The 57,671-nt window shown below is 74.0% G+C and carries 43 protein-coding genes, 1 tRNA gene and 1 pseudogene (2 of these 45 cut by a window edge); 28 read left to right on the forward strand and 17 right to left on the reverse strand.

Going from position 1 to position 57,671, the window contains the following annotated elements; translation table 11 throughout:
- Positions 1 to 68, forward strand: the 3' portion of a protein-coding gene (locus ACLJTM_RS29680; protein WP_411106841.1) for an energy-coupling factor ABC transporter ATP-binding protein. Its footprint begins 727 nt before the window's first position; only the last 68 of its 795 coding nucleotides appear in the window; the start codon falls outside the window, past its left edge; its stop codon occupies positions 66 to 68.
- A gap of 28 nt (positions 69 to 96) precedes the next feature.
- Positions 97 to 1,293, forward strand: coding sequence for a serine hydrolase domain-containing protein (locus ACLJTM_RS29685; RefSeq protein WP_411106842.1), 1,197 nt, complete (start codon positions 97 to 99; stop codon positions 1,291 to 1,293).
- A 29-nt stretch (positions 1,294 to 1,322) separates the two neighbouring features.
- Here the strand turns inward: ACLJTM_RS29685 and ACLJTM_RS29690 are convergent, their stop codons facing one another.
- Positions 1,323 to 2,960 (reverse strand): penicillin-binding transpeptidase domain-containing protein, encoded by a 1,638-nt coding sequence (locus ACLJTM_RS29690; RefSeq protein WP_411106843.1) that lies wholly within the window; start codon positions 2,958 to 2,960, stop codon positions 1,323 to 1,325.
- A 180-nt stretch (positions 2,961 to 3,140) separates the two neighbouring features.
- Positions 3,141 to 4,910, reverse strand: a complete 1,770-nt coding sequence (locus ACLJTM_RS29695) for a dolichyl-phosphate-mannose--protein mannosyltransferase (RefSeq protein ID WP_411106844.1) — start codon at positions 4,908 to 4,910, stop codon at positions 3,141 to 3,143.
- A 130-nt stretch (positions 4,911 to 5,040) separates the two neighbouring features.
- Between ACLJTM_RS29695 and rsmI the strand changes: the two genes are divergently transcribed.
- The 13 genes from rsmI (at position 5,041) to ACLJTM_RS29760 (ending at position 21,676) form a co-directional block, all read left to right on the forward strand.
- Positions 5,041 to 5,949 (forward strand): 16S rRNA (cytidine(1402)-2'-O)-methyltransferase, encoded by a 909-nt coding sequence (rsmI, locus tag ACLJTM_RS29700; RefSeq protein ID WP_411106845.1) that lies wholly within the window; start codon positions 5,041 to 5,043, stop codon positions 5,947 to 5,949.
- 160 nt (positions 5,950 to 6,109) lie between these two features.
- The gene (locus ACLJTM_RS29705) at positions 6,110 to 6,601 is read left to right on the forward strand and encodes a hypothetical protein (RefSeq protein WP_411106846.1); all 492 of its coding nucleotides are present in this window, start codon (positions 6,110 to 6,112) and stop codon (positions 6,599 to 6,601) included.
- Positions 6,602 to 6,611: 10 nt separating this feature from the next.
- Positions 6,612 to 7,529: a TatD family hydrolase gene (locus ACLJTM_RS29710; RefSeq protein WP_411106847.1), complete on the forward strand. Its 918-nt coding sequence runs from the start codon at positions 6,612 to 6,614 to the stop codon at positions 7,527 to 7,529.
- 531 nt (positions 7,530 to 8,060) lie between these two features.
- Complete coding sequence (locus ACLJTM_RS29715; RefSeq protein ID WP_411106954.1) at positions 8,061 to 9,275, forward strand: ubiquitin-like domain-containing protein; 1,215 nt, start codon at positions 8,061 to 8,063, stop codon at positions 9,273 to 9,275.
- 59 nt (positions 9,276 to 9,334) lie between these two features.
- Positions 9,335 to 10,243, forward strand: coding sequence for a 16S rRNA (adenine(1518)-N(6)/adenine(1519)-N(6))-dimethyltransferase RsmA (rsmA, locus tag ACLJTM_RS29720; protein WP_411106848.1), 909 nt, complete (start codon positions 9,335 to 9,337; stop codon positions 10,241 to 10,243).
- The gene (locus tag ACLJTM_RS29725; protein ID WP_411106849.1) at positions 10,240 to 11,133 is read left to right on the forward strand and encodes a 4-(cytidine 5'-diphospho)-2-C-methyl-D-erythritol kinase; all 894 of its coding nucleotides are present in this window, start codon (positions 10,240 to 10,242) and stop codon (positions 11,131 to 11,133) included. The genes rsmA and ACLJTM_RS29725 overlap by 4 nt, the downstream gene beginning before the upstream one ends.
- Before the next feature lie 555 nt (positions 11,134 to 11,688).
- A complete protein-coding gene (locus tag ACLJTM_RS29730) occupies positions 11,689 to 13,062 on the forward strand; it encodes an acyltransferase family protein (RefSeq protein ID WP_411106850.1) in 1,374 nt (457 codons plus the stop codon).
- Positions 13,063 to 13,090: 28 nt separating this feature from the next.
- Positions 13,091 to 14,893: an ABC-F family ATP-binding cassette domain-containing protein gene (locus ACLJTM_RS29735; protein WP_411106851.1), complete on the forward strand. Its 1,803-nt coding sequence runs from the start codon at positions 13,091 to 13,093 to the stop codon at positions 14,891 to 14,893.
- A gap of 156 nt (positions 14,894 to 15,049) precedes the next feature.
- Positions 15,050 to 16,681 (forward strand): PQQ-binding-like beta-propeller repeat protein, encoded by a 1,632-nt coding sequence (locus tag ACLJTM_RS29740; protein ID WP_411106852.1) that lies wholly within the window; start codon positions 15,050 to 15,052, stop codon positions 16,679 to 16,681.
- A gap of 40 nt (positions 16,682 to 16,721) precedes the next feature.
- Positions 16,722 to 18,512 carry a PQQ-binding-like beta-propeller repeat protein gene (locus ACLJTM_RS29745; RefSeq protein ID WP_411106853.1) on the forward strand — a complete coding sequence of 597 codons (1,791 nt, stop codon included), beginning with the start codon at positions 16,722 to 16,724 and terminating at the stop codon, positions 18,510 to 18,512.
- A gap of 131 nt (positions 18,513 to 18,643) precedes the next feature.
- Positions 18,644 to 19,336, forward strand: a complete 693-nt coding sequence (locus ACLJTM_RS29750) for a response regulator transcription factor (protein ID WP_411106854.1) — start codon at positions 18,644 to 18,646, stop codon at positions 19,334 to 19,336.
- 106 nt (positions 19,337 to 19,442) lie between these two features.
- Positions 19,443 to 20,432, forward strand: coding sequence for a UDP-glucose 4-epimerase GalE (galE, locus tag ACLJTM_RS29755; RefSeq protein ID WP_411106855.1), 990 nt, complete (start codon positions 19,443 to 19,445; stop codon positions 20,430 to 20,432).
- A 488-nt stretch (positions 20,433 to 20,920) separates the two neighbouring features.
- Complete coding sequence (locus tag ACLJTM_RS29760) at positions 20,921 to 21,676, forward strand: LuxR C-terminal-related transcriptional regulator (protein ID WP_411106856.1); 756 nt, start codon at positions 20,921 to 20,923, stop codon at positions 21,674 to 21,676.
- Here ACLJTM_RS29760 and ACLJTM_RS29765 read toward each other — a convergent pair.
- Entirely contained in the window at positions 21,635 to 22,132 is a 498-nt protein-coding gene (locus tag ACLJTM_RS29765) for a MarR family winged helix-turn-helix transcriptional regulator (protein WP_411106857.1), read from the reverse strand. The two genes, ACLJTM_RS29760 and ACLJTM_RS29765, sit on opposite strands and share 42 nt — an antisense overlap.
- Before the next feature lie 161 nt (positions 22,133 to 22,293).
- On the opposite strand from ACLJTM_RS29765, the gene ACLJTM_RS29770 reads away from it, so the two are divergent.
- Positions 22,294 to 23,160 carry a trans-aconitate 2-methyltransferase gene (locus tag ACLJTM_RS29770; protein ID WP_411106858.1) on the forward strand — a complete coding sequence of 289 codons (867 nt, stop codon included), beginning with the start codon at positions 22,294 to 22,296 and terminating at the stop codon, positions 23,158 to 23,160.
- 2 nt (positions 23,161 to 23,162) lie between these two features.
- The gene (locus ACLJTM_RS29775; RefSeq protein ID WP_411106859.1) at positions 23,163 to 23,555 is read left to right on the forward strand and encodes a VOC family protein; all 393 of its coding nucleotides are present in this window, start codon (positions 23,163 to 23,165) and stop codon (positions 23,553 to 23,555) included.
- A gap of 99 nt (positions 23,556 to 23,654) precedes the next feature.
- Here the strand turns inward: ACLJTM_RS29775 and ACLJTM_RS29780 are convergent, their stop codons facing one another.
- Positions 23,655 to 24,329: a TetR family transcriptional regulator gene (locus ACLJTM_RS29780; protein WP_411106860.1), complete on the reverse strand. Its 675-nt coding sequence runs from the start codon at positions 24,327 to 24,329 to the stop codon at positions 23,655 to 23,657.
- Complete coding sequence (locus ACLJTM_RS29785; protein WP_411106861.1) at positions 24,326 to 25,321, reverse strand: acyl-CoA desaturase; 996 nt, start codon at positions 25,319 to 25,321, stop codon at positions 24,326 to 24,328. Before ACLJTM_RS29785 ends, ACLJTM_RS29780 begins: the two co-directional genes overlap by 4 nt.
- A 404-nt stretch (positions 25,322 to 25,725) precedes the next feature.
- Between ACLJTM_RS29785 and ppc the strand changes: the two genes are divergently transcribed.
- Positions 25,726 to 28,488: a phosphoenolpyruvate carboxylase gene (ppc, locus tag ACLJTM_RS29790; RefSeq protein ID WP_411106862.1), complete on the forward strand. Its 2,763-nt coding sequence runs from the start codon at positions 25,726 to 25,728 to the stop codon at positions 28,486 to 28,488.
- A 121-nt stretch (positions 28,489 to 28,609) separates the two neighbouring features.
- On the opposite strand, the gene pth is transcribed toward ppc, so the two are convergent.
- The 5 genes from pth to ACLJTM_RS29815 all read right to left on the reverse strand — a co-directional run bounded on the left by pth (position 28,610) and on the right by ACLJTM_RS29815 (position 32,798).
- On the reverse strand, positions 28,610 to 29,200 hold the full coding sequence (gene pth, locus ACLJTM_RS29795) for an aminoacyl-tRNA hydrolase (RefSeq protein WP_411106863.1): 591 nt from the start codon (positions 29,198 to 29,200) through the stop codon (positions 28,610 to 28,612).
- 91 nt (positions 29,201 to 29,291) lie between these two features.
- On the reverse strand, positions 29,292 to 29,879 hold the full coding sequence (locus ACLJTM_RS29800) for a 50S ribosomal protein L25/general stress protein Ctc (RefSeq protein WP_411106864.1): 588 nt from the start codon (positions 29,877 to 29,879) through the stop codon (positions 29,292 to 29,294).
- A 181-nt stretch (positions 29,880 to 30,060) separates the two neighbouring features.
- Complete coding sequence (locus tag ACLJTM_RS29805; protein ID WP_362877663.1) at positions 30,061 to 31,038, reverse strand: ribose-phosphate diphosphokinase; 978 nt, start codon at positions 31,036 to 31,038, stop codon at positions 30,061 to 30,063.
- Between the two features lie 134 nt (positions 31,039 to 31,172).
- On the reverse strand, positions 31,173 to 32,618 hold the full coding sequence (glmU, locus tag ACLJTM_RS29810; protein ID WP_411106865.1) for a bifunctional UDP-N-acetylglucosamine diphosphorylase/glucosamine-1-phosphate N-acetyltransferase GlmU: 1,446 nt from the start codon (positions 32,616 to 32,618) through the stop codon (positions 31,173 to 31,175).
- Positions 32,619 to 32,726: 108 nt separating this feature from the next.
- A tRNA-Gln gene (locus ACLJTM_RS29815) sits at positions 32,727 to 32,798 on the reverse strand.
- Between the two features lie 165 nt (positions 32,799 to 32,963).
- Here ACLJTM_RS29815 and ACLJTM_RS29820 point away from each other — a divergent pair.
- Entirely contained in the window at positions 32,964 to 34,322 is a 1,359-nt protein-coding gene (locus tag ACLJTM_RS29820) for a histidine kinase (RefSeq protein ID WP_411106866.1), read from the forward strand.
- Here the strand turns inward: ACLJTM_RS29820 and ACLJTM_RS29825 are convergent.
- Positions 34,319 to 34,828, reverse strand: a complete 510-nt coding sequence (locus ACLJTM_RS29825) for an SUKH-3 domain-containing protein (RefSeq protein ID WP_411106867.1) — start codon at positions 34,826 to 34,828, stop codon at positions 34,319 to 34,321. The two genes, ACLJTM_RS29820 and ACLJTM_RS29825, sit on opposite strands and share 4 nt — an antisense overlap.
- A 2-nt stretch (positions 34,829 to 34,830) precedes the next feature.
- On the reverse strand, positions 34,831 to 35,424 hold the full coding sequence (locus tag ACLJTM_RS29830) for a YwqJ-related putative deaminase (protein WP_411106868.1): 594 nt from the start codon (positions 35,422 to 35,424) through the stop codon (positions 34,831 to 34,833).
- Between the two features lie 229 nt (positions 35,425 to 35,653).
- On the opposite strand from ACLJTM_RS29830, the gene ACLJTM_RS29835 reads away from it, so the two are divergent.
- The 3 genes from ACLJTM_RS29835 (at position 35,654) to ACLJTM_RS29845 (ending at position 40,060) form a co-directional block, all read left to right on the forward strand.
- Positions 35,654 to 36,649 (forward strand): SMI1/KNR4 family protein, encoded by a 996-nt coding sequence (locus ACLJTM_RS29835; RefSeq protein ID WP_411106869.1) that lies wholly within the window; start codon positions 35,654 to 35,656, stop codon positions 36,647 to 36,649.
- Between the two features lie 7 nt (positions 36,650 to 36,656).
- On the forward strand, positions 36,657 to 39,053 hold the full coding sequence (locus ACLJTM_RS29840; protein WP_411106955.1) for an SUKH-4 family immunity protein: 2,397 nt from the start codon (positions 36,657 to 36,659) through the stop codon (positions 39,051 to 39,053).
- 146 nt (positions 39,054 to 39,199) lie between these two features.
- The gene (locus tag ACLJTM_RS29845; RefSeq protein ID WP_411106870.1) at positions 39,200 to 40,060 is read left to right on the forward strand and encodes a DivIVA domain-containing protein; all 861 of its coding nucleotides are present in this window, start codon (positions 39,200 to 39,202) and stop codon (positions 40,058 to 40,060) included.
- 495 nt (positions 40,061 to 40,555) lie between these two features.
- Here ACLJTM_RS29845 and ACLJTM_RS29850 read toward each other — a convergent pair whose 3' ends face one another.
- Together ACLJTM_RS29850 and ACLJTM_RS29855 are read right to left on the reverse strand one after the other, a co-directional pair.
- Positions 40,556 to 41,443, reverse strand: a complete 888-nt coding sequence (locus tag ACLJTM_RS29850) for a hypothetical protein (protein ID WP_411106871.1) — start codon at positions 41,441 to 41,443, stop codon at positions 40,556 to 40,558.
- Positions 41,444 to 41,527: 84 nt separating this feature from the next.
- Entirely contained in the window at positions 41,528 to 43,048 is a 1,521-nt protein-coding gene (locus tag ACLJTM_RS29855; protein WP_411106956.1) for an MFS transporter, read from the reverse strand.
- A gap of 482 nt (positions 43,049 to 43,530) precedes the next feature.
- On the opposite strand from ACLJTM_RS29855, the gene ACLJTM_RS29860 reads away from it, so the two are divergent.
- Positions 43,531 to 44,307 carry an ABC transporter ATP-binding protein gene (locus tag ACLJTM_RS29860; protein WP_411106872.1) on the forward strand — a complete coding sequence of 259 codons (777 nt, stop codon included), beginning with the start codon at positions 43,531 to 43,533 and terminating at the stop codon, positions 44,305 to 44,307.
- A complete protein-coding gene (locus tag ACLJTM_RS29865; protein WP_411106873.1) occupies positions 44,304 to 46,892 on the forward strand; it encodes an ABC transporter permease in 2,589 nt (862 codons plus the stop codon). The genes ACLJTM_RS29860 and ACLJTM_RS29865 overlap by 4 nt, the downstream gene beginning before the upstream one ends.
- Positions 46,893 to 46,975: 83 nt before the next feature.
- On the opposite strand, the gene ACLJTM_RS29870 is transcribed toward ACLJTM_RS29865, so the two are convergent.
- Positions 46,976 to 48,382, reverse strand: coding sequence for a DUF2079 domain-containing protein (locus ACLJTM_RS29870; RefSeq protein ID WP_411106874.1), 1,407 nt, complete (start codon positions 48,380 to 48,382; stop codon positions 46,976 to 46,978).
- A 59-nt stretch (positions 48,383 to 48,441) separates the two neighbouring features.
- Positions 48,442 to 48,654: pseudogene (locus tag ACLJTM_RS29875) on the reverse strand (type II toxin-antitoxin system VapC family toxin); the annotation flags it as partial.
- 275 nt (positions 48,655 to 48,929) lie between these two features.
- Here ACLJTM_RS29875 and mfd point away from each other — a divergent pair.
- The 4 genes from mfd to ACLJTM_RS29895 all read left to right on the forward strand — a co-directional run bounded on the left by mfd (position 48,930) and on the right by ACLJTM_RS29895 (position 56,847).
- Complete coding sequence (gene mfd / locus ACLJTM_RS29880) at positions 48,930 to 52,460, forward strand: transcription-repair coupling factor (RefSeq protein ID WP_411106875.1); 3,531 nt, start codon at positions 48,930 to 48,932, stop codon at positions 52,458 to 52,460.
- A 173-nt stretch (positions 52,461 to 52,633) separates the two neighbouring features.
- Positions 52,634 to 54,649: an N-6 DNA methylase gene (locus ACLJTM_RS29885; protein ID WP_411106876.1), complete on the forward strand. Its 2,016-nt coding sequence runs from the start codon at positions 52,634 to 52,636 to the stop codon at positions 54,647 to 54,649.
- Positions 54,650 to 54,757: 108 nt separating this feature from the next.
- Positions 54,758 to 55,342, forward strand: a complete 585-nt coding sequence (locus ACLJTM_RS29890) for a hypothetical protein (RefSeq protein ID WP_411106877.1) — start codon at positions 54,758 to 54,760, stop codon at positions 55,340 to 55,342.
- The gene (locus tag ACLJTM_RS29895) at positions 55,339 to 56,847 is read left to right on the forward strand and encodes a protein kinase domain-containing protein (protein ID WP_411106878.1); all 1,509 of its coding nucleotides are present in this window, start codon (positions 55,339 to 55,341) and stop codon (positions 56,845 to 56,847) included. Before ACLJTM_RS29890 ends, ACLJTM_RS29895 begins: the two co-directional genes overlap by 4 nt.
- On the opposite strand, the gene ACLJTM_RS29900 is transcribed toward ACLJTM_RS29895, so the two are convergent.
- Positions 56,823 to 57,671, reverse strand: the 3' end of a protein-coding gene (locus ACLJTM_RS29900; protein WP_411106879.1) for a YfhO family protein. The gene runs 1,536 nt beyond the window's last position; the window shows 849 of its 2,385 coding nt (coding positions 1,537-2,385); its start codon lies off the right edge, out of view; its stop codon occupies positions 56,823 to 56,825. The genes ACLJTM_RS29895 and ACLJTM_RS29900 overlap by 25 nt on opposite strands.

Raw genomic sequence — 57,671 nt, forward strand, 5'->3', positions numbered from 1 at the left:
CGTTGATGCGGGCCCACCGCCTGGAGCTGCCCTTCGGCTTCGACCCCCGCTCGGTGTCGGTGGCATAAGCGCCCGCCGGGGGTTGTTGGCCCCGTCGTGGAGATACAGGGTGTGGTGGCGGACGGCTTCGAGCCCGTCCGGGAGGCGTTCGTCCGCAACTTCGAGGTACTGGGGGACCGGGGCGCCGCGGTGGCCGTGTACCGGGACGGCCGCAAGGTCGTGGACCTGTGGGGCGGCGCCAGGGACGCGGACGCCGCCGGGGCCCCCGCCGCCGGGCTCCCCGCCGCCGGGGCCCCTGCCCCCTGGACCGCCGGCACCGCGCAGATCGTCCGCTCCGCCACCAAGGGCGTTGCCGCCGCCGTACCGCTGCTGCTGCACCAGCGCGGGCTGCTGGACCTGGACGCGCCGGTGGGCTCGTACTGGCCCGAGTTCAAGGCGGGCGGCAAGGAGCGCATCCTGGTCCGCGACGTGCTCGCGCACCGCGCCGGCGTCCCGGCACTGGACCGGGGCCTGACCCCGGCCCAGGCGGCCGACGGGGTCAGCGGCCCCCGCGCGGTCGCCGCCCAGCGGCCCTTCTGGGAGCCCGGCACGGAGCACGGCTACCACGCCCAGACCTACAGCTGGCTGCTGTCCGAGCTGGTGCTGCGGGCGACCGGCCGCACCCTCGGCGGCATCCTGTCCGAGGAACTGGCCGAGCCGCTGGGCCTGGAGTTCTGGATCGGGCTGCCCGAGGCCGAGGCCCACCGGGTCGGGCGGGTGGCCGCCGTCGAGGCACCGCAGCGCGCGGGCGCGCTCAGGACCCGGCCGCGGCGCAACGTCTCCGAGGCCTACGCCGACCCGGCATCCCTCACCCGCCGCGCCTTCGCGGCCATCGACCCCCTGCCGGACGAGAACGACCCCGCCTACCGGGCGGCCGAGCTGCCGGCCTCGGCGGGCATCGGCACCGCCCGCGCCCTGGCCCGCTTCTACGCGGCCACCATCGGGGTGGTGGAGGACGGCGCCCGGATCTTCACCCCGGCCACCACCGCGCTCGCGGGTCGCGAGCTCTCGGCGGGCGCGGACCGGGTCCTTGTGGTGCACACCCGCTTCGGCCCCGGCTACATGCTGCACGGCCCGGCCTCGCCGCTGCTCTCCCCGGCCTCCTTCGGCCACCCCGGCCGCGGCGGCTCGCTGGCCTTCGCGGACCCGGAAGCGGGCATCGGCTTCGGCTACGTCACCAACGCCCTGGCCGCGTCGGTCACGGCCGACCCGCGCGCACAGGCCCTCGTACGGGCCCTGCGCTCAGCCCTGTAAGGCGCCGCCGGGGCCGGGGGTGGGCGCGGTCAGGAGGCGGAGAGGACCGCGGCGACGACCGGGCCGGCCGCGTCGCCGCCGTGGCCGCCGCCCTCGACCATGGCCGCCGCGGCCACGTCCCCGCCGAAGCCGGTGAACCAGCTGTCCGGGCTCCCCGCACCGTCGACCTCCGCCGAACCGGTCTTCGCGCCCTTGTCGCCGCCGACCGTGGCCATCGCCTTCGCACCGGTGCCGCCGGTGGCCGTCAGCCGCATCATGGAGACCAGCTGCTGCTGCACGGCGGGCTTCATGCGCCGCTCCGCCGTGGCGATCCTGCGGCCGTCCAACTCCGGGGAGACCAGCAGCGGCTGGCGGAACACCCCGGTGCGCGCGGTGGCGGTGATCGACGCGACGTTCAGCGGGTTCATCGTGATCTGGCCCTGCCCGATGTACTCGGCGGCGGCCTCGGCGCCCGTCGCCGGCGGGACCTTGCCGTCGGTGGACTTGATGCCGGTCTTCCAGTCCAGGCCGATGCCGAAGACCTCCCGGGCCTCGTCGGGCAGCGCGGCGTCGTCGTCGACCTGCTTGATCTGCTTGATGAAGGCGGTGTTGCAGGACTGCGCGAAGCTGGTCGCGAAGGTCTTGCCGGTCAGCTCGAAGTTCTTCAGGTTGTGGAAGGAGCGGCCGCCCCACGACACGTCCTTGGGGCACTCCGCCGGCTTGTCGGCCGCCACCTTGCCGCGGTCCAGCAGCATCGCCGCCGTCACGATCTTCATGGTGGAGCCGGGGGCCCGGTTGCCCGTCATCGCCGCGTTGTAGCCGTCCCTGCGGTGGTTGGCGACGGCCAGGATGTGCCCGGTGCTCGGCTGCACGGCGACCACGGAGGCCTCGGGGAACCGGGCGACCGCCTGCTCGGCCGCCGCCTGCACCTTCGCGTCGAGGTAGGTCTTCAGGACGCTCGGCTCGCCCTCCACCAGAGTGAGCAAGGTCCGCTTGGGCGTGTCCGCGGCGGCCGGTTCGATCCAGACCTCGGCGCCCGTCTTCCCGCCCGTCCTGCTGCCGTAGGTACCGCGCAGCTCGTCCAGGACCGGCCGCAGCGAGGGGTACTTCTCAGGGGTCAGCTCCTGGCCGTTGCGGTCCACCGCCTTGACCGGCGGGCTTGCCGGGGCGCCCGCGCGCAGCTTCTCGTCCTTCTGGAGCTGCGGGTGGATCACCGACGGCTGCCAGTCGACGAGCGCCTTGCCGGTGGTCGTCCCGCGCACCACCGTCAGCTGGGACTCGTAGGCCAGGGGCTTGGTGGTGCCCTCGTAGGTGATCTCCGCGGCCACCGTGAAGGGCACGGTGTCGCCCTTCGGCGTGCCCGGCGTGATCACGGCCTTGGAGACGTAGGCCTTGGCCTGGTAGTCGGCGACGGCCGTCTGTGCGGCCTGGGCGTTGTTGGTCAGGTCGGCGGCCGCCCGGTCGTCCCCGGCCGCCCATGCGGCCAGGAAGGCCTTGGCGGTCGCGGCGGTCTCCTTCTCGGTGACCGGCCCGCTGCCCTTCTCCGAGAGGGTGGTGGTCCCCGCCGTGGTGGTCCCCTTGCCGTCGGATCCGGCGTCCCCGACCAGTGCGAACACCCCGTACCCGGCGCCGCCGAGCATCGCGAGGAACACCCCGCCGATGACGGCGCCCTTGGCTGCCCCGTTCATGTGTCTCCCCCGTGTCACAGTTCTCTGAACGTGTTCAAAGAATTCCAGGTGCAGACCTTACGCTGTGCGGCCCCGCGCTCACCCGCTTGTTACCGGACCGGAACATCGATGGCCGCAATGGTGGGGAAATGGGCGGAAGGGCCCTCCCGCCCGGCGGGAGAGCCCTTCCGCACCTCCGGATCAGACCCAGGTGTCCAGCCACATCCGGCCGCGCCAGGAGTCCATCGGCAGGGTCTGGCCGGTGTAGATCGGCCAGAAATAGATGAAGTTCCAGACGATCAGCAGCACCAGTACCCCGGCGCCGATCGCCCCCAGGGCGCGGCGCCGTTCCGTCGAGCCCGCCGGGCCCAGCAGCGCGCCGGTCATCATCGCCACCGCCAGGCACAGGTACGGGACGAAGACCACGGCGTAGAAGTAGAAGATGGTCCGCTCCTGGTAGTGGAACCAGGGCAGCAGGCCCGCGGCCAGGGCGCAGGCGATCGCCCCCGCCCGCCAGTCGCGGCGGAAGAACCACCGCCACAGCACGTACAGCAGGGCGAAGCAGCCCGCCCACCACAGCAGCGGGGTGCCGAGGGCCAGCACCTCGCGGGCGCACTTGCCCGCCTCCGTCGCCGGGCAGCCGTCGGTGCCGGGCTCGGGGGACTCGTAGAAGTAGGAGACGGGGCGGCCGAGGACCAGCCAGCTCCACGGATTGGACTCGTAGGTGTGGCCGGAGGTCAGGCCCACGTGGAAGCGGTAGACCTCGGTCTCGTAGTGCCACAGGCTGCGCAGCCACTCCGGCAGGAAGGACAGGGAGCTGCCCTGGTCGTTCTTGGCGGCCCAGTCCCGCAGGTAGCCGCCCTTGCCGTTGTCGGGGCTGAAGATCCAGCCGCTCCAGGAGGCCACGTACGTCACGAGCGCCACCGGCACGGTGGACACGAAGGCGGGCAGCGCGTCACGGCTCAGCATGGCGCGGTACGGGGAGCCCGCCCCCGCGGTGCGGCGCGCGGCGGCGTCCCACAGCACGGTGAGGATGCCGAAGAAGGCCAGCACCACGAAGCCGTTCCACTTCGTGCCCGCGGCCAGGCCCAGGCAGACCCCGGCCAGGATCCGGTAGGGGCGGGCGCCCAGCCGCAGCGTCCCCGCGGTCTCCGGGTCCGGGCGGGTGCGCCCCTCGTCGTCGACCGGGAGCGCGGCAGCGAGCCGGGCCCGGGCCCTGTCGCGGTCGATGAGCAGCGCCCCGAAGGCGGCCAGGACGAAGAACATCAGCACCAGGTCGAGCAGCGCGGTGCGGCTCATCACCAGGTGCAGGCCGTCCACGGCGAGCAGGGCGCCCGCCAGGCAGCCGAGGAAGGTGGAGCGCAGCAGGCGGCGCCCGATCCGGCACAGCATCAGCACCGAGAGGGTGCCGAGGACCGCGGTCATGAACCGCCAGCCGAACGGGGTGAAGCCGAACATCCACTCGCCCAGGCCGATCACCCATTTGCCGACCGGCGGGTGCACGACGTAACCCGGGTCCAGGGGCAGGGAGATGCCGTCGGGGTTGGCGAGGATCGACTTGTCGATGTCCTTGGGCCAGCTCGCCTCGTACCCCTGCCGGATCGTGGCCCAGGCGTCCTTGGCGTAGTACGTCTCGTCGAATATCACCGCCTTCGGGCTGCCCAGGTGCACGAACCGCAGCACCCCGGCGACCAGCGCCACCAGCAGCGGACCCGCCCAGGCGAGGACGCGCTGCCAGGTGCCCACCGCCGAGGCGGGCACGCCGAGCGCCGCCCACAGCTGGGCGGACGGCTGTGCATACGGCGGCACCAGGCGGGCGCGGACGTCCGCGGCCGCCGCGGCCGCGGCGGACGGCGCGTAGCCGAAGCCGCGCAGGCGGCGCAGCCAGCCGGGCGGCTCGTCTGCGCGTCCCGCCGGTGGTGCGGGAGGGGCCCCCGCGGGGCTGGGCGGGGGCGTCGCGGTACTGGTCACCGGGCCATCGTAGGGAACTGATCTGTGGGAGCCCCAGTCCCCACGGGCGAGCGGGCCGGCGGGGCGCCCGCCCGGGCCCCGGCCGCACGCGCCCGGGGGGCGCACCGGGCCCCAATGAGAGGATGGCCGGGTGACCACTGACCAGCCCCGCGGCAGCGAACCCGTCCACCCGGCCCCCGCCGAGGCGGGGGTGCTCGTCCTCGCCGGAACCCCCATCGGCGACCTCGCCGACGCCCCGCCCCGGCTCGCCGCCGAGCTGGAACGGGCCGACGTGGTCGCCGCCGAGGACACCCGGCGGCTGCGCCGGCTCACCCAGGGGCTCGGCGTGCACACCACCGGGCGCGTGCTCTCCTACTTCGAGGGCAACGAGTCGGCGCGCACCCCGGAGCTGGTCGAGGCGCTGGCCGGCGGGGCGCGCGTGCTGCTGGTGACGGATGCGGGCATGCCCTCGGTCTCCGACCCCGGCTACCGGCTGGTCGCCGCGGCCGTGGAGAAGGACATCAAGGTCACCGCGGTGCCCGGACCGTCGGCCGTGCTCACCGCGCTCGCCCTCTCCGGGCTGCCGGTGGACCGCTTCTGCTTCGAGGGCTTCCTGCCGCGCAAGGCGGGCGAGCGCCTCGGCCGGCTGCGGGAGGTGGAGCAGGAGCGCCGCACGCTCGTCTACTTCGAGGCCCCGCACCGGCTCGACGACACCCTGGCCGCGATGGCCGAGGTCTTCGGCCCCGAGCGGCGGGCCGCGGTGTGCCGAGAACTGACGAAGACCTACGAGGAGGTCAAGCGCGGCGGCCTCGGCGACCTGGCCGCCTGGGCGGCCGAAGGCGTCCGCGGGGAGATCACCGTCGTCGTGGAGGGCGCCGCCGCGCCCGGACCCGGCGACGTGGACGCCGATGAGCTGGTGCGCAGGGTGCGGGTGCGCGAGGAGGCGGGGGAGCGCCGCAAGGAGGCCATCGCCTCCGTCGCAGCCGAGGCCGGGGTACCCAAGCGGGAGGTCTTCGACGCGGTGGTGGCGGCAAAGAATGCGGCACAAAAGGTGCTGTAAGTCGGTAAAGAGCTAACCTGAAAAGCAAAGCTCAGACCGCGCACCGGGCGCTTTGGGCATGACTGCCCCAAAGACCGTCCAACACTAGACAGGGCCTGATGCGCTCCCGCCTGAAGAGGCGTCCACTGGCAATGGCACCAGTGGAACAAGAGGAGCTCGCATGAGTGAGATCGCAGACACCCCGGTACCCGTCACCACGGCCCCCGCCCCCGCCCGCGCGTCCGGAGTGCAGACCGTGCACGAGGCGTACTCCTTCGCCTGCATGCGGTGCGGGTACGGCTGGGAGCAGGCCTATGCGATAGAGCACCACACCGACGCCGCGGGCCAGGCGTTCATCATGTACACGGTCAACGGTGAACGGGTGCCGTCCCCCCTGTCGAACCCCACCTGCCTCAACTGCGGGGGCCACGTCGTACGGATCATGCGGGCGGGCCAGGTCTCCTCGGTGCTCGGCATGCTCGACCACATCTACCACCACCCGGTCGCGCCCGGCATCGCCGGTCCCGTCCCGGCGGGCGCCGACGGCCCCCGCGCCCCCCGGCCGCGCAAGTCCTCCGTCCGGCACGACGCCCCCGGCCCGGTCGCCGTCGGCGCGGACGGAGAGCGCCGGGGCCCGCTCGCCCGGCTCCTCGGGATCTTCCGCCGGTCATAAGATCGGCCGTATGACACGCGTGGAGAAAGCGGACGAGGCGGCGCAGGCCCCGCGGAAGCCGCAGCCCAAGGACGCCCTGCCGCCGCTGCCCGAACCCCTGCGGGTGGCGGTGGCCGACTCGCACACCCACCTGGACATGCAGTCCGGCACCGTCGAGGAAAGCCTCGCCCGGGCCGCCTCCGTGGGGGTCACGACCGTGGTCCAGGTCGGCTGCGACGTCAAGGGCTCCCGCTGGGCCGCCGAGACGGCCGCCGCGCACGCAGGCGTGCACGCGGCCGTGGCCCTCCACCCCAACGAGGCCCCCCGGATCGTGCACGGCGACCCCGACGGCTGGTCGCGCCAAGGTGCGCGGCGCGGCGGCGGCGAGAGCGCCCTGGACGACGCGCTCGCCGAGATCGAGGCCCTCGCGGCCCTCGACCAGGTCAAGGCGGTGGGCGAGACCGGCCTCGACCACTTCCGCACCGGCCCGGAGGGAATGGCCGCGCAGGAGCGTTCCTTCCGCGCCCACATCGAGATCGCCAAACGGCAGGGCAAGGCCCTGGTCATCCACGACCGCGAGGCCCACGCGGACGTCCTGCGGGTGCTGCGCGAGGAGGGCGCCCCCGAGCGGACCGTCTTCCACTGCTACTCCGGGGACGCGGAGATGGCACGCGAATGCGCCGCCGCCGGGTACTACATGTCCTTCGCCGGGACCGTCACCTTCAAGAACGCGGCGCCGCTGCGCGAGGCCCTCGCGGTGGCCCCGCTGGAACTCGTCCTCGTCGAGACCGACGCGCCCTACCTCACCCCCGCGCCGTACCGCGGACGGCCCAACGCCCCGTACCTCATTCCGCTGACCGTACGGGCGATGGCGGCGGTCCGCGGCATCGACGAGGACGCGATGGCCACGGCCCTCGCCGCCAACACGGCCCGCGCGTTCGGCTACTGACACCCCGGCAGCACGACACGCTGCGTAGTCGTCCGCCTTTGTTTCCGTGACGCCCGCTCCGCTAAGGTGCCCTGCCCCGACCAGGGGCGCCGGACCAGTGGAGCGAGCGTCGTGAGCGATACGCAGGGCAGCCACCGCCGAAGCGGTCCCCTCCCCGGGGCACACGAGGACCGCGCCGCGGCCGCCGTCCCCGGGGAGCCGGATCCCGGCGTCCCCGCCCCCCGCGGCGGCCGCCGCGCCCGCGGCCGGGCCCCGGCCGACCCCGCACCGCAGGCCCCCGGCGGGACCGGCCGGCGGCGCGGACCGGCAGCCGAGGCGGCGCCGCCCGCCGCCCCGGCGGGCAGCCACCGGCGGGCCGGCGGCGACGTCGGCCTCCTCGCCCCGCCGGCCGCGGCCGCCGCCGCGCCGCCCGCCGCAGCGGGCTCCGGCAGACGGCGCGGACCGGCAGCCGAGCCCGATCCCGGAGCCGGGCCCGATCCCCGAGCCGAAGCCGGCTCCGATGCCGGATCCGGGCCGTACGCCGCCCCGCCGGTGCCCGCGCCGGTGCCCGCGCCGGTGCCCGCGGTGCCGGGCCGGCGCCGGGGCTCCGGCGGGCGCCGCGCCGCGGCCCGCACCGGCCCGCAGCCCCCGGCCGCGCCGTCCGCCGCCCCCGGCGCGAGCTGGCGGCGGATCCTCCCGCAAGCCCTGGTCGTCGCCTTCCTGGCCGGCGGCACCACCGCCTTCGTCGCGGCGGACAAGGCGGTACGCCTGACCGTGGACGGCGTACCGCGCACCCTGCACACCTTCGCCGACGGCGTGGACGAACTCCTCGCCGCCGAAGACCTCGGCGTCGGCCCCCACGACCTCGTCGCCCCCGCCCCCGGCGCCCCCCTGCGCGACGGCCAGGAGATCGTCGTCCGCTACGGCCGCCCGCTGCGGCTGACCGTCGACGGCCGCCGGAGCCAGGTGTGGACCACCGCCCGCACCGTCGAGGGAGCCCTGCGCCAGTTCGGCATCCGCGCCGAAGGTGCCTACCTCTCCGCCCTGCGCACCGCGCCCGTCCCGCGCGAGGGACTCACCCTCAGCGTCCGCACCGAGCGCAGCGTCACCTTCCTGGCCGACGGCCGCGAACGCACCCTGCGCACCAACGCCGCCACCGTCGAGGAAGCCCTGCGCCAGGCCGGGATCACCCTCCACGGACAGGACACCACCTCCGTGCCGCCCGGCTCCTTCCCCCGCGACGGCCAGACCGTCACCGTCCTGCGCATCACCGGCACCCGCGAGGTCCGCGAGGAACGCCTCCCGTACGCGACCGAGCGGGTCGAGGACGGCACCCTGTTCGCCGGCACCGAGGTCGTCGAACGCGCCGGCCGGCCCGGGGCCCGCCGGGTCACCTACAGCCTGCGCACCGTCAACGGGGTCCGCCAGAAACCCCGCCGCATCGCCGAGGAGACCGTCCGCGAGCCCGTCACCCAGCTCGTCAGGGTCGGCACCAGGCCGCTGCCCGACTCCGTCGCCGGCGCCGACGGCCTCGACTGGGCGGCCCTGGCCCACTGCGAGTCCGGCGGCCGGCCCTCGGCCACCGACGCCTCCGGCACCTACGGAGGCCTCTACCAGTTCGACGTCCGCACCTGGCAGGCGCTCGGCGGCAGCGGCCGCCCGCAGGACGCCCCCGGCGCGGAGCAGACGTACCGGGCGAAGAAGCTCTACGTACAGCGCGGCGCGAGCCCCTGGCCGCACTGCGGGCGCAGGCTCACCCGGGGCTGACTCCGCGGCGGGCCCAGGTCCGGCGCGGGATCCCCCCGGTGATCTGAGACGCTTTACCGGTGAGCACCGCAGAGCAGCAGCCCGAACCCGCCTCCTCCGGCACCCCCGACGCCCTCCTCGGCGCATCCGACATCCGTGAGCTGGCAGCAGCCCTCGGTGTCCGCCCGACGAAGCAGAAGGGCCAGAACTTCGTCATCGACGCCAACACGGTGCGCCGGATCGTGCGCACCGCCGAGGTGCGCCCCGACGACGTGGTCGTCGAGGTCGGACCGGGACTGGGCTCGCTGACGCTGGCACTGCTGGAGGCGGCCGACCGGGTCGTCGCCGTGGAGATCGACGACATCCTGGCCGCGGCGCTGCCCGCCACCATCGAGGCCCGGATGCCCACCCGCCGGGACCGCTTCGCGCTGGTCCACTCCGACGCGATGCTCGTGACGGAACTGCCCGGCCCGGCGCCCACCGCGCTCGTCGCGAACCTGCCGTACAACGTGGCCGTGCCCGTCCTGCTGACGATGCTCGACCGCTTCCCGACCATCGAGCGGACCCTGGTCATGGTGCAGGCCGAGGTCGCCGACCGGCTCGCCGCCCGGCCGGGCAACAAGGTGTACGGGGTCCCCTCGGTCAAGGCCAACTGGTACGCCGACGTCAAGCGGGCCGGATCCATCGGCCGCAACGTCTTCTGGCCCGCGCCCAACGTCGACTCGGGCCTGGTGTCCCTGGTCCGCCGCACGGAGCCGGTCAAGACCAGCGCCTCCAAGGCCGAGGTCTTCGCCGTCGTGGACGCGGCCTTCGCGCAGCGCCGCAAGACGCTGCGCGCCGCCCTGGCCGGCTGGGCCGGCTCGGCGCCCGGCGCCGAGGCCGCCCTGGTCGCCGCCGGCGTCTCCCCGCAGGCACGCGGGGAGTCCCTGACGGTCGAGGAGTTCGCGGCGATCGCCGAGCACAAGCCCGAGGCGGGGCCCGCACTGTGAGCGTGACCGTACGGGTCCCCGCGAAGGTCAACGTCCGGCTGGCGGTGGGCGCGGCCCGCCCGGACGGCTTCCACGACCTGGCCAACGTCTTCCTCGCCGTCTCCCTCTTCGACGAGGTCACGGCCACCCCCGCGGACGCGCTGACCGTCACCTGCACCGGTGCCGACGCCGACCGGGTCCCCCTGGACCGCGGCAACCTCGCCGCGCGCGCCGCCGAGATGCTCGCGGCCCGGGCCGGCATCGAACCCGCCGTCCACCTCCACATCGCGAAGAGCATCCCCGTCGCGGGCGGCATGGCCGGCGGCAGCGCGGACGGCGCCGCCGCGCTGCTGGCCTGCGACGCCCTGTGGGGGCTGGACACCCCGCGCGGCGAACTCCTCGACATCTGCGCCGTGCTGGGCAGCGACGTCCCCTTCAGCCTGGTCGGCGGGGCGGCGCTGGGCACCGGCCGGGGCGAGCTGCTCACCCCGGTCGACGCGGGCACCTTCCACTGGGTCTTCGCCGTGGCCGACGGCGGGCTGTCCACCCCGGCGGTGTTCCGCGAGTTCGACCGGCTCACCGCGGGGACGGCCGTCCCCGAGCCCCAGGCCTCCCCGCAGCTGCTCGCCGCCCTCGCCTCCGGGGACGCCGGGGCGCTGGCCGCCACCCTGGCCAACGACCTCCAGGCGGCGGCGCTGTCGCTGCGGCCCTCGCTGGCCGACACCCTGGCGGCGGGCACCGGAGCCGGGGCGCTGGCCGCGCTGGTCTCCGGCTCGGGCCCCACCACGGCCTTCCTCGTCCCCGACCCGGAGACCGCGGCGAAGGTCGCCGCCGCCCTCGAAGCCTCCGGCACCTGTCGCGCCACCCACGTGGCCTCCGGCCCGGCCCCCGGAGCCACCGTCCTCCCCTGACCCGACACCCCCCCGCCGCCGGAGCCCGGCCCGGGCTGCGCCGCGGCTTTGCGGAGCCAGGCCTCGGCCGCCCGGCCCGGCTGCGCTCGGGCTTTCGCCTCAAGCGCCGGCGGGGCTGGTGGTGGCGGAGCCAGGCTTTGGCCGCCCGGCCCGGGCTGTGCCGTAGCTTTGCGGAGCCAGGCTTTGGCCGCCCGGCCCGGCTGCGCTCGGGCTTTCGCCTCAAGCGCCGGCGGGGCTGGTGGTGGCGGAGCCAGGCTTTGGCCGCCCGGCCCGGGCTACGCCGTAGCTTTGCGGAGCCAGGCTTTGGCCGCCCGGCCCGGCTGCGCTCGGGCTCTCGCCTCAAGCGCCGGCGGGGCTGGTGGTGCGGGTCGGGGGCTGGTTGCCGGGGTCGGTCGGAGCTTGCGCCGTCCCAGCCCCGCCGGCGTTTGAGGCGGAAGGCCGGGCGGAGCCTCTGCCGCGCCGGGCATCGGCGTAGGCGGTCGGGGAGGGGTACTCAGAGCGGGATGAGTAGGTACGCCCTGTCGGGGGAGCGCCCGCCGGGGCGAGCGTGGAGACATGACAGCCAGCGCACGCGACCTCGCCGCCGCCACCCCCGACACCCGCGACCGGTACGTCGACCTGCTCCGCGTCGCCTCGCTCGGGACGGTCGTCTGCGGGCACTGGCTGATGGCGGCGGTCAGCGGCGACGGCATCGGGAACCTGCTCGCGCTGCTGCCCGGGCTCCAGGTGCTCACCTGGGCCCTGCAGGTCATGCCCGTCTTCTTCTTCGTCGGCGGGTTCTCCCACGCCCTGTCCCACCGCTCCCTGGCCCGCGGGGCCGACGGGCCCCGCTACGCCGTCTTCCTGCGGGCCCGCCTCCAGCGGCTGCTGCGGCCCACCCTGGTGTTCGTCGCGGTGTGGAGCGTCCTCGCGCTGGCCGTCCAGCTCGCGGGCGCAGGCGGCGGACGGCTCAGCGGCGCCGCGCTGCGGCTGGTCACCCAGCCGCTGTGGTTCATCGGGATCTACCTGTCGATGGTCGCCTTCACCCCGCCCCTGCTGCGGCTGCACGAGCGCTACGGCTGGGGCGCCTTCGCCGGGCTGGCCGCGGCGGCCGGGCTGGTCGACGTCCTGCGCTTCGGGTTCGGCGTGCCGTACGTGGAGTTCCTGAACTTCGCCTTCGTCTGGCTCGCGGTCCACCAGCTGGGCTTCCTGCGCGCCGACGGGCGCATCCGCCGACCGGCCCTGCCGGCATCCGCCGGACTGGCCGGTGCCGTCCTGCTGGTCGCGGCCGGCCCGTACCCGCTGTCCATGGTGGGGATGCCCGGCGAGAAGGTCTCCAACATGGCCCCGCCGACCTTCGCCCTGCTCTGCCACGGCGTGTGGCTCGTCGGTGCCGTGCAGCTGCCGGCCCGGGCCGCGGCGGCCTGGCTGCGCCGCCCCCGCGTCTGGCGCGCGGTCGTCGCCGCGAACGGCATCGCCATGACCGCCTTCCTGTGGCACCTGTCCGCCATGCTCGGGGTGTACGGGATCCAGCTCGCGCTCGGCCTGCGGCTGCCGGTCCCGGCCAGTGCCGCCTGGTGGGCGCAGGTACCGGTCCGGCTGGCGGCGGCGGCCCTGCTGACCGGCCTGCTCGTCGCGCTCTTCCGCCGCTTCGAGGCCCCCGCCCCGGCCACCCCGCAGCCCGCCCCGGCCGCCCCGCAGCTGGCAGCCCCGCAGCCGGCAGCCGCCGCCCCGCGGGCGAGCGGCCCCGGCGCCGCCCTCGGCATCACCCTGTGCCTGCTCGGGATCCTCGGCCTGTCCATGACCGGGCTCGGCGGCCTGCTGGAGGGGCACAGTGCCACCCTGGTCGCGGTCCCGCTGACCGCCCCGGCCGCCATCGGCATGGCCGTGGGCGGGTGGATCCTGGTGGAACGATCCGCCGCGGCCCGGAGGGTTAGGCTGAGGGGCTGATCCACACCCCTTCCCTGGAGCGCGTCTGATGGCCGTCAATCTGGTCAATGTCGAGGCAGTCAGCAAGGTGTACGGCACCCGTACCCTGCTCGACGGCATCTCCCTCGGCGTGTCCGAGGGGGACCGGATCGGTGTCGTCGGCCGCAACGGCGACGGCAAGACCACCCTGATCCGCATGCTGGCGAAGCTGGAGGAGCCCGACAGCGGCCGGGTCACCCAGAACAGCGGCCTGCGCATGGGCGTCCTGACCCAGCACGACTCCCTCGACCCCGCGGCCACCATCCGCCACGAGATCATCCGGGACATGGCCGACCACGAGTGGGCCGGCAACGCCAAGATCCGCGACGTGCTGACCGGCCTCTTCGGCGGCCTGGACCTGCCGGGCTTCGAGCAGGGCCTGGACACCGTCATCGGACCGCTGTCCGGTGGCGAGCGCCGCCGCATCGCGCTCGCCCAGCTGCTCATCGCCGACCAGGACCTGCTGGTCCTGGACGAGCCCACCAACCACCTCGACGTCGAGGGCATCTCCTGGCTGGCCCGCCACCTCCAGGAGCGGCGTTCCGCGCTCGTCTGCGTCACCCACGACCGCTGGTTCCTGGACCAGGTCTGCACCCGCATGTGGGACGTGCAGCGCGGCGAGGTGCACGAGTACGAGGGCGGGTACAGCGACTACGTCTTCGCCCGCGCCGAACGCGAGCGGATCGCCGCGACCGAGGAGTCCAAGCGGCAGAACCTGATGCGCAAGGAGCTGGCCTGGCTGCGCCGCGGCGCCCCCGCCCGCACCTCGAAGCCGCGCTACCGCATCGAGGCCGCCAACGAGCTGATCGCGGACGTGCCGCCGCCGCGCGACCGCTCGGAGCTGATGCGCTTCGCCAACGCGCGCCTGGGCAAGACCGTCTTCGAGCTGGAGGACGTGACCGTCCAGGCCGGACCCAAGACCCTCCTCCAGCACCTCACCTGGCACCTGGGCCCCGGCGACCGCATCGGCCTCGTCGGCGTCAACGGCGCGGGCAAGACCTCCCTGCTGCGGGCCCTCGCCGAGGCCGCCCGCACCCAGGGCGACGTCCAGCCCGCCGCGGGCAAGGTCACCGTCGGCCGGACCGTGCGGCTCGCGTACCTCTCGCAGGAGGTCGGCGAACTCGACCCCTCCCTGCGGGTGCTGGAGGCCGTCCAGCGGGTCCGCGACCGGGTGGACCTCGGCAAGGGCCGCGAGATGACGGCGGGCCAGCTGTGCGAGCAGTTCGGCTTCACCAAGGAGAAGCAGTGGACGCCGGTCGGCGACCTCTCCGGCGGCGAGCGCCGCCGGCTGCAGATCCTGCGGCTGCTGATGGACGAGCCCAACGTGCTCTTCCTCGACGAGCCCACCAACGACCTGGACATCGAGACCCTGACCCAGCTGGAGGACCTCCTCGACGGCTGGCCCGGCTCGATGATCGTGATCTCCCACGACCGGTTCTTCATCGAGCGCACCACCGACACGGTGATGGCCCTGCTCGGCGACGCGAACCTGCGGATGCTGCCGCGCGGCCTGGACGAGTACCTGGAGCGCCGGCAGAAGATGATCGAGGCCGCCGCCCCGGTGGCGGCCCCGGCCGCGCCGGCGGCGAAGTCCACCGCCTCGGGGGACGCGCGCGCCGCGAAGAAGGAGCTCCAGAAGATCGAGCGGCAGCTCAACAAGCTGTCCGACCGCGAGGGCAGCCTGCACGCGCAGATCGCCGAGAACTCCACCGACTACGACAAGGTGGCCAAGCTCGACGCGGAGCTGCGGGAACTGCTCTCGGACCGCGACGAGTTGGAGATGCGCTGGCTGGAACTGGCCGAAGACGCGTGAGCGCGGCGCCGGGCAGCGGCCAACTGGCGCGATAACGGCGGCATCACGGGCCGGTCCTCCCTTGGGAACAGGGGGCGGACCGGCCCCGCGCGTGTCGGTCGTCAGTGATAGAAAGGGTCATCCTCCACGACCTTCCGAAGCCGAAAGTGTGCGCTGATGACCGAGCCGCCCCCGCCGCCGAACCAGCCGCCGACACCTTCCGGTTACGGCCACCTGCCCGGCCCGCCGCAGCCCGGCTACGGATACCCGGCCCAGGGCGACAACCCGTACGCCCAGACCTCCCCGTACGGGCAGCCGCCGGCCCCGCCCGCCGGCTACGGCTACCCGCCCCCGCCGCCCGGCGTGCCGGGGGTCCCGCCGGGGGCTCCCGGCATGCCGCCGAAGAAGAAGAAGCGGACGGCGCTGATCGCCGCCTCGGTGGCCGCCGCCCTCGTCGTCACCGCCGTCGTCTACGTCGGCTTCTTCCGGGGTGACGGCGACGACCCGAAGCAGCCGGTGGCGCAGTCCTCCCCGCCCGTGGACGAGAAGCCGTCCGGCTCGCCGTCCGTGGACCAGGGCGACGGCAGCGGAAACGGCGCGGCGCAGGAGGACCTGAACGCCGGCCGCAAGCCGGGTGAGGACAAGGTCCTCTGGCTGAAGACCAGCAAGGTCGACGGACCCGGCGCGGGCGTCGACGCCGAAGGCCAGTGGGTCGTCGGCGACACCGTGGCCAAGAGCGTCTGGAAGTCCGTCACGGGCTACGGCGCGGCCGACGGCAAGGAGAAGTGGAAGATCGACTTCCCTGCCGAGATCTGCGCCGTCACCGACGGGACGACCACCGACGGCAAGACCGTCGTCCTCTTCAAGGACGGCGAATCGGACTCCGCGAACTGCAACCAGATGCGGATGATCGACCTCAAGGCGGGCAAGGAGGGCTGGTCGAAGGAGGTTCCCAAGGAGGGCCTGTTCGACCTGTTCGCCGGCCCCAGCCTGTCGCTCAGCGGGGACACCGTCGCCGTCAACCGCGTCACCCGCTCCACCGTGTTCAAGGTCGGCACCGGCGACCGGCTCTTCGGCACCCCGGCGGAGGGCTGCCAGGCCGGCACCTACCTCGGCGGCAACGGCAAGATGATCGGCATCGCCACCTGCCAGGACGCCGACAGCACCGTCGAGGTGCAGGGCACCGACCCGGCCACCGGCAAGCCGGCCTGGTCCTTCCGGCTCCCCAAGGACTTCAAGGTCACCAGCGTCTACTCGGTGGACCCGCTCGTCCTCGACATCGGCAACGAGGCGAAGAAGGAGCGCTCCATCGTGGTCCTGGGCCCCGACGGCAAGCAGCGCACCACGGTCTCGGGCGAGGGCAAGTTCGCCACCGGCTGCGGCAGCGCCTTCAGCCGCTCCTTCCAGTGCACCACCGGGCTGGTCGACTCCAACACCCTGTACCTGCCGACGGCGACGTCCGCGGGCACCGGCAACGAGGTCGTCGCCTTCGACCTGGGCACCGGCAAGGTCAAGTGGCGCACCCCGGCCGGGGACAAGCGCACCCTGACCCCGATCGCGGCCGCGAACGGCCAGCTGGTCCTGTACCGCAAGGCGGAGTACGACCAGGGCGGCGAGGTCCTCACCGTCCCGGCGGCCGGCGGCACGCCGACCCCCGTGCTGCGCCACCCGTCGGGCGCATCCGCCCCGGTCGAGAGCTCCTTCTACTCCCCGAAGACCGACTACGTGGACGGCCGGTTCTTCATCTCCGCCTCCCGCCTGCTGGCCAAGGGCAAGGACGAGAAGCTCCTGATGGTCTTCGGCAAGTGAACGCGTCCACCGAGCCGCCCACGAGAGGCAGTAGCAACCGATGAGCACCCCGCCGCCCCCCCACCAGCCGCCGCCCGGCGGCTACGGCGCCCCGCCGCCCGCAGGCGGTTTCGGCGCGCCCGTGCCGCCGCCCCCGCAGCAGGCCCCGGCGACCCCGCCGCCCCCGCAGCAGCCGCCGGCGACCCCGCCGCCCCCGCAGCAGGCACCCGCGACCCCGCCGCCCCCGCATCAGCCCCCGGGCGCCCCGACGCAGCCCGCGTACGGCTACCCGCAGACCCAGCCCGGCTACGGCTACCCGCAGCAGCCCGGCGCCCCCGGTCCGTTCGGCGCGCCGACCACGCCCCTGCAGGCGACCGGCTCCCCGGGCGGCGCCGGCGGCAACGACAAGCGCACCCAGCTGATGATCGTCGGCGCGGCCCTGCTCGCCATGGTCCTCATCGTCGGCGGGGGCTTCTGGTACGTCTCCGGTGACAGCGGCGGCGGCGGTACGCAGCCCACGGCGGACGGCGGCCCCAGCGGCTCCTCGGACGGCGACAAGCCCAAGGCGGGCGCGGGCGGCACCGAGAAGGTCCCGGCCAACCCCAAGTCGAAGACCCTCGTCAACGTTCCCCTGCCGACCCCCGAGGAGCAGGTCACGGTCAAGGGCTCCTGGCTGACCGACACCACGTACGTGAAGGGGGACGTGGCCAAGGTCGTCGGCTACAACCTCGTCGACGGCGGCAAGAAGTGGGAGATCCCGCTCCCGGCCCAGCTCTGCGGCGCGACCAAGCACATCAGCGAGAACAAGACGGCCATCCTCTTCGAGGAGGGCATGCCGAGCGCCGAGAAGAAGTACCAGCCCTGCACCCAGGTCGGCGTCATCGACCTGGAGGCCGGCAAGCTCCTGTGGTCCTCGCCCGCCAAGTCGGCCACCGGCGGCGACAAGAACGTCACCTTCTCCGAGGTCACCGTCAGCGGCCAGACGGTCGCCGCGGGCGGCCTCTCCGGCGGCGGCGCCTGGAACCTGGCCGACGGCAAGAACCTGTGGCAGCCCAAGGTCGACAACGAGGGCTGCTACGACCTCGGCTACGCCGGCGGCGAAGCCCTCGCCGTGCTCCGCAAGTGCGGCCGCAGCCCCAACCAGACCCTCTACGCCCAGTCCCTCGACCCGGCCTCGGGCGCGCCCAAGTCCTCGTACAAGCTCTCCCCGGGCATCGAATGGGCCGGGATCATCTCCACCAAGCCGCTGATCGTCGCGGCCGACGTCGGCAAGACCGCGAAGAACGCCACCGGCGTCAGCGACCTCTTCGTCCTCGACGACGGCGGCCAGCTGAAGTCCCGCATCTCGCTGGCCTCCGGGAACTTCAACCCCCAGTGCCCGGCCACCGAGGTCGAGCAGTGCATGAACATGGTGGTCGGCAACGGCAAGGTGTACGTGCCCTCGTACGAGCACCAGGGCCAGGACACCAGCGGCGCCCGCACCAACGAGCTGCTCTCCTTCGACCTGGAGACCGGCAAGCAGACGAACGAGGCCGCGCCGGCCGGCGAGCGCTACAAGGTGATGCCGCTGCGCATGGACGGGTCGAACGTCATCGCCTACAAGATCCCGCCGTACGACAAGGGCGGCCAGATCGTCAGCATCGACGGGAACACCATGAAGGAGACCCTCCTCATGGAGAACCCGGGGGACAAGACCAGCCAGCGCGCGGAGACCCGGGTCACGCCCACGGGCGCCGAGTACCGCTACCACAACGGGAAGTTCTTCATCGCCCGCTGGTACGCGCGCAAGCCGTACGGCAGCGCCGGCGAACCCGACCCCGAGTACCTGTTCGTCTCGTACACGGCGAGCTGACCCGCCCGCCCGACGTCCGCCAGGAGCCCCCGGAAGGTCCGCCCTTCCGGGGGCTTCTGCGCGGTATCGACGGCGCGCCGTCGAACAAGCGTGTAGCTTGCCGGGGCAGAAGGGTGGGGGTGGGGTGCCCAATGGGCGTACGGGTCGTGGTGGTCGACGAGCACCGGCTGCTGGCCGAGGCGCTCGCCTCGGCCCTGAAACTGCGGGGCCACCGGGTGCTGGCCGCGACCGCCCCTGCCGCGGGCTCCGCCGAGCTGGTCATCAGCCGGGCCCCCGAGGTCTGCCTCTTCGGCACCGCTTCCCCGGCCGACCCCGGGGTCTTCGAGCCCGTCGTGCGGATCAAGCGGGAGCGGCCGCAGATCGCCGTGGTGGTCCTCGGCCCGGTGCCCAACCCGCGCGGGATCGCCGCCGCCTTCGCCTCGGGCGCCGGCGGGTACGTACGCCACGACGAGCGGATCGAGGGCGTGGAGCGGGCGCTGGCCAAGGCCCGGGCCGGTGAGGTGGCGATCGCCCCGCAACTGCTCCAGAGCGCCTTCGCCGAGCTCCTGAACCCGTCCGCGCAGCCTGATGACGAGGGCAGCAGGCTGCTGCGGCTGCTCACCCCGCGCGAGGTGGAGGTGCTGGTCCGGGTCGCCGAGGGCGAGGACACCCGGCTGATCGCCGCGGGCATGGAGATCGCGCCCAGCACGGCCCGCACCCACGTGCAGCGGGTGCTGATGAAGCTGGGCGTGGGCTCCCGCCTGGAGGCCGCCGCACTGGCCGCCCGCACCGGCCTGCTGGACCGGGCGGTTCCGGATCCGCCCTTCCCGGGTCCGGCCGGCTGACGAGGGGAAAGGGCTCCCGATTTCCCCGTGGGCGCGGAATCGGGTAAGCCAAGGGGCGGCATGTGGATGTACCCGCGTGCGTACCTTCCTGAGAGGCAGTAGGCGAGTGAACGACACGCCGATCCAAGACACGCCGGTCCTCAAGTGCCTGGTCACCGGTGGAGCCGGTTACGTCGGCAGCGTGGTGGCCGCCCACCTGCTGGAGGCCGGCCACCGGGTCACCGTCCTGGACGACCTGAGCACCGGCTTCCGCGCCGGCGTCCCGGCGGGCGCCGAGTTCATCGAGGGCCGGGTCCAGGACGCCGCCCGCCACCTGGACGGCTCCTACGACGCCGTCCTGCACTTCGCCGCCTCCTCCCAGGTGGGGGAGTCGGTGGCCGACCCGGCCAAGTACTGGGAGAACAACGTCGGCGGCTCCCTCGCCCTGCTGACCGCCATGCGGGACGCGGGCGTGCGCAGGCTGGTGTTCTCCTCGACCGCCGCCACCTACGGCGAACCGGGCGAAGGCCTGCTCACCGAGGCCTCGGTGACCGCCCCGACCAATCCGTACGGCGCCACCAAGCTGGCCGTGGACCACATGATCGCCGCGATGTGCGCCGCGCACGGCCTGGCGGCGGTCTCGCTGCGCTACTTCAACGTGGCGGGCTCGTACAAGGAGTTCGGCGAGCGCCACGACCCGGAGAGCCACCTCATCCCGCTGGTCCTCCAGGTGGCCCAGGGCAAGCGGGAGGCCATCTCGGTCTTCGGCGAGGACTACCCGACCCCCGACGGCACCTGCGTGCGCGACTACATCCACGTCGCGGACCTGGCGGAGGCGCACCTGGACGCGCTGCGGGTGGCCGCCGAGGGCGAGCACCTCGTCTGCAACCTGGGCAACGGCAGCGGGTTCTCGGTCCGGGAGGTCATCGAGACGGTCCGCAAGGTCACCGGCCGGGAGATCCCCGAGGTGGTCGCCCCGCGCCGGGCCGGCGACCCCGCGGTCCTGGTCGCCTCGGCGCGCACGGCGCACGAGCGCCTCGGCTGGACCCCGAGCCGCTCGGGCCTCACCGGGATCATCACGGACGCCTGGAACTTCGCGCGTACGCACACCTCCTGAGCCCCGCGGGCCCGCCCGGGCCCGCCCGGACCGTCCGTTGCACCGCCCGCCCCCCGTGCCGACCGGCGCGGGGGGCGTGTGCGTGCGGGACGTGCGCCGAGGGCGGGCGCTGTGCGCGGGCGCCCGGCGTGCACACGCCGGGTGAAATGCCCCCCGTGCACCTGCCCGTGGCACACGCCGGCCGGGATGCCGTCATCCGGCCCGGCGGAACGGTGAATTCAGGCCATCGCGACGGCCGTTCGGAGCGGGCGCACCGGAAAATCCCCGGGAAAACTTCTGCTATTCGGCCAACTGCCGCCCGCATCCGGGCCTACGCTGATGCGTGACACCGGTGGGGGCCGGTGTTGATTCAGGGGTCGAGACCGTCGGGTACGGAGTCCGCTCCGGGGTAGAGCAGGGGTGTCACGGCGGCGGCCGCGGCGGCTGCGGATCACCCGGTCCGGACTCCGTTCCCGCCGTCGTCCGTTTCCCCGACCCTTGGGGGTTCTGTGGTCCGTATCCGGGTTCTCGTCGTCGACGATCACCGCATCTTCGCCGAATCGCTCGCCGCCGCGCTCGCGGCCGAGCCGGACGTCGACGTGTCCGCGGCGGGCAGCGGCCCCGCCGCCCTGCGCTGCCTCGAACGCGCGGTGGCCGAGGGCCGCCGCTTCGACGTGCTCCTGGTCGACGCCGACCTCGGCGCCGCCGCCCTGCCCGCCCAGCGGGAGGCAGGCCCGCCGCCGCCCTCCTCGGACGGGATCGCGCTGGTCGCCGGGGTGCGGGTGTCCCATCCCGGCGTGCGCACGGTGGTCCTCGCCGAGCGCGACGACCCGCGCCGGGCCGCCCTCGCCCTCCAGGCCGGGGCCTCGGGCTGGGTGGCCAAGGACTGCTCGCTGTCGCGGCTGCTGGCCGTGGTCCGCGGCGTGCTGCGGGAGGAGACGCACCTGCCGCCCGCGCTGCTGACGGGCGTGCTGCGGGAGCTGACCGCGGCCCGCAAGCACCGGACGGACAGCGAACGGCTGGTGGAGTCGCTGACCCCGCGCGAACACGAGGTGCTGCGCTGCATGGTGGCGGGGCTGGGCCGCAAGGACGTGGCGGCCCGGCTGTTCCTGTCCCCGCACACGGTCCGCACCCACATGCAGAACGTGCTGGGCAAGCTGGGCGTGCACTCCACCCTGGCCGCCGTCGCGCTGGCCCGGCGGGCCGGGGTGCGGCCGGCGGACCTAGCCGGGGATGTTGTCGAACGGAGCGGTCAACCGGCGTAGCAGGGCCGCGAGATCGCCGCGCTGGCTCTGCGAGAGCCGGGCGAGGATCGCCCGCTCCTGGGCCAGCAGCCCGGCCAGGGCCTGGTCGGCGCGGTCGCGCCCCTCGGCGCTCAGCCGGACCAGGACTCCGCGCCGGTCACTGGGGTCCGGGAGCCGTTCGACGAGGCCCTTCTTGGCCAGCCGGTCGATGCGGTTGGTCATGGTGCCCGAGGTGACCAGGGTCTGCGTCAGCAACTGGCCCGGGGAGAGCTGGTACGGGGCACCCGCGCGGCGCAGCGAGGTCAGGACGTCGAACTCCCAGGGCTCCAGGCCGTGCTCGGAGAAGGCCAGCCTGCGCGCCCGGTCGAGGTGGCGTGCCAGCCTGCTGACGCGGCTGAGCACTTCGAGCGGTTCCACGTCGAGGTCAGGGCGTTCCCGCCGCCATGCCGCGACCAGTCGGTCGACCTCGTCCTCCATGCCGATCAGTGTAAGGGGTCTGTCGATATGAAGTCTCTTCATCACAAGTATCTCGCTCCCAAGAATCTTGACATCAAGATATAAATGAAGCGACCATGGGGCATGGAGGGGGCTGAAACGGCTTCCGCTTCCGACCGCCCCGCCAGCAAGGAGGCTCGAACATGCATTCCGATACTGCCCAGGCCAACATCCCCGTGGCCCGTGTCCCCTCCGACCCGTGCGCACCCACCTGGGACCCCCAGCAGTACCTGCGGCACGCAGGCCACCGCACGCGCCCCTTCCTCGATCTCCTGACCCGGATACCCGAACTCCCCACCCGTCCCGCCCGTATCGCCGACCTCGGCTGCGGCCCCGGCAACGTCACGGCCCTGCTCGCCGGACGCTGGCCCGAGGCCGTGATCACCGGCTTCGACCTCTCCCCGGAGATGCTCCACCGCGCGACCGAGGAGTACGCGGGCCCCACCGCCGGCGGCGGCAGCCTCGACTTCCGGCCCGGAGACCTGGCCGGCTGGCTCCCCGAGGAGCCGTACGACCTGATCGTCTCCAACGCCGCCCTGCAATGGGTCCCCAGCCACCCCGGCTCCTTCGCCCCCTGGATCCACGGGCTCCGCCCCGGGGGGACGTTCGCCTTCCAGATCCCCGGGAACTTCACCGCGCCCAGCCACGCGCTGCTCGCCGAACTGTGCGACGCCCCGCGCTGGCGCTCCCGGCTGGCCGGGCACGGCGCCCGCTACACCCACCTGCTGGAGCCCGCCGAGTACCTGGCACGCCTCACCGAGCTCGGCTGCGCCACCGAAGTGTGGGAGACCACCTACCACCAGCTCCTCCAGGGACCCGACCCGGTCCTCGACTGGGTCAAGGGCACCGCGCTGCGGCCCGTCCTGACCGCCCTCGGCGACGACAAGGACGCCGTGGACGCCTTCCTCACCGAGTACCGCGACCGGCTCCGTGCGGTCTACCCCGCCGGCCCGCGCGGCACCGTCTTCCCCTTCCGCCGCATCTTCGCCGTCGCCCGCAAGGAGGCCTGAGCGTGTTCACCGCCCTGGACCACGTCCAGCTCGCGGCGCCACCGGGTACGGAGGACCGGCTGCGCGCCTTCTACACGCAGGTCCTCGGCATGGCCGAGGTACCCAAACCGCCCGTGCTCGCCGCCCGCGGGGGCTGCTGGTTCGCGGCCGGACCCGTACAGCTGCACCTCGGCGTGGAGGAGGACTTCCGCCCGGCCCGCACCGCGCACCCGGGACTGCGGGTGACCGGCATCGAGGCGTACGCGGACAGACTCCGGGAGTGCGGGGCGGAGGTGGTCTGGGACGACAGGCTGCCGGGCCACCGCCGCTTCCACTGCAAGGACCCCGTCGGCAACCGGCTGGAGTTCCTGGAGCCGCACGGCCCCGAGCCGTACGGCCCCGGACCCGCCGCCTGACGGACCGGCCGCCCGGGGGACCCGCCGCCCGGTGGACCCACGACGGCGCCCCGCCACCGGAGGACCGGTGGCGGGGCGCCGTCATACCGCGGGGGCCGCTCAGCTCTTGCGGCGGCCCACCAGCTGGGGCTTCGACTCCAGGCCGTCCAGACCGTGCCAGGCCAGGTTCACCAGGTGCGCCGCGACCTCCGCCTTCTTCGGGCGGCGGACGTCCAGCCACCACTGCCCGGTCAGCGCCACCATCCCCACCAGCGCCTGCGCGTACAGCGGGGCCAGCTTCGGGTCGAAGCCCCGGGCCTTGAACTCCAGGCCCAGGATGTCCTCCACCTGGGTGGCGATATCGCTGATCAGCGAGGCGAAGGTGCCCGTGGACTGGGCGACCGGGGAATCGCGCACCAGGATCCGGAAGCCGTCCGTATAGGACTCGATGTAGTCCAGCAGCGCGAAGGCGGCCTGCTCCAGCAGCTCCCGCGGGTGCCCGGCGGTCAGCGCCCCCGTCACCCCGTCGAGGAGCTGGCGCATCTCCCGGTCCACCACGACCGCGTACAGGCCCTCCTTGCCGCCGAAGTGCTCGTAGACCACCGGCTTGGACACCCCGGCCTTCGCCGCGATCTCCTCCACCGACGTGCCTTCGAAACCCTTCTCCGCGAAGAGGGCACGGCCGATGTCCAGCAGTTGCTGACGGCGCTCCGCACCCGTCATCCGGACCCGGCGGCCACGCCGGGGCTTGTCGCTGCTGGAAGTGCTGCCGTCGATCGCCACGCCCCCCATCATGCCGGGTTCGCGTCGTTTTCCCTGCGGCGGGCATCGATGCGGGCCTCGGAAGGCCACCGCACGTCCGTGGCCCAGCCCGCCTGTTCGAACCAGCGGATCAGCCGGGCGCTGGAGTCGACCTGGCCGCGCAGCACACCGTGCCGCGCCGAGGTCGGGTCGGCGTGGTGCAGGTTGTGCCAGGACTCCCCGCAGGACAGCACCGCGAGCCACCACACGTTGCCGGAGCGGTCCCGGGACTTGAAGGGCCGCTTGCCCACCGCATGGCAGATCGAGTTGATCGACCACGTCACGTGGTGCAGCAGCGCCACGCGCACCAGGGAGCCCCAGAAGAACGCCGTGAACGCGCCCCACCAGGACATCGTGACCAGGCCGCCGACCAGCGGCGGGATCGCCAGGGAGAACATGGTCCAGAAGATGAAGTCACGCGAGATCCGCCGGATCGCCGGGTCCTTGATCAGGTCCGGCGCGTACTTCTGCTGATCGGTCTGCTCCTCGTCGAAGAGCCAGCCGATGTGCGCCCACCACAGGCCCTTCATCAGCGCCGGCAGCGACTCGCCGAACCGCCACGGCGAGTGCGGGTCCCCCTCGTGGTCCGAGAACTTGTGGTGCTTGCGGTGGTCGGCCACCCAGCGCACCAGCGGACCCTCGACGGCCATGGACCCCATGACGGCCAGGGCGATCCGCAGGGGCCGCTTCGCCTTGAAGGAGCCGTGCGTGAAGTAGCGGTGGAAGCCGATGGTGATCCCGTGGCAGGCCAGGAAGTACATGAAGACCATCAGGCCGAGGTCGAGCCAGCTGACCCCCCAGCCCCAGGCCAGCGGAATCGCCGCCAGCAGGGCCAGGAAGGGAACGGTGATGAACAGCAGGAGGGCGATCTGCTCGACGGAGCGCTTGTTCTCGCCGCCCAGCGTCGCGGACGGCGCGGGCGCTGCGCCTTCGGTACGGGAAGAGGGCGCGGACGCGTCCTCGACCAGATCGGGGCTGGTGGTCATGAGGGTTCCCCTGGGGGGTGAGAAGTCGGCGGGGGCGCCCCCGGCAGGAACCGGGGGGAACCAGGGTCACAGACCCTACGGACCCGTAACCTACGGCATCGTAAGTATGGCAAAGGCGGGGACGGGGGCAAGAGGAGCGCGCCCGGTCCGACACCGCACCGGGGCGCGCCACGCGGGCGGCACCGGGCGGCCGCGAGCCGTTCGCGACCACCTGGTGACACATTTGCCCAGGCACACGGATCGGACACCTATCCTGTTGTCGTCGGACAGCGCGGTCCGCACGGGCAGCCCGAGCTGCGCTTCAGGCGGGGGCCCCTCCCAGACGGAGTCTGGGGGAGGCGACGCCGCGCGCGCCCAGGAGCCCACAGCCCAGTAGCGCTCGAACACTGCAAGGAGCCGCACCTGTGAGCAGTGCTGACCAGGCCCCCCGGGGCCAGGCCCCCGTCACCCCGGCCGACCACGCCAACGCAGAGCTGCGCGCGGACATCCGCCGCCTCGGTGACCTCCTCGGCGAAACGCTCGTACGCCAGGAGGGCCAGGACCTCCTCGACCTCGTCGAACGCGTCCGTGCCCTCACCCGCACCGACGGGGAGGCCGCCGCCGAACTGCTCGGTGACACCGACCTCGAGACGGCCGCCAAGCTCGTACGGGCCTTCTCCACCTACTTCCACCTCGCCAACGTCACCGAGCAGGTGCACCGCGGCAAGGAGCTGCGCGCCCACCGCGCCGCCGAGGGCGGGCTCCTCGCCCGCACCGCGGACATGCTCAAGGACGCCGACCCCGAGCACCTGCGCGAGACGGTCCGCAACCTCAACGTGCGCCCCGTCTTCACCGCGCACCCCACCGAAGCGGCCCGCCGCAGCGTCCTCAACAAGCTGCGCCGCATCGCCGCCCTGCTGGAGGAGCCCGTCACCGGGGCCGGCGACCGCCGCCGCCACGACCTGCGCCTCGCCGAGAACATCGACCTCGTCTGGCAGACCGACGAGCTGCGCGTGGTCCGCCCCGAGCCCGCCGACGAGGCCCGCAACGCCATCTACTACCTCGACGAGCTGCACGCCGGCGCCGTCGGGGACGTACTGGAGGACCTCGCGGCCGAGCTGCAGCGCGTCGGCGTGGAGCTCCCCGCGGGCACCCGCCCGCTGACCTTCGGCACCTGGATCGGCGGCGACCGCGACGGCAACCCCAACGTCACGCCCGAGGTCACCCGCGACGTCCTGATCCTCCAGCACGAGCACGGCATCACCGACGCCCTCGAACTCGTCGACTTCCTGCGCGGACTGCTGTCGAACTCCATCCGCTACACCGGCGCCACCGAGGAACTCCTGTCCTCCCTCCAGGCCGACCTGGAACGCCTCCCCGAGATCAGCCCGCGCTACAAGCGGCTGAACGCCGAGGAGCCGTACCGCCTCAAGGCCACCTGCATCCGGCAGAAGCTCCTCAACACCCGCGAGCGCCTCGCCCGCGGCATCCCGCACGAGGAGGGCCGCGACTACCTCGGCACCGCCGAGCTGCTGGCCGACCTCACCCTCATCCAGACCTCCCTGCGCGAGCACCGCGGCGCGCTCTTCGCCGACGGCCGCATGGACCGCACCATCCGCACCCTGGCCGCCTTCGGCCTGCAGCTCGCCACCATGGACGTCCGTGAACACGCGGACGCCCACCACCACGCCCTCGGGCAGCTCTTCGACCGGCTCGGCGAGGAGTCCTGGCGCTACGCCGACATGCCCCGCGACTACCGCGGCAAGCTGCTCGCCAAGGAGCTGCGCTCCCGCCGTCCGCTGGCCCCCACGCCCGCCCCGCTGGACGCCGCCGGCCACAAGACCCTCGGTGTCTTCTTCGCCGTCAAGGACGCCTTCGAGAAGTTCGGCCCCGAGGTCATCGAGTCCTACATCATCTCGATGTGCCAGGGCGCCGACGACGTCTTCGCCGCCGCGGTCCTGGCGCGCGAGGCCGGCCTGATCGACCTCCACGCGGGCTGGGCCAAGATCGGCATCGTGCCGCTGCTGGAGACCACCGACGAGCTCCGCGCCGCCGACGTCATCCTCGACGAGATGCTCGCCGACCCCTCCTACCGGCGCCTGGTCTCCCTGCGCGGGGACGTCCAGGAGGTCATGCTCGGCTACTCCGACTCCAGCAAGTTCGGCGGCATCACCACCTCCCAGTGGGAGATCCACCGGGCCCAGCGCCGACTGCGCGACGTCGCCCACCGCTACGGGGTGCGCCTGCGCCTCTTCCACGGCCGGGGCGGCACCGTCGGCCGCGGCGGCGGCCCCTCGCACGACGCGATCCTCGCCCAGCCCTGGGGCACGCTGGAAGGCGAGATCAAGGTCACCGAGCAGGGCGAGGTCATCTCCGACAAGTACCTGGTCCCCTCGCTCGCCCGGGAGAACCTCGAACTGACCGTCGCCGCCACCCTGCAGGCCTCCGCCCTGCACACCGCGCCCCGCCAGTCCGACGACGCCCTCGCCCGCTGGGACGCGGCCATGGACACCGTGTCCGACGCCGCGCACGGCGCGTACCGCGCGCTGGTCGAAGACCCGGACCTGCCCGCGTACTTCTTCGCCGCCACCCCCGTCGACCAGCTCGCCGACCTGCACCTGGGCTCGCGGCCCTCGCGCCGCCCCGACTCGGGTGCGGGCCTCGACGGGCTCCGCGCGATCCCGTGGGTCTTCGGCTGGACGCAGTCCCGCCAGATCGTGCCCGGCTGGTACGGCGTCGGCTCGGGCCTCAAGGCCCTGCGCGAGGCCGGCCAGGAGGACGTCCTGACGGAGATGGGCGAGCGCTGGCACTTCTTCCGCAACTTCCTGTCCAACGTCGAGATGACACTGGCCAAGACCGACCTGCGGATCGCCCGCCACTACGTGGACACGCTCGTACCGCAGGACCTCAAGCACGTCTTCGCGCGCATCGAGGCCGAGCACGAGCTGACCGTCCGCGAGGTCCTGCGGATCACCGGCGGCGAGAAGCTGCTGGACTCCCACCCGGTGCTCCAGCAGACCTTCTCCGTGCGCGATGCCTACCTGGACCCCATCTCCTACCTCCAGGTCTCCCTGCTGGCCCGCCAGCGGGCCGCCGCCGCCCGCGGGGAGGAGCCCGACCCGCTGCTCGCCCGCGCCCTGCTGCTCACCGTCAACGGTGTGGCCGCCGGCCTGCGCAACACCGGCTGACCCGGCCCCGCCCGGACCCGGACACCGGGAAGCCCCCGCACCGGCCAGGTGCGGGGGCTTCCCCGTGTCCGGGCCCCGGGCACAGGGTCCGACGCCGGCCGGTCGGGAGTCGTACGGCCGGTCAGGAGTTGTACGACGACTGGGCGCGCTCCAGGCCCTCCTGGACCAGGCACTCCACCGCATCGGCCGCCCGGTCCACGAACCAGTCCAGCTCCTTGCGCTCCGCGGAGGAGAAGTCCTTCAGGACGAAGTCCGCCACCTGCATCCGCCCCGGCGGACGGCCGATGCCGCAGCGCACCCGGTGGTAGTCGGCGCCCATCGACTTCGTCATGGACTTCAGCCCGTTGTGGCCGTTGTCCCCGCCGCCCAGCTTCAGGCGCAGCGTCGGATAGTCGATGTCCAGCTCGTCGTGGACCGCGACGACCCGTTCCAGCGGCACCTTGTAGAAGTCGCGCAGCGCGGTCACCGGGCCGCCCGACAGGTTCATGTACGTCATGGGCTTGGCCAGCACCACCCGGCGGTTCGCCGGCCCGGGCGGCCCCAGGCGGCCCTCGACCACCTGGGCCCGGGCCTTGTGCGCCTTGAACTTCCCGCGGATCCGCTCCGCGAGCAGGTCGGCCACCATGAACCCGATGTTGTGGCGGTTCCCCGCGTACTCCGGTCCCGGGTTGCCGAGGCCGACGATCAGCCAGGGTGCCGCGTCGTCCGACATCAAGAGCTCCTTGTACGAGGACGACCGCCGTCCCGCTCCAGTGGAGCCGGACGGCGGTCGGTCAGCAACTGCTGAGGAAGGGGAGCGAGGCTCAGGCCTCGGTGCCCTCGGCCTCGGCGTCGGCGGCCGGCTCCTCGGCCTGCGGGGCGACGACCTGGAGGACGGCGATGTCGCCGTCGACGGCCAGGGTGGTGCCCTTCGGGAGGACCAGGTCCTTGGCGTGGATGGTGGCGCCGGCCTCGAGGCCCGCGATGGAGACGGTGACCTCGGTCGGGATGTGGGTGGCCTCGGCCTCGACGGAGACGGTGTTCTGGAGGGTCTCCAGCATGTTGCCGCCGGCGGCCAGCTCGCCCTCGGTGACGATCGCGACGTCGACGGTAACCTTCTCGCCCTTCTTGACGATCAGGAAGTCGACGTGCGAGATCGAGCGCTTCAGCGGGTGCTTCTGCACGGCCTTCGGGATGACCAACTCGGAGCCGGCGTCGCCGAGGTCCAGGGAGATCAGGACGTTCGGGGTGCGGAGCGCCAGCTGCAGGGCGTGGGCGTCGACGTTGACGTGCTTCGGGTCGGTGCCGTGGCCGTAGATGACAGCGGGGGTCAGGGCGTCGCGACGGGCCTGACGGGCAGAGCCCTTGCCGAAGGTGTCACGGATCTTGGCGGAAAGCTTGACCTCGGACATGCTCACTCCTCGTGGGGTGACGGAAATGGACGACAGTCACCCGGCCGAAACGGCCTGCTACGAAGAGCGCGTCGATAACGGAGCATCCGCACCGGAAAACAGGTGCGGCCTCCCTCGCCGAGCAACTCATGGAGTGTACCCGGCGGGGGAGGCCGCACCAAAAGGATCTACCGCGGAGCGGTTACTGCTGCTCCTCGAAGAGGCTGGTCACCGAACCGTCCTCGAAGACCTCGCGCACCGCGCGCGCGACCATCGGGGCGATGGACAGCACGGTGATCTTGTCGAGCTCCAGGTCGGACGGGTCCGGCAGGGTGTTCGTGAACACGAACTCGCTGACCTTGGAGTTCTTCAGGCGGTCGGCGGCCGGACCCGACAGGATGCCGTGCGTGGCCGTCACGATGACGTCCTCGGCCCCGTGCGCGAACAGCGCGTCGGCCGCGGCGCAGATGGTGCCACCGGTGTCGATCATGTCGTCGACCAGGACGCAGACACGGCCCCGGACCTCGCCCACGACCTCGTGGACGGTGACCTGATTGGCGACGTCCTTGTCACGGCGCTTGTGGACGATCGCCAGCGGCGCGTCCAGGCGGTCGCACCAGCGGTCGGCGACGCGCACGCGGCCGGCGTCGGGGGAGACGATCGTCAGCTTGGTCCGGTCCACCTTGGCGCCGACGTAGTCCGCGAGGACCGACAGGGCCGAGAGGTGGTCCACCGGGCCGTCGAAGAAGCCCTGGATCTGGTCCGTGTGCAGGTCGACCGTCAGGATGCGGTCCGCACCCGCGGTCTTCAGCAGGTCGGCGACCAGGCGGGCCGAGATCGGCTCGCGGCCCTTGTGCTTCTTGTCCTGGCGGGCGTACCCGTAGGAGGGGACGATCACGGTGATGGAGCGAGCCGACGCGCGCTTGAGCGCGTCGATCATGATCAGCTGCTCCATGATCCACTTGTTGATCGGAGCCGTGTGGCTCTGGATCAGGAAGCAGTCCGCGCCGCGAGCCGACTCCTGGAAGCGGACGTAGATCTCGCCGTTCGCGAAGTCGAAAGCCTTGGTCGGCACGAGGCCGACTCCCAGCTGGTGTGCGACCTCCTCGGCCAGCTCGGGGTGGGCGCGGCCGGAGAAGAGCATCAGCTTCTTCTCGCCGGTCGTCTTGATCCCGGTCACAGCACTGTCTCCTCAGACGTGTGGAAAGCTGCTCGCCCCCATGTGCGTCCGTCCCGCACACGGTGAGCCAGCCGAATTGCGTGCACCTATCACGGTACGCCGTCCCGGACGTACCTGTTTCCGGTCAGTTCACCTCAACGGCCGTCGGAGTCCACCGGGACCACCGACTGGGCTGCCGTCGCGGCGGCGCTTCCGGGACGCTTGCGGGCCACCCAGCCCTCGATATTGCGCTGCTGGCCGCGGGCCACGGCCAGGGCGCCGGGGGGCACATCCTTGGTGATCACCGATCCGGCGGCCGTGTACGCCCCGTCGCCGATGGTGACGGGCGCCACAAACATGTTGTCCGACCCCGTCTTGCAGTGTGAGCCGACGGTCGTGTGGTGCTTGTGCTCGCCGTCGTAGTTCACGAAGACGCTCGCGGCGCCGATGTTCGTGTACTCGCCGATCGTCGCGTCGCCCACGTAGGACAGGTGGGGCACCTTGGTGCCCTCGCCGATCCTCGCGTTCTTCATCTCCACGTAGGTGCCGGCCTTCGCCTTCGGCCCGAGGTCCGTGCCCGGGCGCAGGTACGCGAACGGGCCGACGGTCGCGGCCTCGCCGATCACGGCGCCGTCCGCCACGGTGTTGTCCACCCGGGCGCCCGCGCCCACACGGGTGTCCTTCAGGCGGGAGTTCGGGCCGACCTCGGCGCCCTCGGCCACGTGGGTGGCGCCGAGCAGCTGAGTGCCGGGATGGACCAGGGCGTCCTGGCCGAAGGTGACGGTGACGTCCACGAAGGTGCTCGCCGGGTCCACCACGGTCACCCCGGCGAGCATGGCCTGCTCCAGGAGGCGCGCGTTCAGCAGGGCGCGGGCCTCCGCGAGCTGGACGCGGTTGTTGATGCCGAGGATCTGCCGGTGGTCGCTGCCCACGGCCGCGCCGACGCGGTGGCCGGCCTCGCGGAGGATGCCGAGGACGTCGGTGAGGTACTCCTCGCCCTGGCTGTTGTCGGTGCGCACCTTGCCGAGGGCGTCGGCGAGCAGCGTCCCGTCGAAGGCGAAGACGCCGGAGTTGATCTCGCGGATCGCGCGCTGGCCGTCGCTGGCGTCCTTGTGCTCGACGATGGCCGTCACGGCCCCGCCCGCGTCGCGCACGATGCGGCCGTAGCCGGTGGAGTCCGGCACCTCGGCGGTCAGCACGGTCACGGCGTTGCCGTCGGCCTCGTGCGTCCGGGCGAGCTCGCGCAGGGTGTCGCCGGTGAGCAGCGGGGTGTCGCCGCAGACGACGATCACGGTGCCGTCGAGCGGGCCGCCGAGCTCTTCGAGGGCCATCCGCACGGCGTGGCCGGTGCCGTTCTGCTCGTACTGGACGGCGGTGCGGACCTCGGCGTCGACGGCGGAGAGGTGCGCGGTCACCTGCTCGCGGGCATGCCCGACGACCACGACCAGGTGGGCGGGGTCCAGCTCGCGGGAGGCGGCGACCACGTGACCGACGAGCGAGCGCCCGCAGATCTCGTGCAGGACCTTGGGGGTGGCCGACTTCATGCGGGTGCCTTCACCCGCTGCGAGTACGACGACGGCTGCCGGGCGGTTGGCGCTCACGGGTGGGCCCTTCGGCTTCGGGGGTGGACGCACGAAGGATACCGGGGGCTCAAGGCCCCTCAACGAACGCGGGTCCCGACCGAAGGTCAGGACCCGAACGTGTGAAAGCTCCCCCGCCAGGACTCGAACCCGGACATAAGGCACCAAAAGCCTCAGTGCTGCCAATTACACCACAGGGGATGGCGGCCCAGCCGACGGTGGGCATCGTTCTCCGCCGTCCGACCGGACGCCCCTACTATGCCGCACCATGCGCCCCGGAAGCGACGGCAATGCGCCGTGCGCTCCCCGGGGTTTGCGGGAATTACCGGCGGCACCGCCCGGGGGGCGCTGCGTACGCTGGGCGGCATGACCGGTACGGGGGAAGTGCAAGGCGGCGTCCGGCCGCCCTGGTGGTGGGCGCGGCGCCGTGATGCCGTGGGGGATGTGGGGCTGGCCGGGGTCTCGGCCCTGGAGTGTGCGTGGGAGGGGGTTGCCTTCGCCCGCGAGGCGGGGGTGCCCACCGCGGCCGGGGTGCTGTTCGGGCTGCTGGTGGGCTCGGTGCTGGTGTTGCGCAGGCGCTGGCCGATCGCCGTGGTGCTGGTGGGGATCGCCGTGGCGCCGGCCGCGATGGGGTTCCTCCTCGGGGTGGTGGGGCTGTACACGCTGGCCTCCTCCGACGTGCCCCGGCGGATCACCGCCACCCTGACCTCGATGTCTCTGGTCGCGACCTTCGTGGTGATGTACCTGCGCACCCGCGGGGACGTCGAGGCGGACACGATGCTGGTGGTCGTGCTGTCCGCGTTCGTGGCGGTGGCGCTGACCGTGCCGCCGGTGCTGCTCGGCCTGTATCTGGGCGCGCGGCGCCGGCTGATGGAGAGCCTGCGCGAGCGCGCGGACTCCCTGGAGCGGGAGCTGTCGCTGCTCGCCGACCGGGCGGAGGAGCGGGCCGAGTGGGCCCGGACCGAGGAGCGCACCCGCATCGCCCGGGACATGCACGACGTGGTGGCGCACCGGGTGTCGCTGATGGTGGTGCACGCGGCCGCCTTGGAGGCGGTGGCGCTCAAGGACCCGGCGCGGGCCGCGAGGAACGCGGCGCTGGTCGGGGACATGGGCCGGCAGGCGCTGACGGAGCTGCGCGAGATGCTCGGGGTGCTGCGGGCGCAGGCCCCGAAGCCCGGTGCGGGTGTCCGTGCGGGCGGACCGGGCGGACACGGCGGACCGGGTGGAGCGGGCGGATCGCGCGGACCGGGTGGTGCCGCAGTGACCGCCGCGGCGGCCCCGGCCGTCACCGCCGCCCTCTTCGGGAGCTTCGAGGACGGGCCTTCGCTGGCCGAGCTGGAGACGCTGCTGGGGCAGTCGCGGGCCGCGGGGATGGCCGTCGACATGGTGGTGCAGGGGGAGCGGGCCGCCTACGCGGCGGAGGTGGAGCAGACCGCCTACCGGGTGGTCCAGGAGGCTCTCACGAACTGCCACAAGCACGCCCCGGGGGCCCGGGTGGTGGTGCGCCTCGCGCACCGGGACGGGGAGGTGGCGATGCAGGTCGAGAACGGGCCCTGCGACGCCGGGGCGGACGGCGCGGGCCTGCCGAGCGGGGGCAACGGGCTGCTCGGCATGCGGGAGCGGGTGCTCGGCCTCGGCGGGGTGTTCGTCTCCGGGCCGACGGACGCGGGCGGCTTCCGCGTCTCGGCGGTCCTGCCCGGCGGCTGCCGGCCCGGGGCGGCCTAACCCGTCGTGAGGCGGGTCGGCTGGAGGCCGGTCAGCAGGAGGGTGAGGGCTTCGTCGACGCTGGAGCCGAGGTACCAGTCGCCGGTGTGGTCGATGCCGTAGACGCGGCCCTCGCTGTCGACGGCCAGGTGGGAGCCCCCGTCGGCCTCGACGCCCAGCGGGCAGAGCAGGGTGGACAGGGCGCGGCCCAGGTCGGCGAAGGTGCGGGCCAGGTGCAGGCCGGTCAGCGGGTCGATCCGGACCGGGGTCGGCGCTATCTGGCGGCCCGGGCCGGCGGCGGTGACGGTGAGCCCGCCGAACTCCGCCCAGGCTTCGACGGCCGCGGGGAAGACGGTGTGGCGGTGCCCTGCCGGGGTGGTGTGGTCGCGCAGGGCGTCGGCCCAGTACTCGGCCTGTTTGATGTCCCAGCGGCCGGGTTCCCAGCCGGCGGTGCGCAGGGCGGAGTCCACCGCGACCGGGAACCGGGTGGCGGAGGAGCGGTCGTAGGAGGCTGAGGTCGTGGTCATGGCTACTCGGATGCGGTGAGGTCGACGGAGCGTACGCCGAAGTGGGTGAGGAGGGCGTCGCAGGAGCGGCAGGGGGGTGCGTAGCTGCCGTGGAGGGGGTCGCCGTCCTCGCGGATGCGGCGGGCGGTGATCCGCGCGTGCTTGAGGGAGCGCCGGGCCTCGCCGGGGGTGAGCGGCTTGCGGGAGGCGCGTTTGCTGCGGGCTCCCTCCACCGCGGCCAGGTGGCGGGACAGCAGGATGGCCTCCGGGCACCGGCCGGTGAAACGTTCGCGCTGGCCGCTGGTCAGGGTGTCCAGGAAGTCCTGGACGAGCGGGTGGAGCACGGGGGGCTGGTCGGCCTTGCCCGCGGTGCCGGTGAGGGTCTCGCCGCGGACCGAGAGGGCGGCGGCCACCGTGGGCAGGATGCCGTCGCGGCGGAAGCGCAGCACGGGCACCACGGGGCGGCCGTCGGCGCTGCCCCAGCGCAGGCGGGGGTCGCCGGCCGGCTCACCCGCCCCCGCGGGGCCGGGCGGGCCGGGCGGGCCGGACGGGCCTGCGGTTCCCGGTGTGCCGGGTCCCGTGTCGGCCGGATCTGTGCGTGTCGCCGTGTTCTGCATGGTCGTGCTTTCCCTCCCGTGGCCGCGGTGGTGCCGCCGTCGCGCACGCCCCCGTGCTGCGGGGACAGCCTGTCAAATGTCACCTGTAGTGCGGAAGCGGGGTCGAATATTCGTATCAATTCGGATGTTCCTGGCCGCTGCACGCACGTGCGGGTCGCGGACGGGTGACGGCCTTGCCCGAGCACATAGGCTGTGCCGAACCAGCCAGATCCAGCAGGGGGCTACCGCCATGACGACAGGCCGGCTCGGGCAGCAGGCCGCGCCACCCAACGCCGCGTACTCGGGGCAGGTCGTGCACTTCCCGGACCCGGTCCGGGCCGCTCGGCATCCCCTCGGCGTACGCATGGGCGAGGGCGGCCACCCCGACTTCTCCCCGTACGCGCGGGCAGCCGTGGAGATCGCCGAACCGCCGGAGGGCTTCGGCGTGGACGAGCTGCGGCTGACGGACTACGTCTCCGCGAACGCGGCCATGCAGGCGGCCCGCCACGAGCTGTGGGACACCGTCGGACCGGTGGCCACCCCGCACGGCTGGACCTGGCACCACGTGGCGGGCAGCCGGCGGATGGAGCTGGTGCCGGTCGAGGTGAAGGCGCTGCTGCGCCACCACGCGGGCCTCGCCACGGCGCCGGTGGACCACGGCAAGCGCGGCACCCGCCCGCTGCAGGAAGTGCGCCCGGCGCACCTGGGGCTGCCCAAGTCGGTGGTCTCGGTGACCGAGTCCCAGGTGCAGGGCGTCGAGGAGGACCTCGGCTACCGGCTGCCGGAGGCCTACCGCTCCTTCCTGAAGGCGGCGGGCGGCTGCGCACCGGTGGGCGCGGGTCTGGACGTGGACCTGGGGCTGCTGGTGGACCAGCCGTTCTTCACGGTGCGCGAGGAGGCGGCGGTCAACGACCTCGTCTACGTCAACAAGTGCCTGCGCGACCACCTGACGAAGGACTACCTGTGCGTGGCCTTCGTCCAGGGCGGCCTGCTGGCGCTCAAGGTCAAGGGGGAGTCGACCGGTTCGGTGTGGTTCTCCCCGTACGACGACGCCCGCGACCAGGACGGCTGGTCGGTGCAGGAGCGCGTGGAGCGGCTGTTGCTGCCGTGCGGCGTTGATTTCGACGCCTTTCTGGAACGGTTGGCGGGGAACCCGCCCGAGCTGGAGACGGTGGCCGGTCTGATGGTGGACGGCGGATTCGCGCGCTCGGTTCCCGTGGTGCGGTCCGCCTCGGATGAGGGGTGACGGCGCGGTGGTGACCTTCGCGCAGGCGCAGGAGCGCGCCGAGGAATGGATCAACGGGGACGTGCCCGCGTACCAGCACCGCGAGGTGCGCGTACGGGAGTTCGGGCTCGGGTTCGTGGTGTGGGCCGAGGACCGTGCGGCGGGCCCGGTGTCGGGCGGCGGCCGCCAGCGGCTGGTCATCGCCCGCGACAGCGGCGAGGTGACGCTGTGGCCGGGGCTCCCGGTGGGCGAGGTGATCCGCCGGTACGAGGAGGAGTACGGGTCGGCGGCCGTCCCGGCGGCGCAGGCCTCGGTGCCGACGCCGCGGATCGACTCCGAGCAGACCTCCTTCATGCTCAGTCCGCCGGAGTGGCTGCAGGAGGCCGCGGACCGGGCGGGTATCCCGGCGGGCCCGTCGCGCCCGGCTCCGGCCGCGGACGCGTCCCCCGCCCCGGCGCCGGATTCCGCCCGGGAGCCCGCCGAGGCGCCGGTGCCCGCGGCGGCCGCGCCCGGGCCGGCGGCTGCGGTGCCGCTGCGGCGCGGCGGAGAGGTCCCGTACGAGCCGACCGCCAACGACGGGGTTCCGGCGGGCGCGCCCGCGGGGTCCACCCCGTGGGCGGGCACCGATGTGAACGCGGACGCGGACGACGTGTCCGTGCCGCTGCCCGCGACCGTGTTCGCGCCGCCGCTGTCGGGCTCCGACCTGGAGGACGCCCCGTCCTCGGGGGTGGCCCCGGAGGCGAAGACCACGCTGATGGCCGGGGGCAGCCAGCTCCCGAGGACAGCGGTCTCCCCGGCGCTGGGAGCGGGTCCCGGCCCGGGCTCCGGCCCGCATGCCGGCGACATCGCCGATGCGCCGACGAGCAAGGCCCGGATCGCCCCGACGGGCGCTTCGGGTGCGGGTCGCCCGGCGACGCCTCCCGGTCCGCCCGGCGCTCCGGGTGCTCCGGGTGGCGGGTTGGACCATGCGGCGACGATGCTGGCGGGTCCGGGTGTGCCTCTGCCGCCCGGTCCGCCGGGCGCTCCCGGCGCGCCGGGTGGCGGTCGCCCGGCGACGCCTCCCGGTCCGCCGGGTGCTCCGGGTGCTCCGGGTGGCGGGTTGGACCATGCGGCGACGATGCTGGCGGGTCCGGGTGTGCCCCTGCCGCCCGGTCCGCCGGGCGCTCCCGGTGCCCCGGGTGGCGGACGCCCGGCGACGCCTCCCGGTCCGCCCGGCGCTCCCGGTGCTCCGGGTGGCGGGCTCGACCATGCCGCGACGATGCTGGCCGGGCCGGGCGTCACCGGACAGCCGCCCGGTCCTCCCGGGCCCCCCGGCGCCCCGGGAGGCGGGGCCCACCACGCCGCGACGATGCTGGCGGGTCCCGGCGTACCCCAGCCGCCCGGCCCGCCCGGCCCGCCACCCGCGGCGCCCGCGGCTCCCGCGCCGCAGCCGCCCGCTCCGGCCGGCGTGCCCCTCGTGGGCCCCGGCTACCAGGCCGTGCTCCGCTACCGCGCGCCCGACGGCTCCGAGCAGCAGCTCATCCGCCGCTCGGCACCCGGCACCCCGCACCCCGAGTGGCAGATCCTGCACGAGCTGCGCGCCATGAACGTGCCGCCGCAGCAGGTGCTGGAGCTGCACACGGAGCTGGCGTCCTGCGAACTCCCCGGCGGCTACTGCGCCCGGATGATCCGGGAGACCTGGCCGCAGGTGCGGATCACCAGCGTGGCCCCGTACGGCACGGACCACGCGGGCCGTCAGCAGGGCATGCGGCACCTGCTGACCCACCAGGGCGAGCTCCACCAGGTGGCGGACGGTCCGGCGCGCCCCGCGCCGGTACGGGCGCCCCTCCCGCAGGTCCCACTCCAGCCGGCGATCCCGCTGGACGCGATCGCGCAGGAGCTGGCAGGGGCGTTCGGCCCGCAGGGGGTGTTCCGCTTCGACCAGCGGGCGGTCTCCCGCCAGGGCGTTCCGGAGATCGTGGCGCAGACGCTGATGTACTCGGGGCTGCCCGTCGATTTCGGGCCGTTCTTCTGGGCGCAGGCGGTGCCGGGCCAGCCGGTGCCGACGCTGGCCGAACTGGCCGCGCAGCGGCAGGTGCAGCCGGCCTCGGACGCGGGTTCATACCTCGTGGTCGGCAGTGACTTCGGCAAGGCGCTCTGCGTGCAGTACGGGACCGCGCACATCGTGGCGGTGCCGGTGGAGGGCGGCCCCGGCGGCGCGCCGGTGCCCCCGCAGTTCGTGAACTCCAGCCTGCCGCAGTTCGTCCGGTGCATGGCGATGCTCGGCCACATGTGGCGGCTGCGCCAGCACCTGACGCCGGAACAGGCCGGACGCTGGACGGTCGACTTCCAGGCGAACCTGGCGGGGCTGGACAGTGCGGCGCTGGCCTCCGCGGAGAACTGGTGGTCGGTGCTGCTGGAGCAGATGTGGGACGGACTGCTGTGATGTCCCGCTGATCGGATGATCACTTCCGTGGCCGGGTCGAGCCCTTCGAACAGGGTCTCGGCCCGGCCATTCGGGCTTCTGGGAGCAAATGACGCATCCTTGGCAGGAATCCCCGCGAGAGAGGCGCTTCCAGGATGAGTGCACCCATGGCGACCGCGCGCGGCCGCGGCTACCGCAGGGAAGAAGTCGACCGGTACCTCGCCCGGCTGTCCGGCAGCCGCGACGAGGCCTGGGAGCGCGTGGCGCGGCTGACCGTCCTGGCGAAGCGGATGGAGGAGGAGGCCGCGGACCTGCGCGAGGCGGTGGCTGCCCTCGCCCCGCAGACCTACGACGAGCTGAGCGAGCGCGCCCGCCGGATCCTGCTGCTGGTCCAGGAGGAGGCGGACTCCGTCCGGGCGGACGCGCGGGCGGACGCGGGCGCCACCCTGGGCGCGGCCGAGGCGCACGCCGACCGGGTGGCGGAGCTGGCGCGGGGCGACGCGGAGGCGGTACGCGAACAGACCGACGTACGGGCCCGGCAGGGGCTGCTGCGGGCGCAGCGGGAGGCGGACGGCCTGCGCACGCAGGCCCGGGAGGACGCGCACGCGTGGCGGGGGCAGGCGCACGCGGCGCTGGTGGAGGCACGGCAGCGGGCGGATGCGCTGCTGGCGGAGCGGGACCGGGAGCAGGCGGAGCGCCGGGAGGCGGCCGAGCGGGAGCTGGCGGCGCGCGAGGCGGAGCTGGAGGGCCGCCTCGCGGAGCTGGAGCGGTACGCGCAGGCCCGCCTCGGGGAGGCCCGGCGCGCGTGCGCGGAGGCCGAGGAGTCGGCCCGGCACGGGCAGGAGGACGCGGAGGCGCGGGCGGCCGAACTCCTGGCGGCGGCCCGGGTCCAGGAGGAGCGGGTGGCCCGGGAGACGGAGCGGGTCCTGCGGGAGCACACCGAGGCCCAGGAGGAGATGCGGGCGCACATGGACCACGTCCGCGCCAGCCTGGCGGCCCTCACGGGCCGCATCCCGGCCGGCGGCTGACCGGGCAGACGAGCGGACCGCTGCCCGGCCGCCGGCTGACGGGCACGCCGGCTGACGAGCCGGACCGGCTGACGAGCCGGACGGGCGGACTGCTGACGGGCACTCCGGCTGACGGAACACGCCGGTTGACGGCCAGACCCCGCTGACGCGTGGACCGGCTGACGGGCCAGATGAGGCTGCCCGGCCGCCGGCTGACGGGCACTCCGGCTGACGGCCGGACCGGCTGACGTAACACGCCGGTGACGGCCAGTCCCCGGCTGACGGCCGGATCGGCTGGCGGGCCGGATGAGGCTGCCCGGCCGCGGGCCGCGGGCCGCCGGCTGACGGCTGACGAGCCGTACGAGCGGACCGCTGCCCGGCCGCCGGCTGACGGCCGGACCGGCTGACGGAACAAGCCGGTTGACGGCCGGACCCGGCTGACGTGTAGACCGGCTGACCCGCCGGGCGGGCGGGGTGCTGGTCGGGCCGACGGTGGTTGCTGTGCCGGGCTTCGGCTCAGCCCGCGGGGCCGTCGCCCCGTCCGGCCGCCGGCTCCCGGCGCAAGGGGCCTCGCTGCGCCGGGAGGGCGGGCGCGGTCGCCTCGTACCGGTACGGGTCGCTGCGCAGGCCCCGTGAGCTGACCACCACCGTGAACGGCGGCCGTACGGAGGCCGGCAGGGGCGCCGTCAGACCTCCGGTCAGCGGATCGGCCGCCACCGGGAGCGGGGTGTCGTCCACCGTCAGGCGCGGCTCGGTGAAGCCGCCGCCCCGGACGCCGAGCAGGCCGTCGCAGACGAGGACGTCCGTGATCACCGGACCGGCCCGGGTGGCCATCTTGTTCAGCAGGTAGGCGCCCGCGGGGGCGCCCGTCAGGGCCCACATCTCCGCGGGCAGGCGGGGCAGTCCGGCGCCCACGTCGGCGAGGAAGAACAGCACGACGTACAGCAGGGTGACAGCGCTGAGGGCGACGTACTGGAGGTCGACGAGGTCGGTCCGGCCGCTGTCGTTCGCGATCAGCTCGCGCAGCGGGCGCCGGCCCGAAACGGTCGGCCGCGCGGCCGGCTTGGCCAGGCTGCCGTTCTCCACGCGCACCCCGACGACGGCCTTCGCGCCGATCAGGGCCGCGTACGGGCCGCCCAGGAGCGGCAGGTACACCGTCGTCAGCGAGGACAGCGGGCCGTCGGCGCCGCGGAACCAGCCGGTTCCGCCGCCCGCGGTGAGCCCGTACGCGAGGACGGCGAGCAGCAGCCAGACCAGGACCACCGTCCAGGCCAGGGCCAGGGTGGTCGAGGTGGACAGGCGGCCGTCGCGGCCGGTGAGGAAACCCGGGTGGCGGTGGAGCCGGCGGAGCAGCGGGCCGGCCAGGGCGGCCAGCAGTGCGAGCGCGAAGAGCGCGGAAACCATGTCATCCCCCCGGAGAACGGCCCTGCGGTACCCGAGCCTGACGCACTGGCGCGTTGCATGACAAGCCGCCCCGCCGGGGGCCGGTCACTCCTCGCGGTGCTCCGGCAGCACGGGGAAGGTGCGCGGCGCCATCAGCAGCAGGACCAGCAGTGCGAGGACGGCCGCCAGCGTCGCCCCGAGGAACACGTGGTCCACGGCGGCGGCCACGGCCTCGCGCAGGTAGCCGGCCGCGGCCGGGGAGAGCCCCGAGTCGTCCAGGGCCTTCGACACCCCGTCGAGCCGGTCCGGCAGGCCGGGCATCGGGGCGTGCGCCAGCCGGGCCGCGAGGGTCGCGTTGGCGACGGCCCCGAACAGGGCGGCGCCCACGCTCTGGCCGACCTGCCGGCAGAAGAGCACGGAGGCGGTGGTCACCCCCCGTTCCGACCAGCCCACGGTGGACTGCACCCCGATGATCAGCGGGAGCTGGAACAGGCCGAGGGCGGCGCCCAGCAGCAGCATCACCAGGACGGGCTGCCAGGGGCGGCCGGGCTGCGGGAGGAGGGTGAAGGAGAAGAGGACCGCGGCGGCCAGCGTGATGCCGACGGCGGCGGAGTTGCGGAAGCCGATGCGCCGGTAGACGTGCTGGCTCAGGGCGGCGCTGAGCGGCCAGCTCAGCGTCATCACGGACATCACCAGCCCGGCGGCCACGGGCGGCAGGCCGAGGACCGACTGGGCGTACGTGGGCACGAACACCATCGGGGCCACCATCAGCAGGCCGAGCGCCCCGAGGGCCAGGTTGACGGCGGCGATGGTGCGCCGGCGCCACACCCAGCCGGGCAGGATCGGCTCAGCGGCCCGGCGCTCCACCCGGACCACCAGGAGCGCCAGCAGGATGCCGGCGCCCACCAGTCCGAGTGAGGGCGCCGACAGCCAGGGCCAGGCGACCCCGCCCTGCACGAGGGCGAGGAGCAGGACGCCGCCGCAGGCGAAGACGGACAGGGCCCCGGCCCAGTCGACGGGGCCGCGGCGCCCGGGGGACCGGACGGGCTCGGTCAGGTGGCGGCCCACCATCCACAGGGCCAGCGCGGCCAGCGGCAGGTTGACGAGGAAGATCCACCGCCAGTGTGCGTACGCGGCGAAGAACCCGCCGAGGGCCGGTCCGGCGACGGCCGAGGCGGCCCAGACGCTGGACATCCGGGCCTGGATCCGCGGGCGGTCCTTGAGCGGGTAGAGGTCGGCGGCCAGGGTCTGCACGGTCCCCTGGAGGGCGCCGCCGCCCAGGCCCTGCACGATCCGGAACGCGATCAGCGCGGCCATGTTCCAGGCGAGCGCGCACAGCAGCGAACCGGCGAGGAAGAGGGCCATGCCGAAGAGCAGCACGGGCTTGCGGCCCAGGGTGTCGGACAGCTTGCCGTAGACGGGCAGGCTCACGGTGACGGCCAGCAGGTAGCCGGAGAACAGCCAGGAGAACACGGAGAACCCGCCGAGGTCGCCCACGATCTGCGGGACGGCGGTGGCGACGACGGTGCTGTCCAGGGCGACCAGGGCCATGCCCAGCATCAGCGAGGCGACCACTGCGGACGGCGGCCGGCCGGCCGCGGCCGCCTCCTCCGCCGTCCGCGCCATGGGCGCCGTACCGGCCCCGGAGGCCTTCCCCGCCGGCTGCTGTGCCCGGGCCCCCGGGCCCGGCCGGGGGCCGGGCGCCGCCGGACCTGACGGGCCGTCCGGGCTGCCGCCGCAGCCCTCCCCTGCGCTCACCGGAATTCCTTCCCCCTGCACCCATCCGAGGGGAACACCTTCTCACCGCGGGTCCGTCCGGCGGTATCCCCCAGAACCCCTCCTCCCTGGGGCGGAGAACCCCTAGGGGCAGCTCCATCGCGGGAGCCAGGGGTCTTTCGTCCCGGCGGAGGAGGTGGAGGGGCCGGGCGGGGCCTTGACTGGTTCCCACGACAAGGGGACGCGGGGGTGGGGTTAACCCCCGGGCGGATACGGCGATGGGCACCAGCGCGTCGGGCGGCCGCGCCCAGCAGACTCCATGACGGCGGCAGGGGCCCACCAGGGCCCGCAGCGCCCGCCCACAGACGAGGGGAAACACCGTGACAACGGCTATGACCGAGACCAGGCACGGAGGCACTGGCGGCCATGAAGCCGTCGCGGCCCGGGCGCGGAAGGTCGTCAAGGCCTACGGCTCCGGCGAGACGCGCGTCGTCGCGCTGGACGAGGTGGACGTGGACATCCGGCGCGGCGAGTTCACCGCGATCATGGGGCCTTCGGGCTCCGGCAAGTCCACGCTGATGCACTGCCTCGCCGGCCTCGACACGGTGACCAGCGGGCAGATCCACCTGGACGACACCGAGATCACCGGGCTGAAGGACAAGAAGCTCACCCGGCTGCGGCGTGACCGGATCGGCTTCATCTTCCAGGCGTTCAACCTGCTGCCGACGCTGAACGCCCTGGAGAACATCACGCTCCCCATGGACATCGCGGGCCGCAAGCCCGATCGGCAGTGGCTGGACCGGGTCGTGGAGACCGTGGGCCTCGCGGGCCGCCTCAAACACCGCCCCACCGAGCTCTCCGGCGGCCAGCAGCAGCGCGTGGCCGTCGCCCGCGCCCTCGCCGCCCGCCCGCAGATCATCTTCGGCGACGAGCCGACCGGGAACCTCGACTCCCGGGCCGGGGCCGAGATCCTCGGCTTCCTGCGCCGCTCGGTGGACGAACTCGGCCAGACCATCGTCATGGTCACCCACGACCCGGTTGCCGCGTCGTACGCGGACCGCGTCGTCTTCCTCGCCGACGGCCGGATCGTCGACGAGATGCTCAGCCCCAGTGCCGAGCAGGTCCTGGACCGGATGAAGGACTTCGACGCCCGCGGACGGACCTCATGAGCAACACCGTCCTGAAGACCTCGCGGCGCAACTTCGTCGCGCACAAGGGGCGGATGGCGCTCTCCGCCGTCGCCGTCCTGCTCTCCGTCGCGTTCGTCTGCGGCACCATGGTGTTCACCGACACCATGAACACCACCTTCGACAAGCTGTTCGCCGTCACCAGCTCCGATGTGACCGTCAGCCCGAAGGCGGCCGAGGACGGGGAGGAGATCTCCGACCGCGGCAAGCCCGAGACGCTGTCCGGCGCGGCCGTCGAGCAGATCGGGAAGGCCGAGGGCGTGCGCGGCGCCGAGGGCGCCGTCGTCTCGATGTCGGTCACGGTCGTCGACGCCGACAACGCGAACATGGGCTCGACCACGGGCGCCCCGACCCTCGCGGGCAACTGGAACGACAACGAGCTCAAGTCCATGAAGATCACCTCCGGTCACGCGCCGCGCGGCCCCACCGAGGTGATGGTCGACGCCGACACCGCCGAGAAGCACCACCTCGCCCTCGGCGACGAACTGCGCACCATCACCGTCACCGGTGACATCCGTGCGCGGATCAGCGGCATCGCCGCCTTCACCGTGACCAACCCGGGCGCGGCCGTCGTCTACTTCGACACCGTCACCGCGCAGCGCCAACTGCTCGGCGACCCGGGCGCCTTCACGCACGTCAACGTCACCGCGAAGGACGGGGTGAGCGACGAGCAGCTGAAGCAGAACGTCCAGCGGGCCGTGGGCGCGGACACCTACAAGGTGCAGACGGCCAAGGAGGCCGCGGACGCCAACCGCAAAGACGTCGGCTCCTTCCTCAACGTGATGAAGTACGTGATGTACGGCTTCGCCGGCATCGCCTTCCTCGTCGGCATCTTCCTCATCTTCAACACCTTCTCGATGCTGGTGGCCCAGCGGACCCGCGAAATCGGCCTGATGCGTGCCATTGGCGCCGACAGCGGCCAGGTGCTGAAGTCCGTGGTCGTCGAGGCCTTCCTCCTCGGGGTCGTGGGCTCGGTCCTCGGGGTCGGCGCGGGCATCGGACTGGCCGTCGGGCTGATGCAGCTCATGGGCCAGATGGGCATGCACCTGTCGACCGACGACCTGACCGTCACCTGGATCACCCCGGTCGCCGGCCTGGCCCTCGGCATCCTCGTCACCATCGTCTCCGCCTACGTCCCGGCCCGCCGGGCCGGCAAGGTCTCCCCGATGGCGGCCCTGCGCGAGTCCGGCACCCCCGGCGACCGCAAGGCCGGCGTGGTCCGGGCCGTCCTCGGCCTCGCCGTCACCGCCGCCGGCGGGGCGGGCCTCTACCTCGCCTCGGCCGCCGAGGAGGCCGGACCCGGATCGATGTGGCTGGGCCTGGGCGTGGTCCTCACCCTGATCGGCTTCATCGTGATCGGCCCGCTGCTCGCCGCCGGAGTCGTCCGGGTGCTCTCCGGCGCGGTCCTGCGGCCCTTCGGGTCCGTCGGCCGGCTCGCGGAACGCAACGCGCTGCGCAACCCGCGGCGTACGGGGGCCACCGCGGCCGCGCTGATGATCGGGCTCGCCCTGGTCGCCTGCCTGTCGGTGGTCGGCTCCTCGATGGTGGCCTCCGCCACCGACGAGCTCGACAAGTCGGTCGGCGCGGACTACATCGTCAACTCCGAGACGGGACAGCCCGTCGTGCCGCAGGCCGAGGAGGCGCTGCGCGCCGCCCCGGGCCTCGACCACGTCACCGCCTACCGGGAGGTGCAGGCCGCGGTCACCGCCCCGGACGGCACCACCGAGAAGGACGCCGCCCTGGGCGCCACCGACCCGACGTACGCTCTGGACCTGCGGCGCAAGATGGTCGCCGGGGAGCACGCCGACGCGTACGGCAAGGACTCCATGTCGGTCGGCTCGGAGTACGCCACCGCGCACGGCATCAAGCTCGGCGACCAGCTGACGGTCGCCTTCACCGGCGGCGGCACCGTCCGGCTGAAGGTCGCGGCGATCACCAGCGACGAGGGCAACCTCGACAAGGGCATGAAGTACGTCAGCACCGCGGTCGCCGAGGCGAACGTCCCGGCCGACCGGATGCCGCGCCCCTTCATGCTGGTGGCCTCGGCCAAGGGCGGCCAGTCCGACGCCGACGCCTACGCGGCGGTCAAGACGGCGCTGGCGCAGTACCCGCAGTACAAGGTGCGCAACCAGGCCGACTACAAGCAGTCCCTCAAGGACCAGGTGGGGCAGCTGCTCAACATGGTCTACGGGCTCCTCGGCCTCGCCATCGTCATCGCGGTCCTGGGCGTCGTGAACACCCTCGCCCTGTCGGTGGTGGAGCGGACCCGTGAGATCGGCCTGATGCGGGCCATCGGTCTCTCCCGCCGACAGCTGCGCCGCATGATCCGTCTGGAATCGGTGGTCATCGCCCTCTTCGGAGCGCTCCTCGGCCTCGGCCTGGGCATGGGCTGGGGGGCCACCGCGCAGCAGCTGCTCGCCCTCCAGGGCCTGAAGGTGCTGGAGATCCCGTGGCCGACGATCCTCGGGGTGTTCGCCGCCTCGGCCTTCGTGGGCCTGTTCGCCGCGCTGGTCCCGGCCTTCCGGGCAGGGCGGATGAACGTACTGAACGCGATCGCGAGCGAATAGCCGCCGCGCGGTCGTCCGCAGGGAAACAGGGGAGGGCGTCGGCCCCGGACCGTCCGCAGGGACGGTCCGGGGCCGGCGCCGTCTCACTGCCTGCGGATCAGGACGACCCCCTCGGCCTGGTCCACCAGCTCCCACCGGTGGCCCGGGTGCAGCTGGCCGGCGTAGGCGACGGGGTTCTCGCCGGCCCACGCCGAGGAGTTGTCGATGCTGATCCACTCGGGGACCACCCCGCGGCTGCCGCCGATCCAGAACACCCGGCAGCGCGAGGTCAGCCGGGTCAGCGGGCCGGTGTCGGCCTCCACGGTCGCCCCGTCGGGGATCCGGGCGAGGAGCCGCTCGACCGCCACCACCCGCTGGGGCTTCTGGTAGGTGGAGGCCCGGGCGAGCTTCTCGGTGGGCAGGGCGGTCGCACTCAGGGCCAGGCCCGCCGCGAGGACGGCGGCGGGCAGTTGGAGGGCGTACGCGCGCAGCCGGGGCCGCTCGCTGTGCCGCAGCCGGTCGAGGGCGTCGACCAGGGCCAGGGTCACCACGGGCATGAGGACCGCGCTGTAGTGCCAGTCCGTGGACCAGTAGTGGTCGTCCCCCGACAGGAACCGCCAGCCCAGGGTGGGGGCGGCGACGAGCAGCAGCGGCGAGCGGAGCGCGAGCAGCCCGCTGGTGGGGAGCAGCACCCAGGCCAGGGTGGTGAGCTTGGTGCCGATGCCCTCGAAGGGGCCCGCGCCGTCGATCTTGTCCCAGTAGCCGTACCCCTCGGTGGCGAAGAAGGGCACGACGACGGTGAAGACGAGGACCGCGAGCACCGAGGCCGCGCCGGCGACGGCGACCGCCGTCCACGCGGCCCGCCGGTCGGTCGGCAGGGCCCGCCAGGCCACCACCGCGGCCAGGGCGGCGAGGGTGAAGCCCAGGTCCTCCTTGACCAGCAGCAGCGGCAGCCCCCACAGCAGGGCGGCCCGCCAGCGCCGGGCGAGGACCGCCTCCAGGGCGAAGGCCAGCAGGGGCACGGCGAAGGCGATCTCGTGGAAGTCGAACTCGACGGCCCGCTGGATCCCCCACGAGAGCCCGTACGCCACCCCCAGCGCGACCCCCCGCGTCCGGCCGAGCAGCCGGGCGGCCGCCCGGGTCACGGGCACGGCGGAGAGCGCGAACAGCGCGGCCTGGGCCACCAGCAGGGTGAGGGGCCCGGGGAAGACCCGGTAGAGGGGGGCGAGTAGGGCGATGACGGGGCTGAAGTGGTCACCCAGGATGTTGGTCCCGGGTCCCTTCAGGTCGGTCACCGGCTCCTGGAAGTGCGCGTAGGCGCGGATGGCCTGCTCGAAGATCCCCAGGTCCCAGGAGGCCCACTCCATCCGCCGGAAGCGCCCGACGGACAGGACGAGGTAGACGAGGAACAGCCCGGCCGCCACCGCGTAGGGGCCCGGCCACGGGACCCGCCCCTGCCGCGCCGCGGCCGGGGCCGCGGGGGCAGGGAGGGTTATCGCATCGCTCGTCACGGTGGTCTGGCGCTCCTCGGCCGGGCGGCGTGAACTCCTGCGGACGCGACGCGGCGAGCTCAGACGGTCAGTACCTCGACATCGTAGAGCGGGATGTACGGGTCGCGCGTGACAAGGGTCAGCCCCTCGGACTGCGCCTGGGCGACGAGCATCCGGTCGAAGGGGTCCCTGTGGTGGAAGGGGAGCTGTCCCGCGCGGATGCCGTGGAGCGCGGTGACGGGAAGCGGCCGGAGCCGGCAGTCCCGGGCCCGCTCGGGCAGGTCTTCCAGGCCCTCGAGCTTGCCGAGGGCCGCGCTTCCATGCGCACTCCTACGACGGGGACAGGGACGGGGACGGCGGGGTGGACCAAGTGCTGGACCGAGAGGAGGCGCACCGGAGCAGCCGACGCCGGCTCCGTCACCCCGCGGGGACGCCCATCCCCCGCGCGAGGGGTGCGGGGGCGTCGTAGGGTGGGAACCCCCGGCCCGTGAGACGTGTCGGGCCCTTCGCGTTGCCCCTGCTCGCCCCTCGCTGCCTCACTGCCCCCACCGGACGGAAAGCCCCCCTCATGAGCCTGCACGGACTGCTCGACGCCGTCACCCGGGACCCCGCTCTCGCCGAGGCGGTCACCGCGGCCGGGGACGGCAACCGGATGCACGTCGACCTGGTCGGCCCGCCCGCCGCCAGGCCCTTCGCCATCGCCGCGCTGGCCCGGGAGACCGGCCGGACCATCCTCGCGGTCACCGCCACCGGGCGCGAGGCGGAGGACCTGGCCGCCGCGCTGCGCTCGTTCCTGCCGCCGGACGAGGTGGTGGACTACCCGTCCTGGGAGACCCTCCCGCACGAGCGGCTGAGCCCGCGCAGCGACACCGTAGGGCGCCGGATCGCGGTGCTGCGCCGCCTCGCCCACCCGTCCGCGGACGATCCGGCGGCCGGGCCCGTGTCCGTCGTGGTGGCCCCCATCCGCTCGGTGCTCCAGCCGCAGGTCAAGGGGCTCGGGGACCTCGTGCCGGTGAGTCTGCGGCAGGGCGGCAGCGCCGACCTCGGCGAGATCACCCAGGCGCTCGCCGCCGCCGCGTACGCCCGCGTCGAGCTGGTCGAGAAGCGCGGCGAGTTCGCCGTGCGCGGCGGGATCCTCGACGTGTTCCCGCCGACCGAGGAGCACCCGCTGCGCGTGGAGTTCTGGGGTGACGAGGTCGAGGAGATCCGCTACTTCAAGGTCGCCGACCAGCGTTCCCTGGAGATCGCGGAGCACGGGTTGTGGGCCCCGCCCTGCCGCGAGCTGCTGCTCACCGACCAGGTGCGCGAACGCGCCGCTGCCCTCGCCGAGGCGCACCCCGAGCTCGGCGAACTGCTGAACAAGATCGCCGAGGGGATCGCCGTGGAGGGCATGGAATCCCTCGCCCCGGTCCTCGTCGACGACATGGAACTGCTCATCGACGTGCTGCCGGCCCGGTCGATGGCCGTGGTCTGCGATCCGGAGCGGGTGCGGACCCGCGCCGCCGACCTGGTGGCCACCTCCCAGGAGTTCCTGATGGCCTCCTGGGCGGCCACCGCCGGCGGGGGCGACGCGCCCATCGACGTCGGCGCGGCCTCGCTGCGCGGGATCGCGGACGTCCGCGACCGGGCCCGCGAGCTGGGCATGATGTGGTGGTCGGTGTCCCCGTTCGCCGCCGACGAGAGCGCCGGAGGCGACACCCTCAAGCTGGGCATGCACGCCCCGGAGGCCTACCGCGGCGACACCGCCCGGGCCCTGGCCGACACCAAGGCGTGGATCGCCGACGGCTGGCACACCGTCTACCTCACCGAGGGCCACGGCCCCGCCGCCCGGACCGTGGAGGTGCTCGGCGGCGAGGGCATCGCGGCCCGGCTGGAGCCGGACCTGCGCACCCTGGAGCCCAGCCTGGTCCAGGTGGCCTGCGGCTGCCTCGACAACGGCTTTGTCGACCCGGCCCTGCGCCTGGCCGTGCTCACCGAGACCGACCTGACGGGGCAGCGCACCGCCACCAAGGACCTCGGCCGGATGCCGACCCGGCGCCGCAAGACCATCGACCCGCTGACCCTGGAGGCCGGCGACTACATCGTCCACGAGCAGCACGGCGTGGGCCGCTACGTCGAGATGGTGCAGCGCACCGTCCAGGGCGCCACCCGCGAGTACCTGCTCGTGGAGTACGCCCCCGCCAAGCGCGGCCAGCCCGGCGACCGCCTCTACATCCCCACCGACCAGCTGGAGCAGGTGACCAAGTACGTCGGCGGCGAGGCCCCGACCCTGCACCGGCTCGGCGGCGCCGACTGGACCAAGACCAAGGCGCGGGCGAAGAAGGCGGTCAAGGAGATCGCCGCCGACCTCATCAAGCTCTACAGCGCGCGCATGGCCGCCCCCGGCCACACCTTCGGCCCGGACACCCCCTGGCAGCGCGAGCTGGAGGACGCCTTCCCCTACGCGGAGACGCCCGACCAGCTCACCACCATCGCCGAGGTCAAGGAGGACATGGAGAAGTCCGTCCCGATGGACCGGCTGATCTGCGGCGACGTGGGCTACGGAAAGACGGAGATCGCGGTGCGGGCCGCCTTCAAGGCGGTGCAGGACGGCAAGCAGGTCGCCGTCCTCGTCCCCACCACCCTCCTCGTCCAGCAGCACTTCGGCACGTTCTCCGAGCGCTACAGCCAGTTCCCGGTGAAGGTGAAGGCACTGTCCCGCTTCCAGGGCGAGAGCGAGTCCAAAGCCACCCTGGAGGGGCTGCGCGAGGGCTCCGTCGACATCGTCATCGGCACCCACCGGCTGTTCTCGCAGGAGACGAAGTTCAAGGACCTGGGCCTGGTCATCGTCGACGAGGAGCAGCGGTTCGGCGTCGAGCACAAGGAGCAGCTCAAGAAGCTCCGGGCCAACGTCGACGTGCTGACGATGTCCGCGACCCCGATCCCCCGCACCCTGGAGATGGCGGTGACCGGCATCCGCGAGATGTCGACGATCACCACTCCGCCGGAGGAGCGGCACCCGGTGCTCACCTTCGTCGGCCCGTACGAGGAGAAGCAGATCGGCGCGGCCGTACGGCGCGAGCTGCTGCGCGAGGGGCAGGTCTTCTACATCCACAACCGGGTCGAGTCCATCGACCGGGCCGCCGCGAAGCTGCGGGAGATCGTGCCCGAGGCGCGGATCGCGACCGCGCACGGCCAGATGTCGGAACAGGCCCTGGAACAGGTGGTCGTGGACTTCTGGGAGAAGAAGTTCGACGTGCTGGTGTCGACGACGATCGTCGAGTCGGGCATCGACATCTCCAATGCCAACACGCTGATCGTGGAGCGCGGCGACAACTTCGGCCTCTCCCAGCTGCACCAGCTCCGCGGCCGGGTCGGCCGCGGCCGCGAACGCGGCTACGCCTACTTCCTGTACCCGCCGGAGAAGCCGCTGACCGAGACGGCGCACGAGCGCCTCGCGACGATCGCCCAGCACACCGAGATGGGCGCGGGCATGTACGTGGCCATGAAGGACCTGGAGATCCGCGGCGCGGGCAACCTGCTCGGCGGCGAGCAGTCCGGCCACATCGCGGGCGTCGGCTTCGACCTGTACATCCGGATGGTCGGCGAGGCCGTGGCCGACTACCGGGCGGCCGTCGAGGGCGGGGTGGAGGAGGAGCCGCCGCTGGAGGTCAAGATCGAGCTGCCGGTCGACGCGCACGTCCCGCACGACTACGCGCCGGGCGAGCGGCTGCGCCTGCAGGCCTACCGGTCCATCGCCTCCGCCACCACCGAGGCCGACATCAAGGCCGTCCGGGAGGAGCTCACCGACCGCTACGGCAAGCTGCCGGAGCCGGTGGAGAACCTGCTGATGGTGGCGGGGCTGCGGATGTTCGCCCGGGCCTGCGGCGTCGGCGACATCACCTTGCAGGGGCCCAACATCCGCTTCGGGCCGGTGGAGTTGCGCGAGTCGCAGGAGCTGCGCCTCAAGCGGCTCTACCCGGGGGCCGTGCTCAAGCCCGCGGCCTCGCAGGTGCTGGTCCCGCGGCCCAAGACGGCCCGGGTCGGCGGGAAGCCGCTGGTCGGGCGGGAACTGCTGTCCTGGACCGGGGAGTTCCTCAGCACGATCCTCGGCTCCTGAGCCGAGGGGCCGGGGGCTGCCGGGCCGCTGGGCCGCTGGGCCAGGGGCTGGCGGGTCGCCGGGCCGGGGGCTGCCGGCCCGCCACCCGGCGCCCGGGCCCGGCGCCTGTGAACCGTGTCAACACGGTGTACGTGCCATGGCCGGTTCACGCTGTGCATCGGTATGCTCCGCGCATGTTCGAGGAGAGCGACGACCCGGCCGTCCCCGCCCGAGCGCCCGCGGGCGCCGAGGTCACCGCCGCCGAGGTTGCCCGCCTGGCCGGGGTCGGCCGCGCCGCCGTGAGCAACTGGCGCCGCCGCCACCCCGACTTCCCCCGGCCCGTCGGCGGGAGCGGGACCAGCCCCTCCTTCGCCCTGTCCGAGGTGCAGGAGTGGCTGCGGGCCCAGGGCAAGAACGCCGAGGTGCCGCTGCGCGAACGCGTCCGCCGCCAGGTCGCCGCCCACCCCGGCGGGGCGGCGGCCGCGCTGGTGAAGGCGGGCGGTGCGCTGCTCGTCGTACGGGACCGGCCCACCGACTGGCTGGAGGCGGCCGCGGTCTCCGACGCCGGTACCGCCCGCCTGCTCGGCCCCCTCCTCGACCAGGTGCTCGGCGCCCGCCTGGGGTCCGCCCGGCCGCTCGCCCCCGCCCCGCTCGAACCCGCCGACGTGCCCCTGCTGCGGGGCGCCGCCGCCCTCGCCGCCGAACTGGGCGCCCGCCAGGCCTTCGAGTTCCTGCTCGGCAGCCACCCCGACGCCGGCCCCCGCCGGCACACGCCCACTCCGGACGGCCCCGCCGCACTGATGGCCGCCCTCGCCGGCCCCGCCGTCCGCACCGCCCTCGACCCCGCCTGCGGGACGGGCACCCTGCTGCGGGCCGTCCGCGGGGCGGCCGAGCTGTACGCGCAGGACTCCTCGCCCGAACTCGCCGCCCTCGCCACGCTGCGGCTGGCCCTCGCCGGCGACGCGCGGATCCGCGGCGCCGCGGCCGACAGCCTGCGCGCCGACGCCTTCACCGGCACCGCGGTCGACGCCGTGCTCTGCCACCCGCCGTCCGGCGAACGGAACTGGGGGCACGGGGAACTGGCCTACGACCCGCGCTGGGAGTACGGCTTCCCGGCCCGCGCCGAATCCGAACTCGCCTGGGTCCAGCACGCCCTGGCCCACCTGCGGGAGGGCGGCACCGCCGTGCTGCTGCTGCCCGCCGCCGTCGCCGCCCGCCGCTCCGGCCGCCGCATCCGCGCCGACCTGCTGCGCCGCGGGGCGCTGCGCGCCGTCGTCGCGCTCCCGGCCGGAGCGGCCCCGCCGTACGGGGTCCCGCTGCACCTGTGGGTGCTGCGCCGGCCCGCACCGCAGGCGGCCCCGCCCGCCGGGCTGCTGCTGGTCGACGGCGCGGCCGCCGCGGCCGCGCCGGAGGTCGCGGACCGGCCCGGGGCCCGGTGGGCCGCCGTGCACGGGGCCGCCGAGGCGGCCTGGAGCGCGTACGACCGGACCGGTTCGGTCGAAGAGGTGCCCGGCATCAGCCGCCTGGTGCCGGTCATCGAACTCCTCGACGAGGACGTGGACCTCACCCCGGCCCATCACCTGCCGCCGCCGGGCGCGGGCGGCGGGCCGGCCGCACTGGGCGCCGTCCGCCGACGCCTCGACGACAGCCTCGCCCGCGCCGCCCGCCTCGCCCCGCCGCCCGCCGCGGCGTCCGCAGCCGTGCCTGCGGGGCCCGCGGCCCGGCCGCCGCTGACCACGGTCGGTGAACTCGTCCGCGCCGGAGCCCTGATGCTGCACAGCGGTTCCGCCCACGGCTCCCGGCCGGACGCCGGGCCCGTGCTGACACAGCCCGGCGACGTCCTGGTCCCCGTCCTCGGCGCCGCCCCCGTCCGGGTCGTCTCCCCGGAGGCCGCCGGCGCCGCGCCCGGCCGCGGCACGGCCCTGCTGCGCCCCGACCCCGGCGCCCTCGACCCCTGGTTCCTGGCCGGCTTCCTGCGCGGCACCGCCAACCACCGGCGCGCCAGCAGCCACACCTCCACCGCCTCCCGGCTCGACGTGCGCCGCCTGCGGCTGCCCCGGCTGCCCCTGGAGCAGCAGCAGCGCTACGGAATCCGCTTCCGCGCGCTCGCCGAGTTCGAGGAGGCACTGCTGCTGGCGGGACGGCTCGGCGGGCAACTGGTGCAGGGCCTGTACGACGGCCTGTCGGACGGCACGCTCCCGCCGGACTGAGCTTGTGCGGCGACCGTACAACGGTTGGGGCATCCCCTCACCGACGGCCCGACCGGCTGTATACGCTCTGACCCGGAACTCCATCCGCACGCCCTGTCAGGAGCAGCGATGCACGGCCCCGGCCTCCCGCCGCAGCACGGTCACCAGCCCACGTCCGGGGGCGTGGTGACGCTGCGCGTGCTGTTCGCGCTGCTGCCCCTCCTCAGCTGCGGCTTCTTCGCGTTCGGGTCGTTGCTGCGGCTCGCACTGGTCACCCGCAAGACGCACGACTGGCTGCTCACGGTGGCCGGCTTCGTGCTGTCCGTCAGCTGGCTCGTCCTCATCGGGATGGACCCCACCGAGGACGCCAGCAACTGGCAGGGCAACCTCGGCGCGGGCGGCTCGATCGTCAGCGGCCTCGCGATCTGCGTGTACTTCCTCGTCGCGGACATCAAGCACTACGAGAACGCCTCGCGGACCGCGCACTGGTACCCGGCGCAGGCCGGCCCCGCGCCCTACGCGGCCCCCCAGCACCGGCCGCCGGTCCAGGGGTACGGCTACCCGCCCGCGCAGCCCCAGGTGCCCGCGCAGCCGCCGATGCCGCCGCAGCACCACACCCCGCCGCCGCGCATCGGGCAGGTCCGGGCCGAACTCGACGAGCTCAGCGAGCTGCTGCGCAAGCAGCCTCCCCGCGACCAGGACCCCAACCGGTGACCGACCGCCTCGTCGGAGACCGCTACCAGCTCGCGACCGTCCTGGGCCAGGGCGGCATGGGCCAGGTGTGGACCGCTTACGACCGCCGCCTGGACCGGCGGGTCGCCGTCAAACTGCTCCGCCCCGACAAGGTCGCCGGACCCGGCACGGTCGCCGAGGAGCTGCGCCGCCGCTTCGTGCGCGAGTGCCGGGTCACCGCCCAGGTGGACCACCCGGGGCTGGTCACCGTGCACGACGCGGGCACCGACGGCGACGAGCTGTACCTGGTGATGGGCTACGTCGAGGGCGCCGACCTCGCCGACCACCTCGCGGAACACGACCCGTACCCCTGGCCGTGGGCGGTCGCGGTCGCCGCGCAGCTGTGCGCGGTGCTGTCCGCCGTGCACGCGGTGCCGATCGTGCACCGCGACCTCAAGCCGCGCAATGTGATGGTGCGCCCCGACGGCAGCGTCCTGGTCCTCGACCTCGGCGTCGCCTCCGTGATGGACACCGACACCACCCGCCTCACCAGCACCGGAACGCCCATCGGCAGCCCCGCGTACATGGCGCCCGAGCAGGCCATGGGCGGCGCGGTGGGCCCGTACACCGACCTGTACGCGCTCGGCGTGCTGCTCTACGAACTCCTCAGCGGCAACGTGCCGTTCGCCGGATCCACCGCCCTCGGCGTCCTGCACCGCCACCTGTACGAGCCCCCGCTCCCGGTCCGCCAGCTGCGCCCGGAGATCCCGGCCGCTCTGGAGGCGGTGCTGATGCACCTCCTCGCCAAGGACCCGCAGGACCGGCCCGGTTCCGCCCAAGAGGTCTACGAGGCGCTCGCGCCGCTGCTGCCCGCCCGCGGCAGCGCCGCCCCGAAGGGCCCGCTCGACCCGACCCGCCCCTTCCTGCGCCCCCACGCGCCCTGGCCGGACCGGGCCACCGTGATCCCGCCCCGTCCGGCCGACCCGCCGGCGCCGCCGCGGCCGGACATCCCCGGCGCAGTGGACGAGGCCCGCACCCTCCTGGACCAGGGGCAGCTCACCCGGGCCGTCGACATCCTCGGCGGCATCCTGCCGGCGGCCGCCGCCGAGCACGGGGAGCACTCGCCGGTGGTGCGCTCCCTGCGCAAGCAGTACGCGGCCACGCTGATGGACGACGGCCAGTACCGCCGCGCCCTGCCCGAACTGCGCCGCCTCGCCGACGAGTTCCCGGCCGGGGACCCGCAGGCGCTGCGCTTTCGCTACGACGCGGCGCAGTGCCTGGAGCAGCTGGGCGAGCCGGCCGCGGCCCTGGCGGAGTACCGCTCGCTGCTGCCGCTCTTCGAGAACCACTACGCCAACCCGGACCCGGGCCTGCCCCTGGAGGTCCGTCGCCGCATAGCGCACCTGCTGCTGTCCCTGGGCGACCGCCCGGCGGCCCACGACACCCTGGCCCGGCTGCTGTTCGACGCCGAGCGGGTGCACGGCCCGGCGCACCCCTTCCCGGCCGAGGTCCGCCGCACCCTTCAGTGGCTGGGCCAGGTGCGCTGACGCAGTCTCCGCGGTCCGCGCCGGGCCCGCAGCAGCAGGCCGAGCAGGACGGCCAGGGCCGCGGCCGCGAGAGCCGCGCCCGAGAGCAGCCCCGGGGGCCGGAAGGCGCAGGCCAGGGTGGTGGTCCGGCCGTCCAGCGGCACGGCGACGAGGCCCAGCCGGGCCGAGGCGGGACGCCCGTTGCAGGTCCACCCCGCGACGGCCGGCACCGACAGGACCGCCGTGCCCGCGGCCCCCGGGGGCAGTGCGGCCCGGATGCCGGAGGAGCCGACGTGCAGCGAGAGCGCCGCCGAGGCGCGCAGGGCGGCGACGGCCGCCTCCAGACGGGTGCGGTCCAGGCAGGACAGGGCCCACCGGGGCGGCGGGGCCGCGTCGAAGACCAGGGCCGAGGAGGCGCCCCGGGAAGGGCCCAGCGGTTGCAGGGCCGCCCGGTTGCGGGGGGCGCTCCCGTTCAGCCGGAAGGCCGCGCCGTCCGCGAGGCGGGCCGTGGCGTTGTACTCCGGCGCCCACAGGTAGGCCTCCGTGCCCGCGCGGCAGACCCCCGGCGCGAGCGGTTCCTCGTACACCGCCGCGCCCAGCAGCAGTTCCTGGTTCGCGAAGGGGGAGGGGCCGTACGCCGGGGGCGGGCCGGCCGGGTCCGGCGGGCGGACCGTCACCAGCGGTGGGACCTCGGCGCGGGCCACCGTCCCGTCCGGCCGCAGCCGGGCCCCGACCGCGAACACCGCGTCGGTCACCGGGTTGTCGAGGCTCTGCACGTTGCGCCCCCGCGAGGTCCAGCCCGCCCCGAGGGCCGCCATCGTCTGCGTGAACACCGCGGGGGTGTG

It is taken from the genome of Streptomyces sp. cmx-4-9 (assembly GCF_046548835.1).
Classification (GTDB): domain Bacteria; phylum Actinomycetota; class Actinomycetes; order Streptomycetales; family Streptomycetaceae; genus Streptomyces.

Bases quoted from the DNA above. Each gene is read 5' to 3' on its own strand.
- ACLJTM_RS29765 (WP_411106857.1), bottom strand. From the start codon at position 22,132: ATGGAGGACGAGGTCGACCGACTGGTCGCGGCATGGCGGCGGGAACGC.
- ACLJTM_RS29745 (WP_411106853.1), top strand. From the start codon at position 16,722: ATGAGCACCCCGCCGCCCCCCCACCAGCCGCCGCCCGGCGGCTACGGC.
- ACLJTM_RS29845 (WP_411106870.1), top strand. From the start codon at position 39,200: ATGGCGACCGCGCGCGGCCGCGGCTACCGCAGGGAAGAAGTCGACCGG.
- ACLJTM_RS29885 (WP_411106876.1), top strand. From the start codon at position 52,634: ATGTTCGAGGAGAGCGACGACCCGGCCGTCCCCGCCCGAGCGCCCGCG.
- ACLJTM_RS29735 (WP_411106851.1), top strand. From the start codon at position 13,091: ATGGCCGTCAATCTGGTCAATGTCGAGGCAGTCAGCAAGGTGTACGGC.
- ACLJTM_RS29800 (WP_411106864.1), bottom strand. From the start codon at position 29,879: ATGTCCGAGGTCAAGCTTTCCGCCAAGATCCGTGACACCTTCGGCAAG.
- ACLJTM_RS29780 (WP_411106860.1), bottom strand. From the start codon at position 24,329: ATGATGGGGGGCGTGGCGATCGACGGCAGCACTTCCAGCAGCGACAAG.
- ACLJTM_RS29750 (WP_411106854.1), top strand. From the start codon at position 18,644: ATGGGCGTACGGGTCGTGGTGGTCGACGAGCACCGGCTGCTGGCCGAG.
- pth (WP_411106863.1), bottom strand. From the start codon at position 29,200: ATGTCGGACGACGCGGCACCCTGGCTGATCGTCGGCCTCGGCAACCCG.
- mfd (WP_411106875.1), top strand. From the start codon at position 48,930: ATGAGCCTGCACGGACTGCTCGACGCCGTCACCCGGGACCCCGCTCTC.
- ACLJTM_RS29860 (WP_411106872.1), top strand. From the start codon at position 43,531: ATGACCGAGACCAGGCACGGAGGCACTGGCGGCCATGAAGCCGTCGCG.
- ACLJTM_RS29855 (WP_411106956.1), bottom strand. From the start codon at position 43,048: ATGGCGCGGACGGCGGAGGAGGCGGCCGCGGCCGGCCGGCCGCCGTCC.
- ACLJTM_RS29890 (WP_411106877.1), top strand. From the start codon at position 54,758: ATGCACGGCCCCGGCCTCCCGCCGCAGCACGGTCACCAGCCCACGTCC.
- ACLJTM_RS29730 (WP_411106850.1), top strand. From the start codon at position 11,689: ATGACAGCCAGCGCACGCGACCTCGCCGCCGCCACCCCCGACACCCGC.
- ACLJTM_RS29865 (WP_411106873.1), top strand. From the start codon at position 44,304: ATGAGCAACACCGTCCTGAAGACCTCGCGGCGCAACTTCGTCGCGCAC.
- ACLJTM_RS29705 (WP_411106846.1), top strand. From the start codon at position 6,110: ATGAGTGAGATCGCAGACACCCCGGTACCCGTCACCACGGCCCCCGCC.
- ACLJTM_RS29710 (WP_411106847.1), top strand. From the start codon at position 6,612: ATGACACGCGTGGAGAAAGCGGACGAGGCGGCGCAGGCCCCGCGGAAG.
- ACLJTM_RS29785 (WP_411106861.1), bottom strand. From the start codon at position 25,321: ATGACCACCAGCCCCGATCTGGTCGAGGACGCGTCCGCGCCCTCTTCC.
- ACLJTM_RS29850 (WP_411106871.1), bottom strand. From the start codon at position 41,443: ATGGTTTCCGCGCTCTTCGCGCTCGCACTGCTGGCCGCCCTGGCCGGC.
- ACLJTM_RS29770 (WP_411106858.1), top strand. From the start codon at position 22,294: ATGCATTCCGATACTGCCCAGGCCAACATCCCCGTGGCCCGTGTCCCC.
- ACLJTM_RS29820 (WP_411106866.1), top strand. From the start codon at position 32,964: ATGACCGGTACGGGGGAAGTGCAAGGCGGCGTCCGGCCGCCCTGGTGG.
- ACLJTM_RS29825 (WP_411106867.1), bottom strand. From the start codon at position 34,828: ATGACCACGACCTCAGCCTCCTACGACCGCTCCTCCGCCACCCGGTTC.
- ACLJTM_RS29690 (WP_411106843.1), bottom strand. From the start codon at position 2,960: ATGAACGGGGCAGCCAAGGGCGCCGTCATCGGCGGGGTGTTCCTCGCG.
- ACLJTM_RS29740 (WP_411106852.1), top strand. From the start codon at position 15,050: ATGACCGAGCCGCCCCCGCCGCCGAACCAGCCGCCGACACCTTCCGGT.
- ACLJTM_RS29835 (WP_411106869.1), top strand. From the start codon at position 35,654: ATGACGACAGGCCGGCTCGGGCAGCAGGCCGCGCCACCCAACGCCGCG.
- ACLJTM_RS29830 (WP_411106868.1), bottom strand. From the start codon at position 35,424: ATGCAGAACACGGCGACACGCACAGATCCGGCCGACACGGGACCCGGC.